The 57,671-nt window shown below is 66.6% G+C and carries 46 protein-coding genes (1 of these 46 running past the window's edge); 31 read left to right on the top strand and 15 right to left on the bottom strand.

Annotated elements, in window-relative coordinates; all coding sequences use genetic code 11:
• The 4 genes from AAGA11_06340 to AAGA11_06325 form a co-directional block, all read left to right on the top strand.
• Window positions 1-16: the final stretch of a TAXI family TRAP transporter solute-binding subunit gene (locus tag AAGA11_06340; protein ID MEM9602461.1), read on the top strand. 1,016 nt of this gene lie to the left of the window's left edge; the window shows 16 of its 1,032 coding nt (coding positions 1,017-1,032); its start codon lies beyond the left edge, outside the window; the stop codon is at window positions 14-16.
• Between the two features lie 19 nt (window positions 17-35).
• Window positions 36-2,129 carry a TRAP transporter fused permease subunit gene (locus AAGA11_06335; protein ID MEM9602460.1) on the top strand — a complete coding sequence of 698 codons (2,094 nt, stop codon included), beginning with the start codon at window positions 36-38 and terminating at the stop codon, window positions 2,127-2,129.
• A 14-nt stretch (window positions 2,130-2,143) separates the two neighbouring features.
• Window positions 2,144-3,715, top strand: coding sequence for a sulfatase-like hydrolase/transferase (locus tag AAGA11_06330; protein ID MEM9602459.1), 1,572 nt, complete (start codon window positions 2,144-2,146; stop codon window positions 3,713-3,715).
• 167 nt (window positions 3,716-3,882) lie between these two features.
• On the top strand, window positions 3,883-4,266 hold the full coding sequence (locus AAGA11_06325; GenBank protein MEM9602458.1) for a hypothetical protein: 384 nt from the start codon (window positions 3,883-3,885) through the stop codon (window positions 4,264-4,266).
• Window positions 4,267-4,326: 60 nt separating this feature from the next.
• On the opposite strand, the gene AAGA11_06320 is transcribed toward AAGA11_06325, so the two are convergent.
• The 4 genes from AAGA11_06320 to AAGA11_06305 all read right to left on the bottom strand — a co-directional run bounded on the left by AAGA11_06320 (window position 4,327) and on the right by AAGA11_06305 (window position 10,576).
• A complete protein-coding gene (locus tag AAGA11_06320) occupies window positions 4,327-5,481 on the bottom strand; it encodes an ABC transporter permease (GenBank protein MEM9602457.1) in 1,155 nt (384 codons plus the stop codon).
• Entirely contained in the window at window positions 5,481-6,488 is a 1,008-nt protein-coding gene (locus tag AAGA11_06315) for an ABC transporter permease (GenBank protein MEM9602456.1), read from the bottom strand. The genes AAGA11_06320 and AAGA11_06315 overlap by 1 nt, the downstream gene beginning before the upstream one ends.
• Window positions 6,489-6,725: 237 nt before the next feature.
• The gene (locus AAGA11_06310) at window positions 6,726-8,765 is read right to left on the bottom strand and encodes an ABC transporter substrate-binding protein (protein ID MEM9602455.1); all 2,040 of its coding nucleotides are present in this window, start codon (window positions 8,763-8,765) and stop codon (window positions 6,726-6,728) included.
• Window positions 8,766-9,022: 257 nt separating this feature from the next.
• Window positions 9,023-10,576 (bottom strand): sulfatase-like hydrolase/transferase, encoded by a 1,554-nt coding sequence (locus AAGA11_06305; GenBank protein ID MEM9602454.1) that lies wholly within the window; start codon window positions 10,574-10,576, stop codon window positions 9,023-9,025.
• 160 nt (window positions 10,577-10,736) lie between these two features.
• Here AAGA11_06305 and AAGA11_06300 point away from each other — a divergent pair, with 160 nt between their 5' ends.
• The 6 genes from AAGA11_06300 to AAGA11_06275 all read left to right on the top strand — a co-directional run bounded on the left by AAGA11_06300 (window position 10,737) and on the right by AAGA11_06275 (window position 19,302).
• The gene (locus tag AAGA11_06300) at window positions 10,737-11,915 is read left to right on the top strand and encodes a 2-aminoethylphosphonate--pyruvate transaminase (GenBank protein ID MEM9602453.1); all 1,179 of its coding nucleotides are present in this window, start codon (window positions 10,737-10,739) and stop codon (window positions 11,913-11,915) included.
• A gap of 22 nt (window positions 11,916-11,937) precedes the next feature.
• A complete protein-coding gene (phnA, locus tag AAGA11_06295; GenBank protein MEM9602452.1) occupies window positions 11,938-13,185 on the top strand; it encodes a phosphonoacetate hydrolase in 1,248 nt (415 codons plus the stop codon).
• Window positions 13,182-14,627 (top strand): phosphonoacetaldehyde dehydrogenase, encoded by a 1,446-nt coding sequence (phnY, locus tag AAGA11_06290; GenBank protein ID MEM9602451.1) that lies wholly within the window; start codon window positions 13,182-13,184, stop codon window positions 14,625-14,627. The genes phnA and phnY overlap by 4 nt, the downstream gene beginning before the upstream one ends.
• A 22-nt stretch (window positions 14,628-14,649) precedes the next feature.
• Window positions 14,650-15,990, top strand: a complete 1,341-nt coding sequence (locus AAGA11_06285; protein MEM9602450.1) for an aspartate aminotransferase family protein — start codon at window positions 14,650-14,652, stop codon at window positions 15,988-15,990.
• A gap of 665 nt (window positions 15,991-16,655) precedes the next feature.
• Window positions 16,656-17,654 carry a C-terminal binding protein gene (locus AAGA11_06280; protein MEM9602449.1) on the top strand — a complete coding sequence of 333 codons (999 nt, stop codon included), beginning with the start codon at window positions 16,656-16,658 and terminating at the stop codon, window positions 17,652-17,654.
• A 34-nt stretch (window positions 17,655-17,688) separates the two neighbouring features.
• Window positions 17,689-19,302 (top strand): GMC family oxidoreductase N-terminal domain-containing protein, encoded by a 1,614-nt coding sequence (locus tag AAGA11_06275; GenBank protein ID MEM9602448.1) that lies wholly within the window; start codon window positions 17,689-17,691, stop codon window positions 19,300-19,302.
• A gap of 43 nt (window positions 19,303-19,345) precedes the next feature.
• On the opposite strand, the gene AAGA11_06270 is transcribed toward AAGA11_06275, so the two are convergent.
• The 6 genes from AAGA11_06270 to AAGA11_06245 all read right to left on the bottom strand — a co-directional run bounded on the left by AAGA11_06270 (window position 19,346) and on the right by AAGA11_06245 (window position 24,430).
• On the bottom strand, window positions 19,346-20,335 hold the full coding sequence (locus tag AAGA11_06270) for a hypothetical protein (protein ID MEM9602447.1): 990 nt from the start codon (window positions 20,333-20,335) through the stop codon (window positions 19,346-19,348).
• The gene (locus AAGA11_06265; GenBank protein ID MEM9602446.1) at window positions 20,323-21,021 is read right to left on the bottom strand and encodes a DUF1007 family protein; all 699 of its coding nucleotides are present in this window, start codon (window positions 21,019-21,021) and stop codon (window positions 20,323-20,325) included. The genes AAGA11_06270 and AAGA11_06265 overlap by 13 nt, the downstream gene beginning before the upstream one ends.
• Before the next feature lie 104 nt (window positions 21,022-21,125).
• Window positions 21,126-22,178, bottom strand: coding sequence for a zinc ABC transporter substrate-binding protein (locus AAGA11_06260; protein ID MEM9602445.1), 1,053 nt, complete (start codon window positions 22,176-22,178; stop codon window positions 21,126-21,128).
• A gap of 104 nt (window positions 22,179-22,282) precedes the next feature.
• The gene (locus AAGA11_06255; protein ID MEM9602444.1) at window positions 22,283-23,149 is read right to left on the bottom strand and encodes a metal ABC transporter permease; all 867 of its coding nucleotides are present in this window, start codon (window positions 23,147-23,149) and stop codon (window positions 22,283-22,285) included.
• Window positions 23,149-23,892 (bottom strand): zinc ABC transporter ATP-binding protein AztA, encoded by a 744-nt coding sequence (aztA, locus tag AAGA11_06250; GenBank protein MEM9602443.1) that lies wholly within the window; start codon window positions 23,890-23,892, stop codon window positions 23,149-23,151. The genes AAGA11_06255 and aztA overlap by 1 nt, the downstream gene beginning before the upstream one ends.
• Before the next feature lie 127 nt (window positions 23,893-24,019).
• Window positions 24,020-24,430 carry a transcriptional repressor gene (locus AAGA11_06245; GenBank protein ID MEM9602442.1) on the bottom strand — a complete coding sequence of 137 codons (411 nt, stop codon included), beginning with the start codon at window positions 24,428-24,430 and terminating at the stop codon, window positions 24,020-24,022.
• A gap of 316 nt (window positions 24,431-24,746) precedes the next feature.
• Here AAGA11_06245 and folE2 point away from each other — a divergent pair, with 316 nt between their 5' ends.
• Window positions 24,747-25,673, top strand: a complete 927-nt coding sequence (gene folE2 / locus AAGA11_06240; GenBank protein ID MEM9602441.1) for a GTP cyclohydrolase FolE2 — start codon at window positions 24,747-24,749, stop codon at window positions 25,671-25,673.
• 92 nt (window positions 25,674-25,765) lie between these two features.
• The gene (locus AAGA11_06235) at window positions 25,766-26,884 is read left to right on the top strand and encodes a mandelate racemase/muconate lactonizing enzyme family protein (protein MEM9602440.1); all 1,119 of its coding nucleotides are present in this window, start codon (window positions 25,766-25,768) and stop codon (window positions 26,882-26,884) included.
• On the opposite strand, the gene AAGA11_06230 is transcribed toward AAGA11_06235, so the two are convergent.
• Window positions 26,863-27,801: a LysR family transcriptional regulator gene (locus tag AAGA11_06230; protein ID MEM9602439.1), complete on the bottom strand. Its 939-nt coding sequence runs from the start codon at window positions 27,799-27,801 to the stop codon at window positions 26,863-26,865. The genes AAGA11_06235 and AAGA11_06230 overlap by 22 nt on opposite strands.
• A gap of 93 nt (window positions 27,802-27,894) precedes the next feature.
• On the opposite strand from AAGA11_06230, the gene AAGA11_06225 reads away from it, so the two are divergent.
• The gene (locus AAGA11_06225; GenBank protein MEM9602438.1) at window positions 27,895-28,800 is read left to right on the top strand and encodes an MBL fold metallo-hydrolase; all 906 of its coding nucleotides are present in this window, start codon (window positions 27,895-27,897) and stop codon (window positions 28,798-28,800) included.
• A gap of 38 nt (window positions 28,801-28,838) precedes the next feature.
• Here AAGA11_06225 and AAGA11_06220 read toward each other — a convergent pair whose 3' ends face one another.
• Both AAGA11_06220 and AAGA11_06215 read right to left on the bottom strand, forming a co-directional pair.
• Window positions 28,839-30,005 (bottom strand): hypothetical protein, encoded by a 1,167-nt coding sequence (locus AAGA11_06220; GenBank protein MEM9602437.1) that lies wholly within the window; start codon window positions 30,003-30,005, stop codon window positions 28,839-28,841.
• A 2-nt stretch (window positions 30,006-30,007) separates the two neighbouring features.
• Window positions 30,008-30,931, bottom strand: a complete 924-nt coding sequence (locus tag AAGA11_06215) for a methyltransferase (GenBank protein MEM9602436.1) — start codon at window positions 30,929-30,931, stop codon at window positions 30,008-30,010.
• A 475-nt stretch (window positions 30,932-31,406) separates the two neighbouring features.
• On the opposite strand from AAGA11_06215, the gene AAGA11_06210 reads away from it, so the two are divergent.
• The 3 genes from AAGA11_06210 to AAGA11_06200 all read left to right on the top strand — a co-directional run bounded on the left by AAGA11_06210 (window position 31,407) and on the right by AAGA11_06200 (window position 37,248).
• Window positions 31,407-32,054, top strand: coding sequence for a glutathione S-transferase family protein (locus AAGA11_06210; GenBank protein MEM9602435.1), 648 nt, complete (start codon window positions 31,407-31,409; stop codon window positions 32,052-32,054).
• Between the two features lie 28 nt (window positions 32,055-32,082).
• The gene (locus AAGA11_06205) at window positions 32,083-34,119 is read left to right on the top strand and encodes an EAL domain-containing protein (GenBank protein MEM9602434.1); all 2,037 of its coding nucleotides are present in this window, start codon (window positions 32,083-32,085) and stop codon (window positions 34,117-34,119) included.
• Window positions 34,120-34,224: 105 nt separating this feature from the next.
• Window positions 34,225-37,248, top strand: a complete 3,024-nt coding sequence (locus tag AAGA11_06200; GenBank protein ID MEM9602433.1) for an aminotransferase class III-fold pyridoxal phosphate-dependent enzyme — start codon at window positions 34,225-34,227, stop codon at window positions 37,246-37,248.
• Here the strand turns inward: AAGA11_06200 and AAGA11_06195 are convergent.
• A complete protein-coding gene (locus AAGA11_06195) occupies window positions 37,239-38,336 on the bottom strand; it encodes a mandelate racemase/muconate lactonizing enzyme family protein (GenBank protein MEM9602432.1) in 1,098 nt (365 codons plus the stop codon). The two genes, AAGA11_06200 and AAGA11_06195, sit on opposite strands and share 10 nt — an antisense overlap.
• Window positions 38,337-38,634: 298 nt before the next feature.
• Between AAGA11_06195 and AAGA11_06190 the strand changes: the two genes are divergently transcribed.
• The 15 genes from AAGA11_06190 to AAGA11_06120 all read left to right on the top strand — a co-directional run bounded on the left by AAGA11_06190 (window position 38,635) and on the right by AAGA11_06120 (window position 56,465).
• Window positions 38,635-40,269 (top strand): GMC family oxidoreductase N-terminal domain-containing protein, encoded by a 1,635-nt coding sequence (locus tag AAGA11_06190; GenBank protein MEM9602431.1) that lies wholly within the window; start codon window positions 38,635-38,637, stop codon window positions 40,267-40,269.
• A gap of 24 nt (window positions 40,270-40,293) precedes the next feature.
• On the top strand, window positions 40,294-41,673 hold the full coding sequence (locus AAGA11_06185; GenBank protein MEM9602430.1) for an FAD-binding oxidoreductase: 1,380 nt from the start codon (window positions 40,294-40,296) through the stop codon (window positions 41,671-41,673).
• 268 nt (window positions 41,674-41,941) lie between these two features.
• Window positions 41,942-43,072 carry an ABC transporter substrate-binding protein gene (locus tag AAGA11_06180; protein MEM9602429.1) on the top strand — a complete coding sequence of 377 codons (1,131 nt, stop codon included), beginning with the start codon at window positions 41,942-41,944 and terminating at the stop codon, window positions 43,070-43,072.
• A gap of 54 nt (window positions 43,073-43,126) precedes the next feature.
• The gene (locus AAGA11_06175; GenBank protein ID MEM9602428.1) at window positions 43,127-44,047 is read left to right on the top strand and encodes a branched-chain amino acid ABC transporter permease; all 921 of its coding nucleotides are present in this window, start codon (window positions 43,127-43,129) and stop codon (window positions 44,045-44,047) included.
• Complete coding sequence (locus tag AAGA11_06170) at window positions 44,044-45,030, top strand: branched-chain amino acid ABC transporter permease (protein ID MEM9602427.1); 987 nt, start codon at window positions 44,044-44,046, stop codon at window positions 45,028-45,030. The genes AAGA11_06175 and AAGA11_06170 overlap by 4 nt, the downstream gene beginning before the upstream one ends.
• Window positions 45,023-45,772, top strand: coding sequence for an ABC transporter ATP-binding protein (locus AAGA11_06165; GenBank protein ID MEM9602426.1), 750 nt, complete (start codon window positions 45,023-45,025; stop codon window positions 45,770-45,772). Before AAGA11_06170 ends, AAGA11_06165 begins: the two co-directional genes overlap by 8 nt.
• Window positions 45,769-46,455: an ABC transporter ATP-binding protein gene (locus AAGA11_06160; protein ID MEM9602425.1), complete on the top strand. Its 687-nt coding sequence runs from the start codon at window positions 45,769-45,771 to the stop codon at window positions 46,453-46,455. Before AAGA11_06165 ends, AAGA11_06160 begins: the two co-directional genes overlap by 4 nt.
• A gap of 46 nt (window positions 46,456-46,501) precedes the next feature.
• The gene (locus AAGA11_06155) at window positions 46,502-46,903 is read left to right on the top strand and encodes a RidA family protein (GenBank protein MEM9602424.1); all 402 of its coding nucleotides are present in this window, start codon (window positions 46,502-46,504) and stop codon (window positions 46,901-46,903) included.
• A gap of 257 nt (window positions 46,904-47,160) precedes the next feature.
• The gene (locus AAGA11_06150; protein ID MEM9602423.1) at window positions 47,161-47,670 is read left to right on the top strand and encodes a VTT domain-containing protein; all 510 of its coding nucleotides are present in this window, start codon (window positions 47,161-47,163) and stop codon (window positions 47,668-47,670) included.
• Entirely contained in the window at window positions 47,667-49,370 is a 1,704-nt protein-coding gene (locus AAGA11_06145; protein MEM9602422.1) for an amidohydrolase, read from the top strand. The genes AAGA11_06150 and AAGA11_06145 overlap by 4 nt, the downstream gene beginning before the upstream one ends.
• Window positions 49,371-49,441: 71 nt before the next feature.
• The gene (locus tag AAGA11_06140) at window positions 49,442-50,242 is read left to right on the top strand and encodes an inositol monophosphatase (GenBank protein MEM9602421.1); all 801 of its coding nucleotides are present in this window, start codon (window positions 49,442-49,444) and stop codon (window positions 50,240-50,242) included.
• An 8-nt stretch (window positions 50,243-50,250) separates the two neighbouring features.
• On the top strand, window positions 50,251-51,015 hold the full coding sequence (locus tag AAGA11_06135; GenBank protein MEM9602420.1) for an HAD family hydrolase: 765 nt from the start codon (window positions 50,251-50,253) through the stop codon (window positions 51,013-51,015).
• 1,093 nt (window positions 51,016-52,108) lie between these two features.
• Window positions 52,109-53,140, top strand: coding sequence for an ABC transporter substrate-binding protein (locus AAGA11_06130; protein ID MEM9602419.1), 1,032 nt, complete (start codon window positions 52,109-52,111; stop codon window positions 53,138-53,140).
• Window positions 53,141-53,153: 13 nt separating this feature from the next.
• On the top strand, window positions 53,154-55,370 hold the full coding sequence (locus tag AAGA11_06125; GenBank protein ID MEM9602418.1) for an iron ABC transporter permease: 2,217 nt from the start codon (window positions 53,154-53,156) through the stop codon (window positions 55,368-55,370).
• Window positions 55,371-55,382: 12 nt separating this feature from the next.
• Window positions 55,383-56,465, top strand: coding sequence for an ABC transporter ATP-binding protein (locus tag AAGA11_06120; protein MEM9602417.1), 1,083 nt, complete (start codon window positions 55,383-55,385; stop codon window positions 56,463-56,465).
• A gap of 30 nt (window positions 56,466-56,495) precedes the next feature.
• Here AAGA11_06120 and AAGA11_06115 read toward each other — a convergent pair whose 3' ends face one another.
• A complete protein-coding gene (locus tag AAGA11_06115) occupies window positions 56,496-57,344 on the bottom strand; it encodes a TauD/TfdA family dioxygenase (protein MEM9602416.1) in 849 nt (282 codons plus the stop codon).
• Window positions 57,345-57,671 lie beyond the last annotated feature (327 nt).

Here is a 57,671-nt window from a genome sequence, read left to right as displayed (position 1 = left end):
CGACAGTGTGATGTGAGTCCGGTTTGAGCGCGGACGTGACACGCCCAACGGTGGGCGCCAGGCTGTCCAATGGCCTGGCGTCCGTCGTCATTCTGGTGGTCCTCGCCACCGCGGTGCCGGAGGGCGTCGGGGTTCCCACGCTGGACATCAGCGAGGAGTTTCTGAAAGCCGGTGCCTTTTTCCTGCTGATGAGCGCGCTGCTGTTGCGCGCTCCGTTTCAACAGTGGGTCTCGAGTGTCCGCGCACAACGCGCGCTCGAATGGGGGTGCTTTGCCGCCATCAGCCTGTTCACGTTCACCTACCTGCACGAGACGCTGATGGAGAAACCGGATCTCTTTCCGGTGTCCTGGCAAAGTTACGCCGACCCCATGTCGCGCTTGCTCGAAGGGGTACCCGACTGGGTCGCCTTTGCAGCCGTCAGTGCGGCTGTGGCCCTGCTCTGGATGAATTGGACCATCTGGGGCGCCGGCATCGCCGGCATTGCCATCGCCTGCGTGTGCTACGTCGTGATCGCCGCGATCGGCACCCACCTCGACTGGTTTTCCGGCAACAAATTCCTGTCCTACGTGCCCGCCGCAACCGACCCCAAGGGTGAACTGCACAAGTGGCTGATCGTCGGAGACGAACACTCCCTGCTCGGCCGCTTTCCGGGCATCCTGCTGAACATCGTCATTCCCTTTGTCGTGCTCGGCAGCCTGTTCTCGCAAACCGGCGGCGGTAAATCGCTGATCAAGCTCGCCTTCAACCTCAGCCGCAACTTGCGCGGCGGGCCCGGGCACGCGGCGATCATGTCATCGAGTATTTTCGGCACCATGTCGGGTGGCCCGGTGGTCAACGTGCTCGCGACCGGTACGCTGACCATCCCGATGATGCTCAAGCGCAAGTTCTCGCCGACCTTCGCCGGCGGCGTGGAATCCGCTGCGTCCTCGGGCGGGCAGATCGTGCCACCGGTGATGGGTGTGGCGGCGTTCTTTCTAGCCGATTTCACCGGCGTGCCCTACAGCAAAGTCGTGTTGGCCGCGCTGATTCCGGCGTGCCTCTACTACTTCACGCTGTTCATCTCGGTGTCGATCGAGGCGCGGAAAATGGACCTTCAGGCCATCGGGGACGACCTGCCTGCCGAATTTCAAATGCAGCGCCAGGACTACCTGAACCTGTGGATTGTCGGCATACCCATCGGCATCATCGTGGCAGTGCTCGCAAGCCAAGCCTTCTCCGTCACGGCGGCAGGACTCTTCGCGGTCACAGCGCTGGTGATCGTCTCGTTCATCGACCCCGATGTCCGTCAAAAGCCCCGGCTGCTGCTCGACGCGCTCGGCAACGCTGGCATCCAGGCGGCACGCATCATGTTGCTTTTCATGGCCGTCGCCATCGTCGCCGCGTCGCTCTCCGCGACGGGCTTTACCAATTCCTTTGGCACGCTGATCGCGCAGATTGTCGAGAACTCGCTGTCGTTCACCGTGTTTGGCGCCGAAGTGTTGCTGCCGGGTTACGTGTCTCAATTCCTGGTGTTGTTCGTCACCATGTTGCTCGCGCTGTTGCTCGGCATGGGTATGCCAACCCTGCCGGCCTACGTGAACGTCACCATCGTCATGGCCGCCGTGCTGGGCAACCTCGGGATCGGCTTGTTCACGGCCAACATGTTCGTCTTCTACTTTGCGGTGGCGTCGGCAATCACCCCGCCGGTGGCCATTGCGGCCTTTGCCGCCGCTTCCATCACGCGGGCGGACCCCTTGCAAACCGGTTTCAACTCGTTGCGGCTCGGTATCAGCATGTTTGTCATCCCGTTCGTCTTCGCCTTCTACCCCGAACTGCTGTTGATTGAGGAGGCGTTCGTTGCGGACACCACGTCGGGTCGGCTGCTGGCGTCACGGCCGGACGGCTTCGAAATAGGCCAGTTCATCAGCATCCTGCCGCGACTCTGCCTGTGCATCGTGCTGTTGGCGACCGCTTTCTCGCGCTTTGATGTACGCCGCGTGGGTGGCGCAGAATCTCTGCTGCGGATCGCGCTGGTCATACCGTGCCTGCTGCCGTCACCCACCGTATTCGTACCCGCCTGCGCTGTCGCCTTGCTGCTGTTGGTGCGAAACGCGTGGCGCGGACCCGCGAGCAATACCGCCCAAGCTTGACACGCTCGCCTCAGATGACCGACCGACCCAATTTCCTCTTCATCATCACGGACCAACAGCGCGCCGATTGGTTGGGGTGTGCCGGGCACCCGGTTTTGCGGACACCCCACATCGACTCGATCGCTGCGGAGGGTACGCGCTTCGAGAACTTTCACGCAGCCAGCCCCGTTTGTATGCCAAACCGTGCGAGTCTCATGACGGGCCGCTATCCGTCGGTACACGGCTTGCGTTACAACGGCTGCTGTTTGCCTGCCGGTTCCACGACCTTCGCCGATGTCCTCGCGCAGGCCGGATACCACACCGCCAGCATCGGCAAATCCCATCTGCAACCGTTTACCGGCATAGACGCAGAGCAACGCGTGGACCGCGACACGCTGGGCTTCTACCAAGAAGCGACCCTCACCGACCGCACGCCGTTTCTTGCAGAGGAATCCGCTCACCTGGCACGGGGCGTGACACAACCGGATTTTCCCGTGCCCTACTACGGCTTCAACCAGGTCGATCTGCTGACCGCGCACGGTTTCAAGTCCGGCGGCCACTACACGCAGTGGTTGCTCGCGCAGGACCCGAACGGACTGGCGCTGCTCGACCCCGCCAACCAATTGCGACACAACTACAGCTGCCCGCAGGCTGTCCGCCTGCCGATACCCGAGGGTTTGTACACAACGAGTTACGTGAAAGAGAGAGCGCTGGACTACCTCGACACGCGACGCGACACCGACCAACCGTTCTTTTCCTTCGTGTCTTTCAACGACCCTCACCACCCGTTCAACCCACCGGGGCACTACTGGGATCTCTACAACCCGGAAGATTTCACAGTCCCACCGGACTACGACGAGTTGCGCAATCCGATCCCGCCGTTGCAGCGGGTGCGCGCCCAGTACCTCGAAGGCGTGGCGCCCAAGACCATGGAAACGGTGTTCATGGCGCCGGCATCGGAAATCCAACAGGCGATGGCGTTGACGGCGGGGCTGATCAGCATGATCGACGACGCCGTCGGCGAGATCCTCGAACGCCTCAAGGCCAACGGCCTGTACGACAATACGGTCATCGTGTTCACCTCCGATCACGGCGATTTCCTCGGCGACTTCAGCATGCTGCTCAAGGGTGCGGTGCCCTATCGTGGGATCACGCGTGTGCCGTTCATCTGGTCAGATCCCGCAGACCGTGCTGCCAAGGTGTCCAATGCGTTGTGCTCGACCGTGGACATCGCCCCGACCCTGATCGAACGCGCCGGCCTCAAACCCTACTGGGGCATACAGGGTAAAGACATCACTGCCCTCGTCCACGAACCCACGGCATCCGTTCGAGACCGTCTGTTGGTGGAGTACGAGGACGGCATGGCTCGGTTCGGATTCGACACACCGGCACTGGTGCGGGCGCTGATCACGCCAGAGCACCGTCTGACCCTCTACAAGGAGCAGCCGTTCGGCGAGCTCTACGATCTTTCGAGCGATCCGATCGAACAGCACAACCGCTTTGATGATCCAAGCTGTGCAACACTGAGAGCCGAACTCATGCAGCAACTCGCCCTCGAGATGATGAACAACATGGAAACATCACCTCGGGCAACGCGGCGGGCCTGAACCGACATCACCGCCCGCTGCACGGTGATCCTGCTGCCCGCAGCAGCCGTCAACCCATCTCGGATGGAGAGTCGCCCGACGGCGGGGTCGGTGGCCTGATGGGCCGCGGGAACGCGCCTGTCCTCCGCAGGTCTGTGTCTGCATCTGCACACACCGAGCACCGACGCATGCGCGCCTCGTTCTGCCTTCTCGTGTGGGTCGCCAGCACCACCGCTGTGGTGGCCAACCCGGACCCGCACGCGCCCCTCTTCGGCACCTGGGGCACGGCCTCGCACTGCGCGCGGCTGCCAATCCAGCCCGGTGGTACCGTCCTCGCCGAGCCCTTCGAGGTCGGCCCGGACTGGTTGCGACACGGCACGCTCTGGTGCGCGCTGACCTGGGGCCCGGTGCAGCCGCGAGACAATGGCCTGTTCTCGGCCGCGCACGCGCGATGCGGCGAAGACGCGGTGCGCGCGTACTTCCTGCGCTTCAACCTCGAGGACGATGCCCTGACACTGCGCTGGGGGCCGTTCTTGTCAAACAGCGATCTGCTGCCCTGCGACTCGCGCTGACCACGGGGTTGCCCGGGCCACTACGGACGCCGCGCACCGGTGGAGATGTGATCGGATCGGTTACTTGTTGGCGTCCGCGTACGGGTCGGCCGCATCGCGCAGGCCATCGCCGACAAACACGAAAGCCATCACGAGCGCAATGAAGAAGAACACCGGAATGAAGTACCACTGGTAGTTCAGCATCACATCCGCGGACGTCGCCTTCTGCAGCATGACGCCGAGCGAGGAAACCGGGTCCTTGAGGCCGAGTCCGATGAACGAGAGTGCGGTCTCGCTCAGCACCATGTAGGGGAAAGAGATCACGAGGTCGACGATGATGTAGCTTGTGAACGACGGCAGCAGGTGCCGGCGAATGACGTGCGCGGACGACGCACCGGAAAGTTGTGCTGCCAGCACATACTCCTGGTTGCGCTCGGTCAGGAGGTGGGTGCGAATGCGCCGCGCGAGCGTCGGCCAACCGATGAACCCGAGGATCAGCGAGATGTAGAAGAACCGTGCCTCGGCCGAGGTCTCGGCCGGCAGGAACGCGGCGACCGCCATGAACAGCGGTATCGCAGGCACGGTACGCACCGCGTCGGTGACCATCTGGATCACGCTGTCGATCCAACCGCCGTAGTAGCCCGACACCCCGCCGATGATCAGCGCCAACACGAAGGCAATCAGCACACCGATGGTGCCAACCTGCAACGAGGTCCAGACCGCGCGCAGGGTGCGGCTGAAGATGTCCTGGCCGTCCTCGTCGGTGCCGAACAGGTGGATCTTGCCCGCCTCGACACCGAACAGGTGCCGGTCGCCCGGGATGAATCCCAAGAGCGTGTAGTCGTCGCCTTTGGGCAGGAAGGTCAGGTAGTTTCGCTCGTCCTCGTTGATCGTCGTAACCCAGCGGAAGTTGGTCGCAAGCGAGCGCTCGCGCTCCACCGCGTGGATGAAAGGCCGCAGCGAGCAGCCGTTTTTGTCGCAGAAGAGCGGCAGTTGCGGCGCGCCGTTGGTGTAGTCCTTGTCGCGGCCGGCCACGGTCGGGTCGTAGGGCGAGAGGAACGGCGCGAACACACCCGAGACCACGAGGATGATCAGCACCCAGGCCGCCACGAGCGCCGAGCGTTGTTTCTTGAAGCGCGCCCAGATCAACTGGCTCTGCGAGGCCGTGAAATAGGCCTCCTTGGCGCGTTGCGAAGCGGCGTCGTCGCCGAGCGGGGTCGTCTGCCGGGTGTCCATCAGTTCACGATGCTCTTGCGCACGCGCGGGTCGAGTGCGGCCAACAGCACGTCGGTGAGGAAATTCAACGCGACGATCGACGCAGTCAGCAGGAAGATGATGGCGCCGGCGAGCTGCTGGTCGTTCGAACGCGCGAGTGCCTCGATCAGCAAGGCGCCCGCGTCGGTCATGACGAGGATCAGCGCAACGATCGGCAGCTCGTTGAAGATGCGGTTGAGGTCGAAGCCGAGCGAGTTGATGATCGGCCCGAGCGCGTGGCGCGCCGGGTAGCCCCAGAGCAGCTTGCGCCCGTGCACCCCGCGCGCACTCGCGGCGGTCACGTAGAGCTTGCCGATTTCATCGGACATGAGCGCCCGCACGGTCTGCAGCGCAAAGGCCGTCGCCGACCAGCCGAGGATGAAGATCGGCAGCCAGGCGTGTTGGAGCAGGTCGACGAACTTGCCCCAGGACCACGGCGCGTCGCGGTATTCATCGCTGAAGAGGCCGGTCAGCGTCTCGCCGAACCAGACCGTCGCAAACAACATGATGACCAGCGCCAGCAGGAAGTTCGGCATCGCGAGGCCGAGGTAGCTGACGACGCGCAGCGAGTTGTTCAGAAAGGCGTTGTCGGAGGCGGCAGCGATGATACCGACCGGGATCGCAATCGCGTAGGCGAGCACCAGCGACGCAAGGCAGATGGCCAGCGAAAGCCAGAACTTGTCGCCGAGCAGGTTGGCGATGTTGACCCGCAGGATGCACGAGTCACCGAATTCGCCCTGGAAGGCACCGACGATCCAACCGGCCCAGCGCTCAAGGTAGGGGCGGTCCAGGCCAAGCCGTTGGCGTTCAGCCTCGAGCTCGTTGGCGATCTGGATCGAAGAGCCCTGGGTGTTCTTGAAGGCGAGGTAACGCTCGGCGCAGTCGCCCGGCACCAACTCCATCAAGGAGAACACCGCCAGCGACACCAGCACCAGGGTGATCAGCGCCATCACGGCACGGGTGCCGACGAAGCGCGCAAAATTCAGCATCGTTTTCCCCTGCCGCCGCGATCAGACCGTGCCATCACACGCCCTGCCCTGCCAGCGGGCTTCGAGAACCGCTCTGGAGTGTATGGGAGATGGGGACACGAACGAAAGTGGCGCCCGGCCAGGGGTGCCCGGCGAGGGGCAACCAACACGGGGCGCGCTGTTGCGCGCCCCGCGCACCGTCGCAGGTGCCCCGCGGGCGGATGTGCCCACGGGGACCCGTCGCTCAGACAACCCGGATTACTCGTCCAACCACCAACCGGTGGCGCGGTACGGGTAGGTCCGGTAGTACTCGTAGGAGTGGGTCTTGAAGTCCGCGAAGTTCTTCAGGTCGTTGTTGCGGTAGATCGGCGCCGGCGCGTTGACGGTGCCGATGAACATCAGGTTCTCCGCCATGGCCGTGGCCATCGCGGTCACGAGATCCTGGAATTCCTGGCTCGATTGATCCGCTGACTGCACCGCGTTGATGTTGTCGACCATGTCCTTGGCCCACTGCGGCGGCTCGACACCCGAGCTGCCCTTGGAGTCGATCCACTCGGCCCACAGCATCGCGTTGCGGTTGCCGAAGTAGTTCTCGTAGGGCGGCACCCAGAGCTCGTTGTTGCCGAGCACGATCGCGAGCGGCTGCGACTTCCGCCACATGGACACGTCGAGCTGGTTGGCCGACTGCGCCGAGCGGTACTCGTCCGGCGTCACTTCCTTGACCACCGACTGGATGCCGACATCGGCCCAGTTCTGCGCGACGAGCTCGACGGTCTGGCCGGCGATGCCCTGGGTGGAGAAGTTCAGGTTCAGCACCAGCTTGTCGCCGTTCGGCAACTCGCGGAAGCCGTCGCCGTCGGTGTCGGCCATGCCGAGCTCGTCGAGCAGTGCGTTCGCGCCCGCAGCGTCGAACTCGGTCTTGTGCGTGAGCAGCGCGGGGTCGACGAATTCCGGCAGCGGCGAGAAGCCGACGTACTGCTGCGGCGTGCCCTGGCCGAAGAAGGCCACGTCATTGAGCTCGTCGCGGTTGATCGCGATCGACATGGCCTCGCGGAACTTCAGGTTGCCGAAGACTTCACGCTTGGCCGGGTCCTCGTGCGTCACGTTGAAACCGAAGGCACCAATGGTGATCTCGGGCCGCAGGTAGATCGTGTAGTTCGATTTTTCCTGGTTCTCGAGCAACAGCGGCGCCGAGGCGAGCTGCAGCGACTGCGACTTGTAATCCACCTCGCCGTTCACGAGCTTGAGGATGCGCACTTCGTTGTCGTTGATGTAGACCTCGTCCTGGGTCGAGATGTAGGGCAGCTGCTGACCTGAGGTGTCGACCTGGAAGAAGTAGGGGTTGGCAACAAAGTAGCGGCCCTCGGTGGTGTCGCGGATCACGATGTGCGACTCGAGCGTCGGCAAGGTCGCTTTCGGCAAGCCATCGACGAGGTCCGGCTTGGCCAGCATCGGTGTCGGCGTATCGGTCCAGTCCGAGTTGCCCCAGTAGGCCTTGATCGCGTCGTAGCCGTTCTCGAAGCCGAGGCTCTGCGCGAAGCTGTCGGCGTCGGCGTTGATCGCGGGGTGGAACTGACCGAGGAAGTGCTTGGGCTGGAAGCCCTGACCAAAGTGCGTCGCGAAGTGCGCGAGCAGGCCCGGCTTTGGCGCCGGCAGGTTGAACACCACGGTGGTGTCGTCCGGCGTGTCAACCGACATGTGCTCACCGGCCACCGTCACGTAGTCCTTCGGCGACTCGAAGATGTTGGTGTCCATGTGCAGGTTGTCGTGCCAGAACTTGACGTCCGCACTGGTGAACGGCGTGCCGTCAGACCACTTGTGGCCCGCACGCAGCTTGAAGGTGAGCTGGGTGAAATCGGCGTTCCACTCCCAGGATTTGGCGACGTTCGGCACGATCGTCTGCAGGTCGTCGGAGTAGCGCACGAGGTTGACGTGACGCACCGAGAGGAAGTCGGAGGTGCCGGCTTCGGTGGCGTTAGAGAGCACGTCGAGCTCACCGCCGTACTGACCGATGCTGTCGTAGGGGACCATCACCAGCGGCTCAGACGGCAGGCGGTCGGCGAGCGACGGCAGTTCACCGTTGCCCTGGATGCGGCCGTTCAGCTCGGCGCTGGCGGGGTTGGCGGAGAATTCCATGGTGCAGCTCGCGGCGGCCTGGAATTCAGCGAGTTCGTACTGCTGCGGGTAGGCGCCTGCGGCAACGCCGCCCATGGCTTCGAGGGTGATCGGTGGGCAGTTCGCCATCGCTGCGCCTGGCAGCGCAACGGCGGCAACGCCGAGTACAAATTTGCGTTTCATCTCAACTCCTGTTGCGTTTGTTGTTCGCGCGGAAACCGTCGCGATGAAGCCGAGCGCGTCATTGACTGCACACGAACAGCTTCGTCGTGAACCTGGCCGTCACCGACCCGGCTCGGCGGCCTGTGCAGGCCGCGCCCACGGTTGATGTGTCTCCCTCCTCCACTCAGTCAACCCCTTGGGCGGTGCGTTGAAAACCTCCGTTTTGAATTTCCAATGTGACCTCAGCATGACAAGCAGTCAGCCCACTGCCAAGTTTTTTAGCCTCCGCCGGCGCGCTGAACACCCGCGTTGGTGACCAAGGTCGAGGCAAAGGTGCTCTCCGGGTGCGTCATGCCGTGACTGAGCAACTGCGACGTCAGGTCGAGTCGCAGCGCCGCGCTGTCGGGTCGCTGCGCGATGTCCCGACGCTCGCCGCCGTCGTTCATGTCGTACACGACTTGCGCTAACGGCCCGGCAAAATGCACCAGGCGATGCGTCGGGGTGCGCAACACCGCAAAGTTCGCCTGCTCGGCCGTGAGACCCAGCGCCTGCTGCACGCGCGACGGCGCAATCGGGTTGCCGAAGTCGTGCTCCGACACGGTCACCGCCCTGCCGCCCTCGCCACCTTCGAGCAAGGTGCTCAGGCTCTGGCCATTGAACGCATCGGGAGCGGCGCGGCCAACGAGGTCCAGCAGAGTCGGTGCAACGTCGATCGATTCGGTCATCGCCTCGACGCGGCGCGGTGACAACCACGGCACCCGCATCAGCAGGGGCACGTGAAACGCCGCGTCGTGGAAGCTGCCCTTGCCCCAGAGCCCGTGGTCGCCGAGCAATTCACCGTGGTCGGCGGTGACCACGAGCACCGTGTCATCCCAGTGGCCGCTCGACTTGAGCCAGTCGACAACGCGTCCGATGTGGTGGTCCACCTCGGCGGCGAGCCCGAGGTAGACCGCGCGCAAGGTGTTGATCTGCTCGGGTGTCGCGTCAAACGCACCGAAGCCCTCCACCGCTCGGTGTGCCGGGCTTGCTTCTCTCAAGGCGGCGACAAAGGGGTGGACGCGGTTGTCGTCCGACTGCTGTGTCGGCGGCACCGAGGCCGGATCCACCAGGCGGTTGTAGGGTGCAGGCGCCACCAGCGGCGGGTGCGGCCGGATGTAGGTCAGGGTTGCAAACCACGGCGCACGCGCCCCGTCCATGTACGCGAGAAAGCGGTCGGTGAGAAACGCGGTGTCGCTGTCCTCGGCGCAGTAGCGCGCCGGCGCGTTGAGCGCATCGCCGTCCGGCACATAGAGCGCCATGCCTTCGGGCACGGCGTAGCCCCGGGCGCGCAAGTGGTCCCGCCAGGCGGTGTCGTCCGACTCGAGTCGCTGGCGCACCACTTCGGTGAAACCCGGCAGCAACTCCTCGTAGCTCTGCAACCGCGGGTCGTCGGCGGGCAGCACGCGTGGGTCCTGGGCGACGTCGGTGTAGCCGAACAGCAGCGGGTCGTAGCCGGCCGCGCGCATCGCACGCGCGAGGTTCGGCGTGTCGTTGCGAAGCGGCGTGCCGTTGCGCACGGCCCGGTGGTTGCGCGCGTACTGGCTGGTGAACAACGACACCCGAGACGGGCCGCAGGGCGTGACCACGGTGTAGTGCTGCCGAAACTGACAACTGACCTCAGCAAGTGCCGCCAAGTGTTTGAGACCCGCGACCTTTGCCAGCGCACCGTCGAGGAGATCCGCACGGAATTGGTCAATGACGATCAGCAGCACATTGGGTCGGTAGGCCATGAGCTCAGCGCGGGTTTCAGCGTCGTTCGTCCCGATGGTGTTCGAATCGCGAGTGTGTTTCAAGGGACAGGGCTGCAGCTCACACCTGCGTGTTGCAACGCCAACGCACGCCGAGACGGCGCGTCATCACCCGGTCACAGCGGATCGGTTCACTGACGGGTTGCCCAGACACTACAATGCCGATGCACGCGGCCTCCCGGCCCGCCTAGCTGAGCACCCGTGTATGACCACGCCACTGCCAGACCCCGCCCGGGGCGAACCCTTCTTGCTCACCCCGGGCCCGCTGACCACAGCCGCCGAGGTCAAGGCCGCGATGTTGACCGACTGGGGCAGCTGGGACGACGATTTTCGCGCGATGACCCGCGCGATGCGCACCGCGCTGCTGGAGATCGCCGGCCACACGAACGGCGACTACGACTGCGTGCCGATTCAGGGCTCGGGTTCCTACTGCGTCGAGGCCATGCTCGGCAGCTTCGTGCCGCGCGACGGCAAGGTGCTGGTGCTCGCCAACGGTGCGTACGGGTTGCGCGCAGCACAGACGCTCGAAGTCCTCGGACGCGGCCTGCACCTGCTCGACAAGGGCGACTACCTGCCCCCGCGCGGCGATGAGGTGGCAGCGATCCTTGCGGCCGACCCGGCGATCACCCACGTGCTCGCGATCCACTGCGAGACATCCTCCGGCATCCTGAACCCGATCGAGGAGATCGCCGAGGCCACCCACGCGGCGGGCCGCGCGCTGCTGATCGACTCGATGTCGGCCTTTGGGGCCCTGCCACTCGACCCGGCCGCGCTCCACTGCACGGCCTTCACCTCCTCGGCCAACAAATGCATCGAGGGCGTGCCGGGCTTCGGCTTCGTTATCGCCCGCAGCGAGGCGATTACCGCCGCCAAGGGCAACAGCCACTCGCTGTCGCTCGACGTGCACGCCCAGTGGGCCATCATGGAGACGAGCGGCCAGTGGCGCTTCACCCCGCCGACGCACACGGTGGCGGCGTTCATGCAGGCCCTCGCGCTGCACCGGGCCGAGGGCGGTGCGCCCGCCCGGCTCGCGCGCTACACGCGCAACCGGGACACACTCGTCGCGGGCTTCCGCAGGCTCGGCTTCGAGACCCTGCTGTCCGAGCACTGGCTGTCGCCGATCATCGTCACCTTCTTCTGCCCGGGCGACCCGGCCTTCGACTTTCAGGCCTTCTACGCCGCAATGAAGGCGCGAGGCTTTATCATCTACCCGGGCAAGCTCACCGTGGTCGACAGTTTCCGCGTGGGGTGCATCGGACAGATGGACCACCACATCATGACGCGCGTGGTCACCGCCGCCGAAGACGCCCTCGCCGAGATGGGCGTTCGCTCTGCCGCACCGCCCGCCGACGCGCTCGAAGAGCGCAAGAAACTCGTCGCCTGAACCCGTTTTCTCTGGAACCGCCATGCAAGACGTCACCGCCAACGACCGCACCTACGCCGCGCCCACCACCTGCGCCGTGGCCATCTGCCTCGACGGCTGCGAACCCGCCTACCTCGAAGTTGCCATCGCCGAGGGGCTGATGCCGCACCTCGCGCGCATCCGCGCCGACGGCACCGACCGCCTGGCGCACTCGGTGATCCCCTCGTTCACCAACCCGAACAACCTCTCGATCGCGACTGGGCAGCCGCCCGCCGTACACGGCATCTGCGGCAATTTCCTGTTCGACCCGGACACCGGCGAAGAGGTGATGATGAACGACGTGCGCTTCCTGCGCGCACCGACGGTGTTCTCGAAGTTCTACGAGGCCGGTGCGCGCGTCGCGATGGTCACGGCCAAGGACAAGCTGCGTGCACTACTGGGTTCGGGCTTACGTTTCGACGAGGACCGCGCCATCGCCTTTTCCTCGGAGCGCTCGGGCAACACCACGGTCGCCGAGCACGGCATCGACAACGCCAGCGACTGGCTCGGCATGCCGGTGCCGGAGGTGTACTCCGCAGACCTCTCCGAGTTCGTGTTTGCCGCCGGCATGAAACTGCTGCGCGAGTGGTCACCCGACATCATGTACCTCTCGACCACCGACTACATCCAGCACAAGTTCGCCCCGGACGAGCAAGGCGCGAAAGACTTCTATGCGATGTTCGACCGCTACCTCGGTGAGCTCGACGCGCTCGGTGCGGCCATCGTCGTCACCGCCGACCACGGCATGAAACCCAAGCACGACGCCAACGGCGACCCGGCCGTGATCTACATCCAGGACCGGCTCGACGACTGGCTCGGCACCGCCGCCGCCCGCGTGATCCTGCCGATCACCGACCCTTACGTCGTGCACCACGGTGCCCTCGGTTCCTTCGCCACCGCCTACCTGCCGGACGGCGCGGACCGCGACGATGTCATGGCCAGGCTCAAGACCCTGCCCGAGCTGCTCGAGGTGACCACCCGCGAGGAGGCTGTCGCGCGCTACGACCTGCCGGCCGACCGCATCGGTGATGTGGTGATGATCTCCACCGAGAACATGACCATCGGCACCAGCGCAGACCGCCACGACCTCGCCGCACTGAAAGAGCCGCTGCGCAGCCACGGCGGCCTGACCGAACAGGAAGTGCCGTTCATCGTCAACCGTGTGATCGATGTGCCGGATGCACCGACGCTCCGCAACTTCGACGCCTTTTTCTACGCCTGTACCGCCGCCGCATTGGAGCCGACTGCATGACTACCCAGGACATTCGCGTTGAAGCCATGCGCATCGGTGGCGAGAAGGTCACCACCGACGCGGTTATCGAGGTCCGCTACCCCTACACCGACGAGGTGGTCGCGACCGTGCCCGCCGGCGACGCGAGCCACGCTGCGCGCGCCTTCGAGATCGCCAAGAACTACACGCCAACCCTGACCCGCTACGAGCGTCAGCAGATCCTGTTTCGCGCGGCGGAGCTGATTCGCGAGAAGCGCGAGGACATCGCCCACTGGCTCACCCTCGAGCTCGGCATCTGCAAGCAGCACGCGCTCTACGAAACCGGCCGGTCCTACGACGTCTTCACGTTGGCCGGGCAGCTCGCGATCCTCGACGACGGTCAGATCTTCTCCTGCGACCTGACCCCGCACGGCAAGGCGCGCAAGATCTACACGATGCGCGAGCCGGTCGGCGCAATCAGCGCGATCACGCCGTTCAACCACCCGCTGAATATGGTCGCGCACAAGATCGCCCCGGCCATCGCCACCAACAACTGCGTGGTCTGCAAACCAACCGAACTCACGCCGCTCACCGCCATCACGCTGGCCGACATCCTCTACGAGGCCGGCCTGCCGCCCGAGATGTTCCAGATCGTCACCGGGTGGCCGAAGGACATCGGTGACGCGATGGTCACCGACCCGAACATCGACATCATCACCTTCACCGGCGGCGTGCCGGTCGGCAAGATGATCGCCGACAAAGCCGGCTACAAGCGCAGCGCGCTCGAACTCGGCGGCAACGACCCGCTGATCATCCTCAACGACCTCGACGACGCCGACCTGGAGAAGGCCGCGACCATCGCGGTTGCAGGCGCGACCGGCAACTCGGGCCAACGCTGCACCGCGGTCAAGCGCATCCTGGTGCAGGAGAGCGTCGCCGACCGCATCGTGCCGATGATCCTCGAAAAGGCTAAGGCGATCCGCTTCGGCGACCCGATGGACCCCGACACCCAACTCGGCTGCGTGATCCACGCCCAGGCCGCCGAAACCTTCGAGCGCCGCGTCTACGACGCCGAGAAGCGCGGCGCCAAGGTGCTCTACGACCCGGGCCGCCAGGGCGCGCTGCTGCCGCCGATCGTGGTCGATCACGTGCCACACGATTCGGAGCTCGTGATGGAGGAGACCTTCGGCCCGATCGTGCCGATCGTGCGTGTGCCGGACGACGACGCGGCGGTCATGGCGATCTCGAACGGCACCGCCTTCGGGCTCTCGTCCGGCGTGTGCACCAACTCGTTGCCGCGCGCCCAGGCCTTCATCACCGGCCTCAACGTCGGCACGGTGAACATCTGGGAGCAGCCGGGCTACCGCATCGAGATGTCGCCTTTCGGTGGCATCAAGGACAGCGGCAACGGCGTGAAGGAGGGCGTGCTCGAGGCGATGAAGTTCTTCACCAACGTCAAGACTTACACCCTGCCCTGGCCTTGAGGCAACACACACTGATCGGCTGATGAAGCACACCGAGGGCGAGAGCAACACCAGCGCCGCCCGGGCCGACTGGCTCGCCGGCAGCAACGATGACGCAACCGACGCATTGCTCGCACGCGATGCGGACGCCTTCGTGCACCAGTCGCTGTCGTCCCCGTGCGCGTCGACGATCCGGCACGCCGAAGGGATCTGGATCGAGGACACCGCGGGCCGCCGGTTCATGGACTTTCACGGCAACTCGGTGCACCACATCGGCTACGGTCACCCGCGGCTGATCGCGGCAATCAAGGACCAACTCGACAGCTTGCCGTTCTCGCCCAGACGCTTTACCAACGCCGTCTCGGTCGAGCTGGCCGAGCGGCTGTGCGCCTTGGCGCCCTGGCCCGCCAAGGTGCTGTTTACCACCGGCGGCTCGGACGCCGTCGAAGTGGCGATGAAGATCGCGCGCGCGGCGACCGGGCGGTTCAAGACGCTGTCGTTCTGGGACGCCTTCCACGGCGCGGGCTTCGGCGCGTCCTCGGTTGGCGGCGAAGCGACCTTCCGCAGTCACATCGCCGGGCCGCTCCTGCCCGGCTCCGAACACGTTGCCCCATTCAACTGCTACCGCTGCGCCTACGGGCACAGCGCTTCAACGGGCTGCAACCTCAGTTGCGCGCACATGGTCGACTACGTCCTGAAGTGCGAGGGCGACATGTCGGCCGTGATCGGTGAACCGATGCGCGCCGTGCCGGTGGTGCCGCCGCCCGGCTTCTGGCAGGCCGTCGAAGCCAGTGCCAAGGCAACCGGCGCGCTCCTGATCCTCGATGAGATCCCAACCGGGCTTGGCAAAACCGGGCGCTTCTTCGCGCACGCCCACGACGGCGTGACACCGGACATCATCGTGCTCGGCAAGGCTCTGGGCGGCGGCACACTGCCAATCGCTGCCGTGCTCGTGCGTGCCGAACTCGACGTGGTTGGTGACTTTGCCATCGGCCACTACACCCACGAAAAGAACCCGGTCACGGCACGCGCTGCCCTGACCACGCTCGACATCATCGAAGACGAGGGCCTGACCGAGCGCGCCGCCGAGCTCGGCGAGGGTGCGATCGCGCGATTGGACAGCACACTGGGCCAGAACCCCATTGTCGGCGACATCCGCGGGCGCGGCTGCCTGTTCGGGGTCGAGATTGTCTCTGACCGAGACGCGCGCACGCCGGACCCCGAGCGGGCCGAACGCATCCTCTACGCCTGTCTCGAAGCCGGCCTCTCCTTCAAACTGAGCGCCGGCAACGTCCTGACCCTGTCACCACCAATGACCATTCCCCAGGCCGACCTCGACCGCGCCCTCACCATCGTCGAAACAGCCGTCAAAGACGCCGTGTAGCGCCGTTCGTCCGCGAGCAGGCCCCATTCGCCGCGTCTCGCCCAGCCTGCGCGGCTCGGCGAGGACGCAGCTCCCACAAAACCATCCAGCGTCACCGCACCCCTGTGGGAGCGTCTGCCTTGCGAAGCAAGCAGGCGCGAATGGTGTGTGCCGTTGATAACCAAATCTGCGCCTGTCCATTCGCTGCGTCTCGTTACACGAGGACGCAGCTCCCACAAGACCGTGGCCCATTCCCAACCAGCGTCACCACCCCCCCGTGGGAGCGTCTGCCTTGCAAAGCAAGCAGGCGCGAATGGTAGGTACCGTGAAGACCAACTCCGTGCTCGCCCTGTTCGCCGCGTCTCGTTACACGAGGACGCAGCTCCCACAAGACCGTGCCCATTCCCAACCAGCGTCACCGCACCCCGTGGGAGCGTCTGCCTTGCGAAGCAAGCAGGCGCGAATGCTGTGTGCCGTTGAAGACTAACTCCGTGCCTGTCCATTCGCTGCGTCTCGTTACACGAGGACGCAGCTCCCACAAGACCGTGGCCATTCCCAACCAGCGTCACCGCCCCCTGTGGGAGCGTCTGCCTTGCGAAGCAAGCAGGCGCGAATGCGGCGGCTCAGCTGTGATGCCACACCGCCTGTGCGACGATGCACGTTCGCCGCACCGTGACGCTCGCCCGATGAAAATTGTCCGCACCGACGCCGAGTTGGCGCTGCCCACGCTCGACGCCCGGCTGACCGACGCCGGTCACGAGATCGTGCTGCTGCCCGACGGCGTCAGCGAGGACACCCTGATCGCGGCCTTGGCCGATGCAGACATCCTGATGATGTGTTACACGCCAATCACCCGCCGCGTGATCAACGCCGCACCGCAGTTGCGCGGCATCCTGAAGTACGGCGTCGGCATCGACGCAATCGACATCCCGGCGGCCAAGGCGCACGGCATCCCGGTCGTGAACATCCCGACCTACGGCGAGCGCACCGTGGCCGAAGGCGCTTTCCTGTTGCTGCTCGCCCTGCTGCGCAAACTGCCAGCGCTGCACGAGACGGTGCAGCGCACCGGCTGGTCCTGGCCAGAGCCGCGCTGGCTCGGCCGCGACATGTCAGGCCTGACCCTCGGTATTGTCGGCTTCGGCCGCATCGGCCAGGCGCTCGCGCACATGGCGCGCGCGGGTTTCGGCACCCGCGTGTTGGCCTACGACCCGCACCAGCCCGACCGCATCTTCACCGACGCAACGGTCGAGCGCACCAACTCACTCGACACACTGTTGGCCACCGCCGACGCCGTCTCACTGCACGCAGTGCTGCAGCCCGAGACCCGCCACCTGATCGGCGCCGCCGAGTTCGCCCGGATGCCACCCGACGCGCTCCTGATCAACGTCTCGCGCGGCGAGCTCGTCGACGAGGCAGCCCTAATCGACGCCCTCGACAGCGGCCGACTCGGCGGCGCGGGGCTCGACGTCTACGCCACCGAACCCCTGAACGCGAACCACCCCTTGCTCGGCCGCCCGAACGTGATCGCCCTGCCCCACCTGACCTTCTGGACTGCAGACGCGATGCGCCGACTCGAAGACGACGCCCACGCCCGCTTGCAGGAGATGATCACGGGTGCCCCGGTGCGCGTACACTCCCGGGACCCGCGCCTGCAGGGGCAGGCCAACGCCGTCTACCCCGCCTGACCCGCGCACTGAAACACCCACGCGAGCTGTGACTGTGACGGACTACGACTACATCATCGCCGGCGCCGGCTCGGCCGGCTGCGTGCTGGCCGACCGCCTGAGTGCCTCGGGTCGCCACCGCGTGCTGCTGCTCGAGGCCGGTGGCCGCGGCCGCTCGCCGTGGATTGCGCTGCCAGTCGGCTACGGCAAGACTTACTACGACCCCAAGGTCAATTGGCAGTACCGCGCCGAGCCTGACCCCGGCCTCGGTGACCGCCGCATGTACTGGCCGCGCGGCAAGTGCGTGGGCGGCTCCGGTGCGATCAACGCCATGGTCTACGCGCGCGGCCTGCCGAACGACTACGCCGACTGGGTCACGGCCGGCGCCGCCGGCTGGGACTGGGCGACCGTCGCAGCCACCTTCGACGCCCTCGAAACCCGCGTCGACGCCGACGGCACGCGGCACGGCTCGGGCCCCATCCACGTGCAGGATGTCTCCAACCGCATCCACCCGGCCAACCGCCACTATTTCGCCGCCGCGCGCGAACTCGGGCTGCCAACCACCGACGACCTCAACGGCGAGAACAACGAGGGCGCCACCGCCTACCGGATCAACACCGCAGACGGACGCCGCATGCACTCCGCCCGGGCGCACCTCGCACCCGCGCTGACGCGACCGAACCTCACACTGATGACCGGCGTGACAGTCGACCGGGTGCACATCGAAGACGAACGGGCCACCGCACTGACAGCCCGCATGGGCGGCCAGGAGCGCAGCTTCCACGCGCGCCGCGAGATCATCCTCGCAACCGGGTCGGTCACGTCACCGCGCATCCTGCAACGCTCCGGGCTCGGGCCGCGGGACCTGCTGCACGCGCATGGCATCACACCGGTGCTCGACAATCCGCACGTCGGCGGTCACCTGCAGGATCACATCGGCATCGACTATTTCTTCCGCGCCACCGAGCCCACCTTAAACAACGTGTTGAGGCCGCTGACCGGCAAGCTGCGCGCGGGCCTCGAGTACGCGTTGACGCGCCGCGGGCCATTGTCGCTGTCGGTCAACCAGTGCGGTGGCTACTTCCGCTCCTCACCCAAGCTGCTAGTGCCGGACCTGCAGTTGTATTTCAACCCGGTCACCTACACCACCACACCCAAGGGCACGCGCACGGTGATCGAGCCCGACCCCTTCCCGGGCTTCATCATCGGCTTCAACCCGTCGCGTCCGACCAGCCGCGGGCGCATCGACATCAGCGCCGCCGACCCGGACGCCCCACCCCACATCAGCCCGAACTCGCTCGACACCAACGCCGACCTCGAGACCGTGGTCGCCGGCGGCCGGCTGTGTCAGCAGTTGATGTCGACAGCCGCGCTGTCGCAGCTCATCGAGCAGCCGCTCGGCGTGGACCTACGCGCGATGGACGACGCCGCCATCCTCGACGACTTCCGCGCCCGCGCAACCACGGTGTTTCACCCCGTCGGCACCTGTCGCATGGGCGCGAGTGCAGCTACCTCGGTGGTCAGCCCACAGCTGGCAGTGCACGGTGTCAGCGGATTGCGGGTAGTCGACGCCTCGGTGTTCCCAAACATCACGTCGGCCAACACCAACGCCCCGACGATGATGCTTGCGCACCGGGGCGCGGACCTGATTCTGGAAGATGCGGGCTAAGGCGCGCGCGGGAGCGTGCCGCAATGGGGCAGCCGCCGGGGTGTCAAGCGCGAACGGCCGCACCGAACAGCAGAAAGCTGATCCACATGATCATCACACCGGACACCGCTTGTAACGCAGAAACTGCCGTTACCACCGCACCGAGACCGTTTGCCGAGGCCACAGCGAGGCCCCGCGCTGCGACGCTGGACACGGCCACCATCGTAGTCAGCCCAGCAGTACCGAGGCCCATGACAATGGCCGCCACGACGCCTGCGAATTTGATGTCCATCTGCCAGGTGATGATCAACAGGAAAATGGCCCCGGTGCAAGGCCGAATGGCAACGCTGCCGACGAGCATGAGCGTATCCCGCCAGGAGGTGAGCTGCGCAACCTCGTCCGGTGTGGGGGCATGTTTGTGGCCGCAACCACACGACTGATCCGACGGGTGTACGTGATCCGAGTGGTGTGCGTGATCCGAATGATGTGCGTGATCTGAGTGATGAGCGTGATCCGAGTGGTGCGAGTGGCTGGAAGCGCACCCACCGGCCGCCGGCTTTGGCTTCAACGCCGGCCACACCTTGCGCACACCGCGCCAGGCCAACAGCAACCCCACCAGGCCCACGGCCAGGTAACTCACCGGCGCGAGGATGTCTTCAGCGAATGCGGTCAGCTGGTGTGCCGAGAAGGTCAGCACGGAAAAGCTGCCGTAGACGATAATGATGGCCCAGATCGATTGGCCGAGGCTCGACGCGAGCGCAATGCCGGCGAGCCGCGACGCCGACACCGACGAGCCGAGCCCGACGCCACCGATCACGTACTTGCCGTGGCCAGGTCCCACCGCGTGCACGAAGCCGTAGGCCCCCGCGGCTGACAGCAAGGCAAACCACGCACCGGGCTGCCCGGTGCGCAAGCCACGCACCCCAGCGGCCATGGCGTTCTGGAACGTGCGCTGCTGCTCCGCAGCCCAGACCGCGAAGGCGTTCATGTCGAGCGCCCAGAAAAACGCAATTGCCGCGACGACAATCAATCCAACGGAGATCAGACCGCGCATTGCAGCACGATCCTGTCGGCAAACAAGGCACCCACGTTGGTGTTCTCGGGCTCTTCTTCACGCGCGAGACGCTGCAACCGGGCCTGGATGGCCGAGGCATGGGCGTCGGGGTTGAAGGGAATCATCCGCGTTGAGCACGGCGTCGACTCGCCGCGCACCACGGAGGGTTGGGTCACCGAATGGGCGTAGAAATACGAGGCCTCGTAGAACGCCACATCGATCCGTTGGCCATCCACGGCAACCGGCTCGACGAGGGGGCGGTCAAAGGTGATTTTCAACCGGCCTTCGACAATCGCGACGTCGACTGCGGTCGGTGCCTCAAGGGCCAGTTTCCGGCCCCCGGTGGTCGCGTGTGCCGAACCGGCAAAGTTGCCGAGCCACGTGCGCATCTGCGCTTCGAAGGTCGCGTTGTCTTCAGGGTCGAGGGTGCCCTGGTTGTTCAAGCCCACTTTCGCGGCTGACAACATGTACAGCGTTTCGAACTCGTCGAGCAACCACGTCACATGCAAGGCGTCGAGTGTGGCGCGGTCACCGTTGGAGCCGATCACGAAGTCGACCCCACCGTCGACGAAGGCGTGCGGGTGCGCGTGCGCGGTGGAGGCACCGAAACCCAGTGCCAGGACCGCGAACACCGCAGCCCGCACGGCCCGTCGGGGGCCGCGGCATCGCTCAAATACGGCTGTCATCGAACTCACAGAAGTCCACCAGTCATGTCATACCCGCAGTAGCGGCACGCTGTGTTTATAGTTGACGACAGACCGTATGTGCACGTGCTATGCCAGGCTTCCCGTCATTTCAACGCGGATGCCACCGTGGCCGCGTTGTGCCGCAGCAGCTCGAGGTACGTCGCCGCCGGACCGCCCTCCTCGGACAGCGCACCCGGGTACAAGGTACCACCAATGGTCGCGCCGGTTTCGTTGGCTATTTGCTCGAGCAAACGGCTGTCGGTGATGTTCTCCATGAACACCGCTTTGACGCCGTCTTCACGCATGTGTTCAATGAGCTCGGCCACGTCTTTCGCCGACGCTTCGCTCTCCGTGCTATACCCCTGCGGCGCAAGGAAGTTCAAGTCGAAATCCCGACCGAAGTAACCAAACGCGTCGTGTGAGGTAACGACAGTGCGTCGGTCTTCAGGCAGATCGGCCAACAGCGCCGTCATCTCTGCCTTGACCGCGTCGAGCTCGGCCACGTAGTTCGCGCGGTTCTGGTAGAAGTCGCCGGCGTGCTCCGGTGCCGCCTTGGCCAGTGCCGCGGTGATGTTGTCGACGTACGTGACCGCGAGCGTCGGGCTCAACCAGGCGTGCGGGTCGAATTCGCCGTGGTCATGCCCGTGGTGGTCGTCGTGCCCATCATGGTGTTCATCGTGTTCGTCGTGGTGCTTGTCCTCGCCGTGATGCTCATCGTGCTCGTCGTGGTGCTTGTCCTCGTCGTGATGCTCATCGTGCTCGTCGTGGTGCTTGTCCTCGCCGTGATGCTCATCGTGCTCGTCGTGGTGCTTGTCCTCGCCGTGATGCTCATCGTGCTCGTCGTGATGCTCATCCTCGCCGTGATGATCATCATGGTGATCACCGTGCGCGTCTTCGAAGCCGATCGGTTCGATGCCGTCGGTCGCGACCACGAGCGTGCCTTCAAACCCCGCCGCTTCGGAGAGACGATCCAACCAGCCCTCGAAGGCCAGGCCGTTGACCACCATGACCTCGGCTTCCTTGACCGCACGTGCCGCGGCCGGTGTCGGCTGGTACACGTGCGCATCGCCGTTGCGACCGACGAGCGTGGTCACATCAACGTGCTCGCCACCGATGTTGGCCACCATGTCTTCGAGGATCGTGAACGACGTCACCACGGGGATCTTGTCTTGGGCGACGGCAGCGAGCGGCAATGCGGCTGCCAGCGTAGCGACGGCCAGCGCGCTGGCTGTTTTGCGAAAAGTCTACATCTCAATTCTCTTCAATTTTCGGCAAGGTGGGAGACACGGGCACGCGGGACCAATCCGCCCACGGACCCAAAAATCAGGGACACCACATACGCGCCGCCCGCCACGAGGATGATCGCGGGCCCGGACGGCAGGCTGTAGTGGAAGGACAGCAACAAGCCGGCGGCACTCGACACCGCGGCAGTCGAAACCGCCACGGCAATCAAACTGCCGATGTTGGCAACCCAGAGGCTGGCCGCGGCCGCCGGCAGGATCATGATGCCAACGGCCATCAAGGTGCCGAGCGCATGGAAGCCCGACACCAGATTCATCACGACAAGCATGAGGAAGCCGATGTGCGTGAGCGCACTCAGCCCGCTCACGGAGCGCAGAAACTGGGGGTCGGCACATTCGAGCACCAGTACGCGATAGAGCACAGCCAAGACAAGCAACGACAAGCTGGTGATGGTGCAGAGCAAGGTCAGCGCCGCATCGTCGAGCGCGAGCACCGTGCCGAACAGCACGTGCATCAGGTCGACGTTGCTGCCTTGGGTTGACACGATCAACACGCCGAGCGCGAGCGAAATCAGATAGAAGGCCGCGAGGCTCGCGTCCTCACGCAGGATGGTCAGCCGAGAGACCACGCCCGACAACAGCGCGACGGTCAACCCCGCAATCAATCCGCCGACGGTCATCGCACCCAACGACAAACCCGACACCAGGTAGCCCAGCGCGGCACCCGGCAAGATCGCGTGCGCCATGGCATCGCCTGTGAGGCTCATGCGACGCAACAGCAGGAACACACCGACGGGCGTCGCCCCGAGTGAAATCGCAAGGCAGCCGAACAGCGCCCGGCGCATGAACCCGAAATCGACAAACGGCGCGATCAGCAGCTCCCACATCAGCTGAGCTCCCGTCCGCAGGTGTGTGGCGGCCCTTCACAGGCCTCGCACATCTGCCGCGCCTTGAACAGGTTGCCGGCGTTGAGCACCTGTGCGGTCGGCCCGTGGGCAACCAGTTCACGCGCGAGCATGAAGGTGTCGGGAAAGTGGTCACGCACCGTGGTGTCATCGTGCAGCACCGCGAGCACGGTGCGCCCCTCGCCGTGCCAGGTGCGCACCACGTCGATCAGGTCGGCGGCGGTGCGCGAGTCCACCGCTGTAAACGGTTCGTCGAGCAACACCAGCCGCGCGTCCTGCAAGAGCAACCGGGCAAACAGGGCACGCTGAAGCTGCCCACCGGACAGCGACCCGATCGCGCGGCTTTCCAGCCCCGTCAGGCCAACTGTCGCGATCGCTTCGTCAACCCGCGCGCGGTGGGCCCGCCGCAGGCCGCCGAAAGCACCGATGTCGTGCCACAGTCCCATGGCGACCAGGTCAACCACCGACATCGGAAAGCTGCGATCGAGCTCGGACTGTTGCGGCAGGTAGGCCACCTCCTGGCGCGCCACCGACGGGAGCCGCACCTTGCCTGTCAACGGCGCCAGCGCGCCGATAATGCCTTTGAGAAGTGTGGATTTGCCGGCGCCGTTGGGGCCGACCACGGCGGTCAGGCTGCCCTCGGCGATGCGCGCGTCGAGGTTCATCACGGCGGGCTGCTGGCCGTAGCCCAGCGTCAGGTTGTCGAAGGCGATAGCGTGGCTCACAGTCCCCCCGGAGCGGACGTCGCCCAGAAAAAACCGGCCCAGAGCAGTGCAATCACGCAACCCGCTGCCAACAGGCGCGGCACTGCGCCCAGGGTGATGAGTTTCACATCAGTGTGCCAGGAGGGTGTCACGGGGCGTCGTTCGCCTCGCTGCAGGAACCGCACAAGCCTTCGATCTCGATCACGGTTCGGCTCGGCTCGAACCCGGACTGCTCTGAAAGCGTACTCAAGGTATCCATCAGCTCCGGGGCCACACGTTCCTCCACAACACCGCAGTCGTTGCAAATGGCCATGATTGCGGGCTGGTCGTGCGCATCACAGCGGCAGGCGATGTAGGCCTTCTTGGATTCCACCTTGTGCGCCTGGCCGCCCTCGATCAACGCTTTGAGTGCCCGGTACACGGTCGGCGGCGCAACCTTGGGGTTGTCGATTTGCAGCTTCGCCAGGATGTCGTACGCCGACATCGGAACGCGACTCCGACGCAGTAACGTCAGCACGCGCAGGTGCATTTTGTTTTTCAGGGTCGAGGGGGTGCTCATGACACTCTCGCGCCGCCATCAAGTGTTATAGTATAACACCCCGTGGCGCCTGCCTTGGTACCGGTTTTTGCGTGCACCCCGCCAGGAGCCGGCGGGCCGACACGTACGTTGCATCCGGTGGTGTGCTGGCGGACAGCTCCACGACACACCCGTGTCGCGATGCTGGTACACCTGCTGACACTTCGGCGCACAGGTGACGCACGCGGCACAGTGTGCTGTGCCCCCTTGACCACCCTTGACGCGCACGAGCCGGCGCGATAACACGCACCCCCGCGACACCGCACATGCGCCAGATTCACCTGTTTGGAGACGTCTGATGGTTTCACCCACGCTTCCCGACGTGGTTGCTGACACCGACGCCGAAACGCCACTGGCCCTGCAGTGGGTCGGCATGGAGGGCATTGCGGTGCCGTTGCACTTGCCATCGAGCGCGGATGCCGCCAGCGCGGACGCCGCCACCCCCGCGAAAGCCGACGTGTACGTCGGTTTGGACGACCCGAACGCCAAAGGCATTCACATGTCCCGGCTGTACCGACTGGTCACGGGCCTGGCCGACACAGCGTGTACAAAAACGACCCTGGACGGCCTGTTGGATGCGGCCATCACCTCGCAAAGCGGCAGTGGCCACACCGCCAAACTCAGCTTGTCTTTCGAACTGTGCCTGCGAAAGCCGGCCCTGTTGAGCGACGAGCACGGCTTTCAAGCCTACCCCGTCGTGATCCGCGCAGAAAAAAACCCCGAGCACACGCGCTACACCTTCGAGCTCACCGTGCCCTACTCGAGCACCTGCCCGTGCTCCGCCGCCCTGACCCGGCAACTCTACGCCACCGCGATCGACGAGCGGTTCCCAGGCGACTCGGTCGACAAGGCCGACCTGCTGGCCTGGGCGCAGTCGGCCGCCGGGTCGGTCGCGACACCGCACAGCCAGCGTTCCTACGCCTACCTCCGACTCGCGTTCACCGATTCACATTGGCCCGACCTCAGCGCTTTGGTGAGGCACGTCGAGCAGACGCTCGTCACCGCGGTGCAAACCGCAGTGAAGCGCCAGGACGAGCAGGAATTTGCCCGGCTGAACGGCGAAAACCTGATGTTCTGTGAAGACGCGGCACGGCGACTGAAAGCGCGCTTCGAACGGATGCCGGAGTTGATCGACTACGCGTTCAAGGTGGAGCACCAGGAGAGCCTGCACGCCCACAACGCCGTGGTCATCGACCGCAAGGCCGGCGGCACAGCCTTGCTGTGATCCTGAAAACGCAACCGCGTCACTGTGAGACACAACACGGTACCGGACGAATTCGGCGATAATCCCGCCACGCTCCAACACGTGCCTGCAACGTGGCCATCACCGAGATCCGCGTCTACACCGCCGAGCTGCCCGCCAAGCGGCTGTACACGATGTCGAGTTCGGCTGTCACCGTGCCGCAGTCGACGGTTGTCGAGCTGATCGATTCGAGCGGCCACCACGGCCACGGCGAGGTGTGCCTCGCGAGCCCCCACTACCAACCGGCACACAGCGCCGGTGTGCTCGCCTCGCTCGAACTGCTCGCACCCGCCGTGCTCGGCCTCGACCCGGTGCAACACACCCGCGTCAACGCCGCCCTCAACGCCGCGCTGGACGGCCACACCGAGGGCAAGGCCGCGATCGACATCGCCTGCTGGGACCTCGCCGGCAAGCTGTTCGACCGCCACGTGATCGACCTGCTCGGCGGCGCGCTCAGCGACCGGGTCAGCACCTACCACGTGGTGGCCATCGCCGACGCCGACGTGGCCGCAGCCGAGGCGGCCGCCTTGCAGGACGCCGGGCTGCGGCGCCTGCAGCTCAAGGCCGGCGGGCGGTCGATCGACCAGGACATCGCCTCGATTCGCGCGGTCGCGGCGACGCTTCGGCCCGACACCGACCTCGCCGTCGACACCAACCGCGGCTGGAGCACCGGGGAAGCCCTGCAAGTGTCACAGGCCTGCGCCGACCTCCGACTCGCGTTCGAGCAGCCCTGCGCGACCGAGGCCGAGCTGCGTCATATCAAAACACAGCTCCGGCACCCGCTGATCGTCGACGAGAACGCAACCGACCTCGCGACCATCGCCCGGCTGATCGCCAGCGGCACGGCCGACGGGTTCGGCCTGAAACTCTCGCGGCTCGGCGGTCTCACGCCGATGCTCGCCGTGCGCGACCTCTGCCGCGCCGCGCGCGTGCCGATGAGTTCGGACGACGCCTGGGGCGGCGACATCATCGCGGCCGCAGGCGTTGCGCTCGGTGCCACGCTCACGCCGCAATTCAGCCGCGGGGCCTGGCTTGCATATCCCTACCACCAGACCCACTACGACCCCGAGCACGGACCACGACTCGACGGTGGCTGCGTCACGGTCCCGCGTGGCGGACCGGGACTCGGCCTCCGGCTCGAGTCCGGTTGCTTCGGCGATCCGGTCGCCATTTACACCGATTCAGCCGTCTGAATCGGCACCCCTGCACTCTCACACAGGCTGGTGTGCACGATGTCGCGCAGCCACTTGTTGAGCGGGTCCTTGTCGAAGCGTTCCGACCAGAACAGGTGCACGCTGAACGGCGGTGCGTCGAGCGGCAACGGCACCGCACAGAGCGCATCACCGAAGGGCTTGAAGGCTGCCTGGCGACTCGGCAGCGTCGCCACCAGGCCGGTGTCGCGCACCAGCGTGTGCGCCGCGCCGAAACTGTGGCTGACCAGCCGGATCGTGCGCACGAGGCCCTGCTTGCCCAACCAGGTGTCGAGGTAGCCAACGGGCGCGCCACCGAGCGGCGCGATCAACAGGTGTTCGGCCGCGAGGTAGGCCTCGAAATCCATTGACGCCGCTGCGGGGTGGTCCGCCCTGAGCAGGCAGACCAGGTGTTCATCGTAGGCCTTGCGTTGCTTCAGGCCGTCTGGCGCATACAACATCGTGCTCAAGGTCAGCGACAAGCGGTTACGCCAGAGCACGTCAGCGCGGTAGCCGGTGTTCAACGGCAGAAACTGCACCGGGGCCCGGCATCCGGCGCGATCGAGTGCGCGCAGGATCGGCCCACCGTGAAGCTGGATCTCCGCATCTGAACAGGAGAGGGTGATTGGCTCGGTGACGCGCGCCGGGTCGACGTCCGGGCCTCCGGCGAGCGCGGCGTCGAGCCGCTCAAGCACGTCGGCGACCGAGCCCGCCAAGGCGTCCCCGCGCGGCGTCGGCACCATGCCGCCCTGCCCGCGCACGAAAAGCTCGTCGCCAAGCTCGCGTCGCAACCGCTTGAGCGCGTTGCTGACAGCAGGCTGGCTGAGGTCCAGCCGCGCCGCTGTGCGGGTCACGCTGCGCTCCTGCGCGAGGGTGTGGAAGACGCGCAAGAGGTTCAGGTCGATGCTGTTGATATTCATGGCGTGAATATTACCCATTCGAGTAAGCCGGTTAAACCCGCGCAAACCCTCGTGTAGCGTGGGTTGACCTCCCACACTCCTGAGGACCGCCGCATGGCACACCCGACACTCAACCGCCGCGAGCTGATCAAACTGGCCGCCGGCGCCGGCGTGATCAGCGCCACGTTCGCCACCACCGGTCACGTCGCGCGCGCCGCAAGCCACGCGACAACACCGATGCAGGGCATGCTTACGATCCACAAGCTCGGCCCGGTGACGCTGCACAGCTACACTGCCCCGGCCGCTTCGGCTCACGTCAATACCCACATCGTCGAGACCGACAGCGCGTTGCACCTGGTTGACGCCCAGTTCATGCCGGCCTTTGCCGCCGAAGCACGTGCCTACGCCGACAGCCTCGGCAAGCCGATCGCGGGCGTCTATCTGTCGCACGCCCACCCGGACCACGTGCTCGGCGCCTCGCAGTTCGCCGACGTGCCCTTCCTGACCTCGGACAACGTCCGCGCCGACGTCGAGGAAAGCACGGGCATGTACGCGGGCCGCAAGGAGCAGATGGGTGACACCACCGAGCTCGTGCTGCCCGACGGCGGCCTTGCACTGGGCGACACCGACTGGGACGGTGTCGCGGTGACGATCAACGAGATCGCAGACGCCGAGGCCGCGCACACGTTGACCTTCCATGTGCCGGAAGCCGGCCTCGTGATCGCACAGGACCTCCTCTACGCCAACGTGCACGCCTTCCCGCTGCCGGCCAACGCCGACAACTGGGTGGCGGCCTTGCGCGAGCTCGGTGGCACCGAGGGCCTGAAGGTGATCGGCGCCGGCCACGGCCTGCCCGCGGCACCGGGCGTGGTCGACGACGCCATCGCCTACCTCACGCTGCAGCAGCAGACCATCGCCGACAGCGCCGACGCAGCGACCGCGATTGCCGCGATGACCGAGGCTTACCCGAGCTACGGTGGCACGGGTCTCTTGAACTTCATCAACTACCGCTTCCAGTAGCGGACACGGGTGCAGCGCCGGGGGCATTGCCCCGGCGTTTATGCCATGCCCGGCACACCGGCCTGGCGTTGCGTCAGCCAGATATCCGCGACCACCGCCTCGAGTGCATCCGGCAAGGGGTACACACCAGGTGGCGGGCGTGTGTCGAGCAGCTCGGGCACCAACATGATCAGCTCGGCAAACAGGAACTCGACAATCTCGTCCGGCACACTGCTGCCGGTGAAGTTCACCGGGAAGCCGCCGTTGACGAGGTAGAGCGTGCGCCCGTCGTGCAAGGTGTGCGCGACCACGTGCGGGTGGATGGATGCGGTGTCACCGGTGGCGTCGGCGAGGGCCGCGAGGTCGATCTCGTGGTCCTTCGACGCCCCGCTGACGAGAAAGCAGCCGTCTGGCAGCGTCGCGAGCACGGCCCGGTCGATCGAGCACTGGCCGCTCGTGCCAAGCGCGATCGCGGGCGCGCCGAGCGACGTCGCCACCCTCGCTTCGGCGTAACGCACCTGGAAGCCGTCGACTGCGGCGTTGACGGCCTTGACCGGGTCGGTGTCGTGCACCGTGACCGCCACACCACGCACCCTGAGCGCCTCGGCCGCGCCTTTGCCCACCCAGCCGTAGCCCGAGAGCCGGGCCTGGCGACCGGTGAGCGCGAGTCCGAGGTCGCGTGCGATGACGTCGAAGGCCGCCACCACTGCCTCGCCCACGAGCTTGCCTTCCACCTGTTTCAGCCGCGTCTGGGCGCAGTTGAGCTGCGGGATGCGGAGCCTGGGCAAGGCCTCTGCCACCCAGACACCCTGCTTGGTCACCTCGATCGCGCCGACCACCCGGTCGAGGTGTTCGGTTGCGTGCGTGTGCAAGGCCTGGATGCTGTAACCCCCGACTTCGTGCAGCATCAACTCGTGCCCGGCTGCACGACACCGTGCGAGTGAGGCAACCAGCTCCGTCTGCACGGTGTGTTCGAGTTCGTCGTAGCGCGGTGTCAGCACGCGGATGCCGGCGTGCCGCAGTGCGTCCACCACGCCCGCGTTGCCGGAATAGCCGATGCCGATCACGCAGTCGATCGGCACGTGCGCATGCAACAGCAACAACAGCCGCAGGGTGTCGGGATACAAGTGCTGCACCACGAACTGCCGCACGCCGGGGTAGTGCCCGAGGCCGATGCGCCGCGCGGTGGCGCCGAGTGTGTCGGGCAGCAGAGGTCGCGGGCTCACGGTCAACGCAGCCCGGCCAGCCTGGCCACACCGGTGCGCTTGCGCGCCACGAACAGCACGTCGTTCGAGCAGGTCTGCAACGCACGCACCGCCCCAAGGGTGTTCGACAGGAAGAGGTCCGCAGGCTTCAGCGGTCCCCATTCGAACACGGTGCCCCGCAGGTAGTGGAACAGCCGACCGAGCCGGTTGTCGGGGGTGTAGTGCCGGCTCGCCATCGGCAGGTAGGGGAGCACGGACAGGTAGCCCAGACCTTGCGTGTGCTCGATCGCGAGGCTGTGCGAGAGGATCTCACGCCACTCGCGCTGCTCGAAGCGCACCTTGTGCTCGGGGTAGTCGAGGTGACTCAGCTTGAAGCGGTCCAGCCGGTACATCTGCGGCAAGGTGAACACGAAGGTGCAGTGATCCGGCACCGTCTCCGCCACCCGGCGCACCACATCCAACAGCACGTCCTTGTCGGCGTGGATGTGCTCGAGCACGTCCAGCATCAGCACCACGTTCGGCTCCCACGGCAGGGACGGCGTGATGGTCTCCGGTTGCAGCAGGTCCACGACCGCGTCCGGCCGGAATCGCGTCTCGTAGTCGACGCCGTGGTAGTCGAACCGCAACCCGAGCTTGGTCAGGTACATCTGCGCCACCTTCAACCCGCAACCGATGTCGAGCACGCGCGGCCGTGCCAGGCCGAGGGCCGCGATGCGCTGCTTCACGAGGTGAAACTTCACGTGGTTGAAGAGGTTTTCGTCGGTGCCGTGCAAGAGGCGGTCGACAAGGTAGGGGGAGCGATCACCCTGTGGGGTCGCGTGTGCACCGGCAGAGGGGGGCACCTCGGCAAGGGTGGGTGTGGCGATCGGGTTGCCGGGAGTGGTTCTTCCGTGCGCGCGCAGCCCACGGGCCCGTGGCCGGGTGTCGTCATCCGTTACGTCGCTCATGATCTCATCCTTGATAGAGCTGTTGTGCGCGAAGGACAGCGCCTCTGTCGGTGTGCTTCCCGACGACGCCCAGTCCGTGGTGCGTTGTCGGTGAACCGAACGCCTGCCCGCGCGGCAGAGTGGGTCAGGGTGTGAGGGGGTTGGTGCCTCCTGTTGATCTGTTGATTGCGGGCAGCCTGTGCCCTGCGGGTGTGGCCGGGCAATCGTCCGGTAGCCTAGCCAACCAACACTTTCGTGACAACCGCCGGCCTCCGCACGATTGCACAGAAAAACCGGACGCTCGCACGGCGTTTAGCCAGGGCTGTATTACGTGCCGATGACTGAGAGGCCGTGTTCATCCACAGTCGTCTGTGCGTGCGTGCCGCGTTCATCTGCCTGATTTGATTAGTGTTCGAACGGCACAGAAAGTGTACGTCAGAACGGTGGGGCACGGAGCGCCCCACACGCCACCGTCCAGGGAAGGAGGACACCGCGCATGACATCTGCACCACGCTTGTATTTGACTCAGGGCTCGGGCAACAGCATCAAACCCATGTTGGTCGCGAGTCAGCTCGGGATCGACTGCCACATCGAGTACCTCGACGTGCTCGCAGGCGAGACCCAGCAACCCGCCTTTCTCGCAATCAACCCGCTCGGCGCGGTGCCGTTCATGGTGTTGCCTGACGGCACCGGCCTCGGCGAGTCCAACGCCATCGCCTGGTATCTCGCCGAAGGCACCACGCTCATGCCGGACACCGCACTCACCCGCGCGCAAGCGGTGCGCTGGATGAACTTCGAGCAGACCGCGCTCGAAGCGAACATCTCGCCGCGGCGCTTCTTCACCGCAATAGCACCTGAGCTCGGCAAGGACCAAAAGCACATGCTGCCGGTGTGGCAAGAACGCGGCGACGCCGCCCTCACGGTGCTCGACCACTACCTCAACGGCCGCGACTTCGTCACCGACTACGGCTACAGCGTTGCCGACATCGCCGTGTTTGGCTACACCCACCTCGCTGACGAGGGCGGGTTCAGGCTCGCGGACTACCCGCACGTGAGTGCGTGGATCGAGCGCGTCACGGTGCAGCCGGGCTACCTCGACATCGGCGTGCTGCTGAACGGCAACGACATCGACCTCGCAGCCTGACGGCCACCGCCACACGACGCACCCGGCCATGCCCACGCGCACCGAGCCCGAGATGACCGACCCCTACCCCACGCTGGCCAAGCGCCTCAAGGACATGGAGCGCTTGCGCCGGCCGGTCTGGGTGTTCGACATCGACCGGGCGCACGTCTGCTGGGGCAACACGAGCTGCCTGCCGCTCTGGCAGGCCGATTCGCTCAGCGAGCTGATGTCGCGCGACATGGGCGTGGACATGACCGAGACCGTGGCCACGCGCCTGCGCCAGTACCAGGCGGATTTCGAGGCCGACACCACCAGCCAGTTTCAGGAGGTGTGGACGCTCTACCCCGGCGGCGAACCGCGCACGGTCGATGTGGTGTTCAGCGGCATCGAGCTGGACGACGGGCGCATGGCAATGTTTTGCGAGGTCGACATGCGTGAAGCGCTCGACGCCGAAGCCTTGCGCAGCGCCGAGGCGCTGTTGCACACCTCGGTGATGATCACCCTGTTCTCGGCCCAGGGACTGCCGCTCTACCGCAACCCCGCCGCACGCAGCAAAGTCAGCCACGCGAACGAGACGCTTGGCGAGCACTTCGCCGATCGATCGACCTTGCAGTTATTGACTCAGGCGCACGAAGACGAGATCACCACCGTTGCGCCGGTCCACACCAATGAAGGTCAAAGCTGGCACGACATCAACGCACGGCGCTGCCTCGACGCGGTATCCGGCGAACGCGCCTGGTTGATCAGCGAAGTCGACGTCTCGCGCCTCAAGGCCACCGAAGAGCGGGCGCAGTTCCTCGCCGAGCACGACACGCTGACCAAACTGCCCAACCGCAACCACGTCTCGGTCGCCTTCCAGAACCGCATCGATCAGCTGCTCGCGACCGGTCAGGAAGGCGCGATCATCTTCATCGATCTGGACCACTTCAAGGACATCAACGATTCACTCGGCCACAACGCCGGCGACGAGTTGCTGGTTGTCGTGGCGAAGCGCCTGCAAGCGACCGTCCGCAAGTCGGACGCCGTTGCACGGCTCGGCGGCGACGAGTTTCTGCTGCTGCTCGGCCCGATCGAGAGCGCCGGCGCGGTGCTCGAGATCATCGAGCGTGTTCGCGCCATCACCGCGCAACCGATCGCGCTACACCAGCGCAAGGTCAGCGTCACACCGTCTATCGGCGTCAGCCTCTTTCCGCAGCACGGCCGCAACATCAACGCGCTGCTTCGCCACGCCGACCTCGCGATGTACCACGCGAAGGAAAACGGCCGAAACGACTACTCCTTTTTCACCCAGGAACTGAGCGTCGCGATCGAATCGCGCCTGACGCTCGAGAGCGAACTCAAGACCGCGCTCGCCGACGACCAGCTCGTCACGCACTTCCAACCGCGTGTGAATGTGCAGAGCAACACGATAAGCGGCGCCGAAGCCCTGGTGCGCTGGCAACATCCGGCCCGTGGGCTGGTGCCCCCGGACGTGTTCATTCCGGTCTGCGAAGCCTCGGGGCTGATCGGCCAACTGGGCAAGGTCGTGTTCCGGCATTCCGTGCGCGCCCAACGTGCGTGGGCCGCGCAGGGCCACGACCTGCGCGTGTCGGTCAACCTCTCACCGTTGCAGTTCGGCGAGGACACGTTGGTCGCCGACCTGCTCGCGATCGTCGCGGCCGAGGGCGGTGACATCGACCGCATCGAACTCGAGATCACCGAGTCGGTGCTGCTCGGCCACGACACGGACACCATCGCCAAGCTGAACGCGCTGGTCGACCACGGCTTTCGCATCGCCATCGACGATTTCGGCACCGGCTACTCCAACCTCGCCTACCTCCACCGCTACCCGCTGCGCTGTCTGAAGATCGACCGCTCGTTCATCCAGTCACTCGAGACCGCGCAACCGATCATCGAGCTGATCGTCTCGATGGCGACGCTCTTCAAGCTCGACGTCGTCGCCGAGGGCGTGGAGACCGAAGAGCAACTCGCCGCACTGCGCGGCTACGCCTGCCACGAGTACCAGGGTTTTCTTTTCTCGAAGCCTGTGCCCTTCGAGAGCTTCTGCGCCCTGCTGAGTCGCCTGCCGAGCCAGCGCTGCGCCTGAGCTGCTGCCTGCACGGCACACCCACGCGAAGCGGGCATACACCTTGTGCCGCGCGCCCGTGTGCCCGACCATAGTCTTCTGCCACCGCTCACCCACTGCCTGCCCATGCCTTCGACCGCCCTTGACGCCCACTGGCGCAACGCGCTCCAGACCCACTGGGGCCTCGACGCCACGCTGACCCCACTCGACGGCGAGTACGACCTGAACCTGCTCGCGGAGACTGCTGACGGCTCGGGCTACGTGATGAAGGTGATGCGCGCCGGCTGCGACGCGACGCTGGTTGATATGCAAGTGCGGGCGCTCACCCACATCGCCGAGCGGGCGCCGACCGTGCCCTGCCCCCGGGTCATCCCGTCGCGGGTAGGCGAGACGCTGGAAACGGTGCCGGACGCGGACGGCACTGACCGGCTGGTGTGGCTATTGAGTCGTCTGCCCGGCCACGTCTACGCCGACGCAGCCCCGAAAACCCCGGCCGTGATCGACGCGGTTGGCGAGGTGCTCGGTGGCGCGGCGCGCGCACTCGCGGGCTTCGAGCACGCCGGCCTCGACCGCGTGTTCAAATGGGACCTGGTGCAGGGCCGTTGGATCGAGGCCGAGCTCGCTTGCATCACCGACCCCGCGCGGCGCACGCTGATCGACGGCGTCTGCGCCGCGTTCGCCGCCGTGCAGCCCGCGCTGGCCGCGCTGCCGAGGCAAGCGGCGCACAACGACGCCAACGACCACAACCTGCTGGTCGACGGCGGCCTGAACACGCCGCTCACCGTCTCGGGCCTGATCGACCTCGGCGACCTCTGCCGCACGCCCCGCATCTGCGACCTCGCGATCGCTGCGGCCTACACCGTGCTCGACCACCCGGCGCCCGAGCGGGCCCTCGAAGCGCTGGTCGCGGGCTACCACCGCGCCTACCCGCTGCACGCCGCCGAGCTCGACCTGCTCTGGCCGCTGCTGCGCATGCGGCTCGCGGTCAGTGTGGTCAACTCCACGCTGATGGCCGCGGCCGACCCCGACGACCCGTACATCACGGTGTCGCAGGCGCCGGCCTGGCGTTTCCTCGAAGGCCCCCGGGTGCACGCCGGCCTGCTCGCGGCCCGCCTGCGCGCCGCGTGTGGCCTGCCCGTGGTCGACGGCGCCGACCGCGTGTGCGCGTGGCTAGACAGCCGGCGCGGGCAGTTCGCGCCGCTGATGGGCGAAGACCTCTCGAATGCACCGCTCGGCCCGCTCTCGGTCGAAGACGCTACCTGCCCACAGAACCCGTTTGACCTGCCGATCGCCGAAGCCGCCCGCATCGGCGCCGAGTTCGACAACGCCGGTCGCACCTGGCTCGGCTACTACCACGAGCCGCGCCTGATCTACACCGACACCGCGTTCCGGAACGGCCCCTGGAAGGCGAGCAACCGCCGCACTGTGCACCTCGCGGTGGACGCTTTCGCCCCGGCAGGCCGGCCATTGCACGCCCCGCTCGCCGGCACGGTGTTCGTCGCCGAGTACCGCGGCGGCCACCTCGACTACGGTGGCACGATCATCCTCGCGCACCGCACGCCGGGCGGCGACCCCTTCTACACGCTCTACGGCCACCTCGACCCCGAATTTCTCGAGCGAATCACGCCAGGTGACACGGTTGCAGAAGGCGAGGCCTTCTGCCGCCTCGGCGGCCCGAGCCAGAACGGCGGCTGGGCGCCACACGTGCACTTCCAACTCGCGATGACCACCGAGGGCATCGAGGCCGACTGGCCCGGTGTCGGCGACCCGGACGACATGGCCTTCTGGCGCGCCGTCTGCCCGAACCCGGCGGCGCTGCTGAACCTGCCGGACGACCGTGTCCGTTTCCAACCGACCGACACCGCAGACGTGCTGGCCACACGCCGGGCCCACTATGCCGGCAACCTGCGCCTGAGCTACCGCGACCCGCTCATGCTGGTGCGCGGCTGGCGCCACCACCTCTTCGACGCGTGGGGCCGCCCGTACCTCGACGCCTACAACAACGTGCCGCACGTCGGCCACGCACACCCCCGCCTGCAGGCGATCGCCGCCGACCAGCTGAAGCGCGTCAACACCAACACGCGCTATCTGCACCCGGCGCAAAACGCCTTTGCCGACACGCTGCTCGCCAAACTGCCGGAGCGCTTCGAGGTCTGCTTCTTCGTCAACTCGGGGAGCGAGGCCAACGAACTCGCGCTGCGCCTCGCGCGTGCCGCGACCGGCGCCCGCGGCATGGTCACACCCGATCACGGCTACCACGGCAACACCACCGGCGCGATCGACATCTCCGCCTACAAGTTCAACAAGCCGAACGGCGTCGGCCAGGCCGACTGGGTCGAGCTGGTTGACGTTGCCGACGACCACCGCGGCCGCTTCACGCGCGACGACCCCAACCGGGCGCAGCGCTTCGCCGAGCTCGTCGACCCCGCCATCGCGCGGCTGCGCGACAGCGCGCACGGCCTGGCGGGTTTCATCGCCGAGACCTTCCCTTCGGTCGGTGGCCAGATCATCCCGCCGCCGGGTTACCTCGCAGCGGTGTACGAAAGGGTCCGTGCGGCGGGCGGGGTGTGCATCGCCGACGAAGTGCAGACCGGGCTCGGCCGGCTCGGCGCGGACTACTTCGGGTTCGAGCAGCAGGGCGCCACCCCCGACATCGTGGTGCTCGGCAAACCGCTCGGCAACGGCCACCCGATCGGTGCGGTCGTGACCACCCGCGCCATCGCCGAGGCCTTCGACAACGGCATCGAATTCTTCTCGACCTTCGGCGGCTCGACGCTGTCCTGCCGCCTCGGCAAAGCCGTGCTCGACATCGTCGACGAGGAAGGCCTGCAGGCCAACGCCGAGCGGGTGGGGGCGCACCTGCTGGCAGGCCTTGAGGAACTGCAAGGGCAACACGTCGCCATCAGCGATGTGCGGGGCCTCGGCCTCTTCATCGGCGTCGACCTCGCCAACGCCGACGGCAGCGAAGCCACCGCGCTCTGCACCTACGTGAAGAACCGCCTGCGCGACCACCGCATCCTGATCGGCAGCGAGGGGCCGCACGGCAACATCCTGAAGATCCGCCCGCCGCTCACCTTCGAGGCCGACGACGCCGACATGCTGCTGACGGTGCTGGACAGCGTGCTGGGTGAGGCGGCGCGCTACGCGTAAACCGCAAGCGGTTCGAGAACGTCTTCGAGCACGTGCAAGCCGAGCCCCGGCCCACGTGGCGCGGCAAGGTGGCCGTCGTGCGCCGGCGGCATGCCGGTCGCGTTCGACACCGTCACCCAGTTCATGAAGTCCACCGTGTGGAAGCGGTTGGCCCCCGGCGTCGAGAGCATCAGGTGGGCAGTCGCGGCGGTGTCAACGTCGCTGCCACCGGTGTCCTCGATGCACACCCGCAGCCCGAGGCGCACCGCGACGTCGCGGATGAGCCGCGCCGCCGACAGCCCGCCGACACGCGCCAGTTTCAGCGTGATGCCGTTCGGCACGCCGAGCTGGTGGGCTGCGAGCAGGTCGTCGAGCGACGTGATCGACTCGTCGAGGATCATCGGCTGGCGTGTGTGCCGGCGCACCGCGGCGTTGTCGGCCAGGCTGCGGCAAGGCTGTTCGAGGTAGTAGTCGAGGCCGCCGAGCTTCTGCACGAAGCGCAGCGCATCGTCGGCCGTCCAGGCGGCGTTGGCGTCGGCGAGCAGCAACACGTCGGCGCCGACGGCGGCGCGCACCGCGTGTACCCGCTCCGCGTCATCGAGCGGGTCGTCGCCCACCTTCACCTGGATGCGCCGGTACCCGGCCTGCACAAAGGCCCGCGCCTGCGCGGCCATGGCGTCGGGCTCGGCCTGCGAGACCGAGCGGTAGAGCGGCACCGTGTCGCCAAAGCGCCCGCCGGTGAGCTCTGCGACCGGCAGCCCGCTGACCTTGCCGAGGAGGTCCCAGCAGGCCATGTCGACCGGCGTCTTGACGTAGGGGTGGCCGGCCAGCAGGTCGTCCATACGCGCGTTGAGCCGGGCGAGCTGGCGCGGGTCCTCGCCGATCAACCGCGGCAACAGTTCGGCGAGCCCGGACCGCGCCCCGCCGGCGAACGCGTCCGAATAGAACAGCCCAAGCGGCGCCACTTCGCCCCAGCCGACCAAACCAGTGTCGGTCTCGATTTTGACAAGCGTGGAATCAAAGCCGTCCTCGGTGTGGCCGCGGCACACGTAGGGCCCGGCAGCGAAGGGCTGGAACTGCCTGAACACACTGGCCTGCGTGATGCGCATGGCGGGCAACCCGGTTGAGCAAGGAACCATCCAAGAATAGCCCCGCGCACACCGGGCCACCACGCACCCGGTGCTATCAGCCCGTTTAAAATCGTAACGAGGGAGTCAAGTACAAGGCGCGAGCAGCCGGTCCGGCGCCCCGGCAGAGGCCGAGACATATCAATGGTACGGCATACCGGCAGATAGGCTCGGTCCGAGCAGCCGGTGCGCCGGAGCGACAGCAACGCAGTAATTGACACCCGCAGTAGATTTTAAACGGGCTGCTATAGTCGCGCGAGGCCAGCACCCGTCCACACCGATGCCCCCGGAAAGCACGTTCGACTACCTCGTGATCGGCAGCGGCGCCGCCGGCTCGGTGGTGGCCGCGCGGCTTGCGGACGCCAACGTCGGCAGCGTCTGCGTGATCGAGGCGGGCGGCGACAACGACCGCCTGATGGTCAACGTGCCGGCGGGTTTCGTCCACAACCTCAAGAAGCCCGAACTGATGTGGCAGTTCGGCTCGGAGCCCGGGCCGAACACCGCCGGCCGCAGCGTCTACATCCCACAGGGCAAACTGCTCGGCGGTTCGACCTCGATCAACGGCCTGATTTACAACCGCGGTCAGGCGGCGGATTTCGACCACTGGGCGTCGCTCGGCAACCCGGGCTGGTCCTATCAGGATGTCTTGCCCTATTTCCGGAAGTCCGAGACCTTCGACGGCCCGGCCTCGCAGTACCGCGGCGCGAGCGGCCCGCTGCGCACCGGCGGGCCCGAGCAGAGCCACCCGCTTTGCGACACCTTCATCGACGCGGTCGCCGCGCTCGCCAACGCGCCCGCGCACACCGACTACAACGGCGCGGTGCAGTGCAGCACCGGCTACTACCAGCGCTACATCCACCGCGGCCGGCGCGAGAACGTCGCGGCGCGTTTTCTGAAGCCCGCGCTCGCGACAGACCGGGTGCAGATCGAACGCGAGACGCTGGCCGAGCGCCTGCTGTTCGACGGCAAGCGCGCCACCGGGGTTCAGGTGAGCCAAGGCGGCGAGCGCCGCCAGTTGCACGCGCGGCAGGCCGTGCTGGTGTGCGCCGGCACGGTCAACAGCGCCGCGCTGCTGCAGCGCTCCGGGGTGGGCGACGGCGCCCACCTGCAGAGAATCGGCATCGACGTGGTGCACCACCTGCCGGGCGTCGGCGAGAACTTCTCAGACCACTACTTCCTGCGCGCCGCGATTCGCCTCAAGGCCCACCACGTGACGCTCAACCAGCAGAGCACCGGCTGGCGGCTTGGCGCGGAGATCCTGAAATGGCTCGCCGGCCGGCCCAGCATTCTGGCCTGGAGCCCGTCGATCGCCTACGCCTTTCTGAACGCGCAGGCCGTGCTCTCGGGCCAGGGCAGCGCCACCGACCAGCCGGACCTGCAATTCGTGTTCAGCCACGGCAGTTACCGCCCGGGGCGCGTCTACGAGCTCGACACGGTCCCCGCCGTGACCTGCGGCTTCACCCAGCAACGGCCGCACAGCCGCGGCCACGTGCGCATCCGGTCGGCCGACCCGCACGACACCCCGACGGTGCAACCGAACTACCTCGTCGACGAGCGCGACCAACAGGCGGCGGTGGACGGCATGCAGATCGTGCGGCGCATCATCGCCTCACCCGGTTTTGCCCCGCTCGTCGAGCAGGAGGACGTCCCGGGTGCCGACGTGCAGTCGCGCGAGGCCCTGCTGCAGTTCGCGCGCGAGACCGGCAACACCGGCTACCACCTGGTCGGCACCTGCAAGCTCGGCCCGGCCAGCGACCCGCTCGCCGTGGTCGACACCGACCTCCGCGTGCACGGACTCGACGGCCTGCGGGTGATCGACGCCTCGGTGATGCCGACCGTGACTTCCTCCAACACCTGCGCCGCCACCACCATGATCGGCGAGAAGGGCGCGGACAGTCTGATCAACCCGCACTGAGCAGCTCACCACAAGGACGACCCGATGGCCGACGGCCAAACCCCCGTTGACGCCGCGCTGGACGCGCTGGCACAAGACCTCCACCCCAACCAGATCGCGCTGCCCGGCTCGGCCGACTACGCCGAGACGGTCGCGATCGACAACGGCCGCATCGCCTACCACCCGGCCGCGGTGATCTACCCCGAAACGGCGGCGGACGTGCAGCGGGTGCTGGCTGTGTGCCGGCAGTACGGCGTACATTTCACCTTGCGAAACGGCGGCCACAACGCGGTGGGGTGGTGCCTGAACGACGGCGGTATCGTGGTGCACTTGAAACGCCTCCGCCAGTTGGCGCTCGACGCCGAGGCCCGCACGCTGATGGTCGGGAGCGGGCTGCTCTGGGGCGACGTGTACGGCGCCCTGCGCGACTCGGGGCTGGTGCCGATCGGCGGCGGATCGACCGCAGTCGGCGTGTCCGGCTTCACGCTGGGCGGCGGCTTCTCCTTCCTCTCGCGCAGCCACGGCCTCGCCGTCGACAACCTGCTCGCCGTCGAGTTCGTGACCGCCGACGGCGAGCTGCTGACCCTCGGCCCGGACGAGACCGACCCGGACCGCGCCGCGCTTTTCTGGGCGCTGCGTGGTGGCGGCGGTGGCAACCTCGGCGTCGCCACCGCCTTCACGTCAAACGTCTTTCCCGCGGTGCCCGACGCGCTGGGCGGCGTGCTCGTCTGGGACATCGCCGACGCAGCGCGCGTGCTGCACGCCTACCGTAGCTGGGTGCTCGACATGCCTGACACGCTCGACGCCGCGATCGTGTTGTCGCCGACCCAGCTGATCCTGCTCGCCTACTGCCACAGCCCGCACACCGAAGGCCTCGCCGTGATGCAGCCCATGATCGCGCTCGCACCCAAGATCAACCGTCTGGCGCCGACGGGCTTCTACGACTTCATCGACACCTACGGGTCGTCCACCACCAGCGCCGGCAAATCGACCTACATCGCCTTCGGCAACGTGGCCGAACCGCCGGACGACGCCTTTTTCGACACCCTGGTAGAGCACATCGCCACCGCCCCCAGCACTGCCACGCAAATCGCGCTCGAGTACGCGGGCGGTGCCATCGCCCGCGTGCCACCCACCGCCACCGCCTTCCCCTGGCGACACGTCTGCGCGCGCTGTGAAATCAAGGCGACCTGGGACAGTCAAAAAGACGACGCGACGAACATCGCCTGGGCCGAGCGGCTCAAGGCCGCGCTCGGCGACGCGCTCTCCGGCGGCGACGTCAACCAGCAGGACCCGCTGCTCACCGACTGGCCCGCCGCCTACTACGGCGACAACTACCCGCGCCTGCAGCGCGTCAAGGCCCGCTGGGACCCGGACAACGTGTTCCGTTTTCCACAGAGCATCCGCCTGCCTGACGCCGACTGACGCCAGCCGCTCGCCCGGCGACGCGCCCCGTGACCCTGTCGCGGCGCCGGATGATTCACTTCAGACACACCTGGCCTCGGCGACCGCACCGCACGCGTGTCTGCGGTGCGCCGAGTTCGGCGCCGGTCGGACCAAGACAACCACAGGCAAAGTCCAGCGGTTTAAACTGAAGGCCCAACGGGCGGCCGAGCGGGCCGCCGACGCCACGGCGGTCTGACCGGGCCTCGGCCATCGGCAACGCTTTTCGAAAACCAAAAAGGAGATACCCATGAAAAAACAACTTCTCACCGCCGCGGCGGCGGCCCTCATCGCGACCGGCGCGGTGGCGCAGGTCAAGGTGGGTATGATCACCACGCTCTCGGGCGGCGGCGCCGGCCTTGGCATCGACGTGCGCGACGGCTTCATGCTCGCGATCGCGCAATCCGGCCGTGACGACGTCGAGGTCGTCATCGAGGACGATCAACGCAAGCCCGACATCGCCGTCCAGCTCTCCGACAAGATGATCCAGTCCGAGCGTGTCGACGTGATGACTGGCATCATCTGGTCAAACCTCGCGATGGCTGTGGTGCCTTCGGCGGTGCGCCAGGGCGTGTTCTACCTCTCACCGAACGCCGGCCCGTCGGCACTCGCCGGCAAGGGATGCCACGCCAACTACTTCAACGTCGCCTGGCAGAACGACAACCTGCACGAAGCGGCCGGCGCCTACGCCAACACCGCAGGTTACAAAAACAGCTTCATCATGGCGCCGAACTACCCGGCGGGCGCAGACGCGCTGACCGGCTACAAGCGCTTCTTCGAGGGTGATCTCGCCGGCGAAGTGTTCACCAAGCTCGGCCAGACCGACTACGCGGCCGAGATCGCGCAGATCCGTGCAAGCGGCGCCGACAGCGTGTTCTTCTTCCTGCCGGGCGGCATGGGCATCTCCTTCCTCAAGCAGTACGCCGACAGCGGCATCGAGATCCCGGTGGTCGGCCCCGCGTTCAGCTTCGACCAGGGCATTTTGCAAGCCGTAGGCGATGCGGCCATGGGCGTGGTGAACACCTCGCAGTGGAACAAGGACATCGACAACCCGACCAACGCAGCCTTCGTCGAGACCTTCCAGGCCGAGTACGGCCGCCTGCCGTCGCTCTACGCGAGCCAGGGTTTCGACACCGCCAACCTGCTGCTCTCGGCACTCGACGCGGCGGCACCGGGCGACAGCGACGCGTTCCGTGAGGCGCTGCGTGCTGCCAACTTCGAGAGCACCCGCGGCGACTTCGCCTTCGGCCCGAACCACCACCCGGTGCAGTCGATCTACGCGCGCGAAGTGATCAAGGAAGGCGACGTCTTCACCAACAAGATCATCAGCACCGCCCTCGAGAACCACTCCGACGCCTACGCCGCCGACTGCGCGATGTAAGGCCCCACGCACACCCGGGCAGCCGCCCGGGTGTGCTCTGTCCCGCCGGTATCCATGTCCACCATCCTCGTCATCGAGCAGATCCTGAACGGCCTGCAGTTCGGCATCATGTTGTTTCTGATGGCCGCCGGGCTCACGCTGATCTTCGGCGTGATGGGCCTGATCAACCTCGCGCACGGCTCGCTCTACATGGTCGGCGCCTTTGCCGCCGCCGCGGTCGCGGGCGCGACGGGTTCCTTCGGGCTCGGCCTGGTCGCGGCATTGGCGGCTGCGGCCTGCGCGGGGGCACTCATTGAAGTGGTGGTGATCCGCCGGCTCTACCGCGCCGCCCACCTCGACCAGGTGCTCGCGACCTTTGCGCTGATCCTGATCTTCTCCGAGGGCACGCGCTGGGTGTTCGGCTCCTTTCCGCTCTTTCTCGACATCCCTGACGCCCTGACCGGCCCGATCACGCTGCCGGGCGGCATCGAGTACTCGCGCTACCGCCTGTCGCTGATCGCGATCGGCCTCGCGGTCGGGGCGGGCTTGTGGTTTCTGATCGAGCGCACGCGGCTCGGCATCCAGATCCGCGCCGGGCAGAACGACCGCGAGATGATCGCGGCACTCGGCGTCGACATCTCGAAACTCTACACCCTCGTCTTCGCGCTCGGCGCCGCGCTCGCCGGGCTCGCCGGTGCACTGGTCGGGGCCATCCAATCGGTGCAGGTCGGCATGGGCGAGCCGGTGCTGATCCTCGCCTTCGTCGTCATCGTCATCGGCGGCATCGGTTCGATTCGCGGCGCGCTGGTCGGCGCGCTGCTGGTCGGCCTCACCGACACGCTGGGCGGCGTCTTTCTGCCGGAACTCCTCAAGTGGTTCATGGAACCCGGCGCTGCGCAGAGGACCGGCTCGGCGCTCGCGTCGATGGGCATCTACGTGCTGATGGGCGCGGTGCTGGTGTGGCGGCCGTCCGGCCTCTTCGGGGCGCGCGCGTGAGACTCGACGAGCGCCTCGTCAACGCCGTGGTGCTGCTTGGCATCCTGGCGCTGCCGCTTTGGGCGCTGTTCGCGGACGAGCCCTTCACCATCACCCTCGTGACCCGCGCGGTGATCCTCGCGCTCGCCGCCGTCGGGCTCAACATCCTGCTCGGCATCGGCGGGCTCGTGAGCTTCGGCCACGCGGTTTTCTTCGGCCTCGGCGGCTACGCCATGGGCATCCTCGCCTACCACGCGCAGAACTACACGCCGCTGAGCCTCGGCGTCTTCGAAACCGACGGCACCCAACTGATGCCGGTGATCTGGCTGGTTGCGGTGGTGGTCTCGGGCGTCGCGGCGTGTCTGATCGGGCTGTTGTCGCTTCGTACCAGCGGCGTGTACTTCATCATGATCACGCTCGCCTTCGGCCAGATGTTCTTCTATTTCGCGATTTCCTGGGCCGAGTACGGCGGCGAGGACGGCCTCTCGATCTACGTGCGCAACAGCTTCCCCGGCATCAACACGCTGGTGCCGATCGAGTTCTTCGGCTTGTGCTTCGCGCTGCTCTGCGTGGTGTTGCTGTTCACCGCCAAACTGCAAGCCTCGCCCTTTGGCCTCGCGCTGAACGCGACCCGCCAATCGCAGGCGCGCGCCGAGGCGGTCGGGCTCAATCCGATGCGCCTGCGCCTCGCGGCCTTCGTCATTTCGGGCTGCGTGACCGGCCTCGCCGGTGCGCTGTTCGCCGACCTCAACCGCTTCGTCTCACCGTCGATGTTCAGCTGGCAGCTCTCGGGCGAGCTGATTGTGCTGATCATCATCGGCGGCGTCGGCCGGCTCATGGGCCCGGTGATCGGTGCGTGCGTGTTCGTCACGCTCGAGCACGTGCTCGGCGGGCTGACCGAGTTCTGGCACATCTACCTCGGCATCGTGCTGCTGGTGATCGTGGTGTTCGGCCGCGGCGGCGTCATGGGCCTGCTGACCGGGCGGGAGGGCGCGCATGTCTGACCCCCGGCTCGAAACCCGCGGCCTGTCGAAACGCTTCGGCGCGCTGGTCGCGACCGACGACGTCTCGATCACCCTGCACCCCGGCGAGATCCACGCGGTGATCGGCCCGAACGGCGCGGGCAAGTCGACCCTGATCAAGCAGATCTGCGGCGAACTCACACCGGACAGCGGCGAGGTGTGGCTGAACGGCGCCGACCTCTCGCCGCTTGGCACCGCCGCCCGTGCGCGCGCCGGCCTCGGCCGCACCTTTCAGGTGTCCGCGCTCGCGATGGAGGACACCGTGCTCGAGAACGCCGTGCTCGGTGCCATCGGCGCGGCGCGCCAAGCGAGCCGCTTCTGGCGCGGTGCGCTCAACCGCCGCGACCTCGTCGACCGCGCCCGCCACGCGCTCGCGCGCGTCGACCTCGACGCCCACCGCGACACCCCGTGCGCCAACCTCAGCCACGGCCAACGACGCCAGCTCGAAGTGGCCGTGGCGCTGACCCTCGACCCGAGTGTGTTCATCATGGACGAGCCGATGGCCGGCCTCGGCGCCGAGGGTTCCAAGACCATGACCGCCTTCCTCGACGGGCTGCGCCAGGAGGCGCCGATCCTGTTGGTGGAGCACGATATGGACGCGGTCTTCGCGCTCGCCGACCGCATCTCGGTGCTGGTCTACGGCAGCGTGATCGCCACCGGCAGCAGCGACGCCATCCGCAGCCACCCGGCCGTGCGCGAAGCCTACCTCGGGGACGACGCATGAGCCTGCTCGAAGTCGATCAGCTCAGCGCGCACTACGGCAGCAGCCAGGCGCTCTTCGGCGTTGACTTCGCGCTGGATGAAGGCGAGGTCATCGCATTGATGGGCCGGAACGGCATGGGCAAGTCGACGACGGTCAAGGCCATCTGCCGGATGATTGGCTCCGCCGGCGGCCTGCGTTTTCGTGGCACCGACCTGCACAGCCTGCCGAGCCACGCCGCCGCTCGCCTCGGCATTGGTCTTGTGCCCGAGGGCCGCCGCTGTTTCGCCGACCTGACCGTGCACGAAAACCTGATTGCCGCGGCACGGCCGGGCGAGTGGGACGTCACCAAGGTCGCCACCCTCTTCCCGCGCCTCGGCGAACGCACCGGGCAACGCGCGGCGTCGCTCTCCGGCGGCGAGCAGCAGATGCTCGCCATCGGCCGTGCGCTGATGACCAACCCGCGCCTGCTGATCCTCGACGAAGCCACCGAGGGCCTCGCGCCGATCATCCGCCAGGAAATCTGGGCCGCCATGCTGACACTCAAGGCCGAGACCGGCGTGGCGCTGCTCCTGATCGACAAGTCGCTCAAAGAACTGACCCGCGTCGCCGACCGCGCCGTGATCCTCGAGCGCGGCCGCACCGTCTGGACCGGCGCCACCGACGCGCTGACCGCCGACATCACCGAACGCTACGTGGGGGTATGAGCACCGCCATGACCCACCCCACACCGCCGCCACCGAGGAGCCCCGCATGAGGCACGAGACCGTCCACCCCGAAGGCTGGCTGCCGGCCAAGGGCTACGCGAACGGCATGCTGACGCGCGACGGCACGCTCCACATCGGCGGGCAGATTGGCTGGGACGCCAACAAGCGCTTCGTCGACGGCGGCTTTGTCGAGCAGATGCAACAAGCCCTGCAGAACATCGCCGACATCGTCACCACCGCCGGCGGCGAAGTCCGCGACATCACCCGCCTGACCTGGTTCGTTACCGACAAGGCCGAGTACCTCGCCCGCCAGGCCGAAGTCGGCGCCGCTTACCGCACCGTCTTCGGCAAGCACTACCCCGCCATGTCGATGGTCGTCGTCGCCGGCCTCATCGAAGACGCCGCCCTGGTCGAGATCGAGGCGACAGCGCACATCGGAACAGACTGACACGCACTGACCACACCGTGGTTTCCCGTCTGGCCAGTCGGGTGAACAATGCGGCACGCTAGCGCTCCAAACCTTCTCCACACCGGCCGCCCGTCATCGCCCAGCGCACCGCCCTCATCCTGATCATCCTCGTCTCGAGCGTCGCGCTCGGCGGGCTGATCCTGTGGTTCTCGCCGCTGAACGGGATCGACAGCAACCGGCTTGCCGACGACCTCGGCAACCGCCTGGCGGCGTTCGGGCCCGCAGGCGTGGGGCTGATGCTGCTCGGCGGCACGCTCGCGACCGCCGTCGGTGTGCCGCGGCAGTTGATTGCACTGATCTCGGGTTTCGGATTCGGGCTGGCGGTGGGCCTGCCGCTCGCCATCGCCGCGTGCAGCCTCGGCGCGATCACGACCTTCCTCGTGTCGCGCCACCTCGCACGTGCCTGGGTGCAACGGCGCTTCCCGAAGATCGCCGACGCACTCACGCGCTTTGCCGCCGAGGACACGTTCCTCAAGATCCTGATCATCCGCTTCCTGCCGGTCGGCACGAACATGCTGACCAACCTCGCGGCCGGCACCACGCACATCCGCGCGCGCACGTTTTTTCTCGCGTCCCTGCTCGGCTTTCTGCCGCAGACCAGCATCTTCGTGCTGATCGGCAACGGCCTCAAGGTGCGCTCGACCGACCAGCTGATCCTGGCTGGCGTGCTCACCGTGATCGCGCTGATCCTGAGCGCCTGGCTCTACCGAAAACACCGCGCCAGCCTGACGCCCGACGCGACATGAATGCGCGCCGATGGGGCCTGCTGGCGCTGGCGGCGATCGCGGTTGCGGCCTACCTCCTTCTCGCACCGGCGACGCACCCACACCGCATCTACCACAACGGCACCGTGCTGACGCTGGACGCGGACAACACCGTGGCCGAAGCGATCGCCATCCGCGACGGCCGCGTCGAAGCCGTCGGCAAAAACGCCGATGTCACCCGCTGGCGCTCGCCCGACACCGAGCTCGTCGACCTCGGTGGCAAGACGCTGATGCCGGGCTTCATCGACGCCCACAGCCACTTCCCGGTGAGCGGACTCTTTGCCGTCACCGCCGACCTTCGCCCACCGCCGATCGGTAACGTCGACAGCATCCCGAAACTGCTCGACGCAATTCAGCGCTACGACACCGCGAGTGACCGCGACTGGGTGATCGGCTTCGGCTACGACGATTCCTTCCTCGCCGAGCAACGCCACCCCACCCGCGCCGAACTCGACGCGGCGGTGCCGGACAAGCCCGTCTACCTCTGGCACAGCTCGGGGCACATGGGCGTGGCCAACTCGACAGCGCTGGCGGAACTTGGCATCGACGACAGGACGCCGAACCCGCTCGGTGGCATCATCGCGCGCGACCCGGCAACCGGCCGGCCCAATGGCCTGCTGCTCGAAGCCGCGGCGCCGCCGATGAGCCGTCTGCTCGGCACGTTCAGCGGGTGGGATGTGTACGCAATGCTGCAACGCGCTGTGGACGACTACCGCGCCGCCGGCATCACCACCGCGCAGAACGGCGGCGCCAACACCCGGCTGATGCAAGCCCTGTACTGGGGGCAGCGGCTGGGGCTGATCCCGTTTCGGCTGAACATCTGGGCCAAGGAGAAAACCCTCGGCCGCGCCATCCTCGACGGCCGCATCAACCCGGCCGACTACCGCAGCGACCGCTTCCGCATCTCGGCCATCAAACTCTTCGCCGACGGCAGCCCGCAAGGCCACACCGCCTGGCTGACCCAGCCCTACCATCGCCAACGCAACGGCCGACCCACGACCTACCGCGGCTTTGCGCTGCTGACCCAGGAACAGCTCTACCGCATCGGCTTGCCCTACCACAAGGCGGGCTGGCAGCTCGCCATCCACGGCAACGGCGACGCCGCCATCGACGACATCATTGCCGCCTGCAAACGCCTGCAAGCCACCGACCCGCGAGAAGACCACCGCATGATCCTCGTGCACGCGCAGCTGGCGCGCAGCGACCAGCTCCCGGCGATGCGCAACTGCGGCATCACACCGAGTTTCTTCTCAAACCACGTCTACTACTGGGGTGACGTGCACAGTCAGCTGCACCTCGGGCCGGTGCGCGCCGAGACTATCAGCCCGGCCGCGAGCGCTGCGAAAGCCGGCTTGCCGTTCACCCTGCACACCGACACGCCGGTCACGCCGATCGATCAGCTGCGGCTTATCGCAAGTGCGGTCACCCGCACCACCTTGAGCGGCCAGACGCTGGGCGACCACGAACGCATCAACGCGGCCGACGCGCTCGCCGCGGTCACACGCGACGCCGCGTGGCAAACGTTCCAGTCCGGCACCGTGGGCCAGATCGCTGTGGGTCAGCTCGCAGACCTGGTGGTGCTCTCCGGCAACCCACTCGACAACCCGAGCGACCTGCACGCGCTGCAGGTGGAACAGACCATCGTGGGCGGCGCGGTGGTGTACACACGCGCCGACGAGTGAGGGCGGGACCGCACCGCCACCGCACAAACCCACTATAGTGGCGGCATTCAACGTAACCTCGAGACGGCACCATGGACGCAGACCGGCACACCCGCCTCGTGGCCGCCAAGTCGATCAGCCAGGACGCGGGCGTCGAGGCACTCGCCTACTTTCGCCGCCTCGACAGTCTGACGGTGGAGCAGAAGGGCCACCAGGACCTCGTGTCCGAGGCCGACAAGAACGTCGAGCTGCTGATCCGCCAGCGGCTGCGCGAGGCGTTTCCGGACGACGGCATTGTCGGCGAAGAGCACGCGCCGGTGGCCGGCACGTCCGGCTACACCTGGGTGATCGACCCGATCGACGGCACCGCCAACTTCCTCGCCGGCATCCCGACCTGGGTTGTGGTGCTCGCCTGCGTGCACGGCGGCCAAACGCAGATCGGCGTCATCTGCGACCCGGTACACGACGAACTCTATTCGGCTGTCGCCAACGAGGGCGCGTACCGCAACGGCCAGCCGATGGCGGTCTCGAGTGCACCGGGCCTCGGCCACGGCTCGGTGGGCGTCGGGTATTCCGGGCGGGTGCGCGAGCTCAACATCTGCGGCACCATCACCGGTCTGATTGAACAGGGCAGTGTGTTCTACCGAAACGCATCCGGCGCGCTTTCGCTCGCGTACGTCGCGGACGGGCGCTTGCTCGGCTACGTCGAGGAACACATGAACGCGTGGGACTACCTCGCCGGCCAATTGCTGGTGAAGGAAGCCGGCGGCCTGATCGAAATGCAGGACGCCGACACCGTGATCGCCGAGGGTGGCCGCGTGGTGGTCGGGACGCCAGCGGTGTTCGACACACTGGTCACGCTCTGCAACCAGACTTTCGGCCAGTCGGATTGAGCGCGCCTGTGAACGCCCTGATTTTCTGCGACATCGACGGCTGCCTCAGCGACGGCAAGAACCGCGCGTTCGACCTGCCACGCCTGCTCGAGGCGCGCGCGGTCATCGCGCGACTTGCCAAGCACGGCATCGGTTTCACGCTGTGCACGGGCCGCCCGCAGCCCTTTGCCGAAGCCGTGGCACAAACGCTCGATTCGGTGCTGCCGCTGGTCTGTGAAGGCGGCGCGCTGGTCTATGCCCCAGCCACCGACACCTACCTGCCGGTAGCCGACTCTGAGAGTCTGCGCGCCATCGCCGAGGTCGAACGCGCCATCCGTGCGGGTGACATCCTCACCGAGGACCTCTACTTCGAAGTCGGCAACGCCTACAGCCTGTGCCTGACCGGCCCGGCCATCAGCGATCAGAGCCAGCGCGCCATCCACGCGCGAATGGATGACCTCAAAGCCCGTTTCGGCGCGCACCCCGTCGCCTGGTCGCACTCGACCACCTCGGTCGACATCACGCCGCAGGGCATCAGCAAGGGCAGCGGGGTCGAGGCCGTGTGCGCCCGCCTCGGTGTCCCGCTCGACAACACCGCGGGCATCGGCGACAGCAACGGCGACCTCGGATTGTTCGCCGCAGCAGCGCATGGGTACTGCCCGTCAAACGCCAGCCCGGAACTGCAAGCGCAAGCCGTCTACGTCTCGCCCGACCCCGTCCTCGCCGGCACCCTCGACATCCTCAACCGCATTGCGGACAACCCCAGCGTGCTGCTCGGCAACGCGCCGAACTGAGCGCACCACGGCAACACAAAGCCCACCAACGAACCCTGTGGGAGCGTGGGCTCGCCAACGGCGATCCGCGCGAATGCAATCTCACCGTCACCGCTGCGGCCGAATTCCACACCACACCACTTCGCGCCGTCTCATCCGGCCTACGCGGCCGGACGAGGACGATGCTCCCACAGCGGAGCTGACCACGCCCATTGGAACCAGAGCACGAACGGCCCGAACGACGGCGTATAGAGTCAACCCGCTACCACTGACACTCGCGCCATCACCAGTATCAAGCCAGCCACCGCACCCCCGTGGGAGCGTGGGCTCGCCGAAGGCGACCCGCGCGAATGCGATCTCACCGTCACCGCTGCGGCCAACTTCAACACCACACCACTTCGCGCCGTCTCATCCGGCCCGCACGGCCGGACGAGGACGACGCTCCCACGGCAGAGCTGATCACAACCATCGGAACCCAAACACGTGCGGCCCTAACGACGACGCACCAAACCCATTCATTACCACTGGCACTCACGCCACCAACAGCGTCAAGCGAGACACCGCACCCTGTGGGAGCACGGGCTCGCCGAAGGCGACCCGCGCGAATGCAATCTCACCGTCACCGCTGCAGCCGAATCCTCTACCTCAGCACTTCGCCCCGTCTCACCCGGCCTAACCGGCCGGATGAGGACGGCGCTCCCACGGCAGTTTTGAACCCGCCGCAACACCTGGTGGGAGCACGGGCTCGCCAACGGCGACCCGCGCGAATGCGATCTCGCCGTCACCGCTGCAGCCTAATCCTCCACCGCAGCACTTCGCGCCGTCTCATCCGGCCCGCACGGCCGGACGAGGACGACGCTCCCAAGGTCATCAGTCCTGTTCGAGCCCGCGACCGCCCTCCACCACCCCCAAGCAAAAACTTGCCGGATACTGCATTCCTGTGCATGCTGCCGTGTGAGGACAGACAACACGTGGGCACACTGCCCACTCGGGTGTGACATCGCCCGGCACGCGCCGTTGCCCCACCCGAACACCGGGCGTCACCGCAACAACGACGGCCACGTCACACCCGGCAACCCACGTCGAAAGACGCGCATTCAGGGAGACTCGCACAATGACGAAACGCACACTCTTGGCATCCAGCATCCTGGCTGTCATGGTCACCGGCACTGCACCGGTCGCCGTGGCCAAGGACAAGATGACGCTCTACTGCAGCGCGCAGGAAGACTGGTGCCAGCTGATGGTCAACAGCTTCGAAGATGCCACCGGCATCGACGTGTCGATGACCCGCAAGAGCTCCGGCGAGACCTTCGCCCAGATCAAGGCCGAGGCCACCAACCCCAAGGGCGACGTCTGGTGGGGCGGCACCGGTGACCCGCACCTGCAGGCCGCCGAAGAGGGTCTGACCGCAGCCTACGTGAGCGACATGCGCTCCGAGCTGAACGACTGGTCGATCTCACAGGCGACCTCCGCTGGCGACAAGACCATCGGCATCTACTCCGGCGCGCTCGGCTACGGCTACAACACCGAGCTCCTGGCCGCCAACGGCCTGCCCGAGCCCGGCTGCTGGAAGGACCTCCTGAAGCCCGAGTACAAGGGCCACGTGCAGATGGCCAACCCGAACTCCTCCGGCACCGCCTACACCACGCTCGCGACCATCGTGCAGCTCTTTGGCGAGGACGAGGGCTTCGAGTTCATGAAGGGCCTGCACGCCAACATCAACCAGTACACCAAGTCCGGCTCGGCGCCAATCAAGGCGGCGGCACGCGGCGAGACCACCATCGGCATCGTCTTCATGCACGACGCGGTCAAGCAGGCGGTCGCGGGCTTCCCGATCACCGTGGTGGCCCCGTGCGAAGGCACCGGCTACGAGATCGGCTCCATGTCGATCATCAAGGACGGCCGCAACCCCGAGAGCGCGCAAGCGTTCTACGACTGGGCACTGACCGCCGAGGCGCAGACGCTCGCGTTGCAGGTGAATGCGTTCCAGGTGCCCTCCAACATGGGCGCTGAAACCTCCCCGAGTGCACCGGACCTCGCGTCGATCACCCTGATCGACTACGACTTTGCCAAGTACGGCTCCAGTGCCGAGCGCAAACGCCTGCTGAAGAAGTGGGACGACGAGGTCTCTGTCCTGCCGCAGTAAGCCACTCACCGCCGTGCGCACTGCGAACGCGAGGGACCCGGCCCAACCGGTACTGATCTTCTGGATCGTCATCGGTTGGGTCGGTTTCTTCGTGCTGCCGTGGTACGCGATCGAAGACGGCTTCTTCACCTTCGAGTGGCTGTTCGACGGCTACCCGTTCGACACCGACTACGCCCCGGCGGCCTTCCTGATCGCCCAGGGCGAAAAACTCTGGCTGGCGCCGCTGGCACTGCCGCTCTTCGCGGTGCTGGCCGCGCTCGGCCGCCCCAAATCCGACCCGCGCTACGCCACCGTGCTGATCGCCGCGAGCGCCTTCGGCTGCACCTGGCTGCTGTTCCAGGGCTTCGGCATCGGCCTGCGCGGCTGGCAGTTCGGCGTGTTCGAATCGCTGTTCGGGCCGCTCGGCGACCGCCAGTTCGGCATGGGCTACGGTGCACTCTTCCTCGCCACTGCGCTGCTCTTCCTCTTTACCCAGGGCATCGCGGCGCGCGGCGCGATCAACGGCGACGTGTTCGTCGTCAGCGCGATCGGCGGCGTCATCGCCGTGATTGCGATCTTCGTCTTCTTCCCGATCGCGAAAATGCTGACCGCCGCCTTCATCACCGAGGAAAGCACCTACTCGGTCAGCGTGTTCGCGGCGAAGTTCTTCGACGACCGTCTCTGGGGGCTCGGCTGCGTGACCGGCGGCAACCGCTGCGGCGTCGCCTGGAACTCCCTCTTCCTCGCGGTTGCCGTGGGCGTGATCACGACACTTCTCGGCCTCGTGTTCGCGCTGGTGGTGACGCGGTCGGGCTTCAAATACAAGCGTGCAATGCGCGCGCTGACCGTGTTGCCGATCATCACACCGCCGTTTGTGATTGGGCTTGCGATCATCCTGCTGTTCGGCCTCTCGGGCACCGTGACCACTTTCGTCGCCGACCTGCTCGGCGTGCAGCCCACGCGCTGGGTCTACGGCCTGCCCGGCATCCTGATTGCGCAGGTGCTCGCCTTCACCCCGATCGCCTTTCTGGTGCTGATCGGCGTGGTCGAGGGCGTGAGCCCGTCAATGGAGGAAGCCGCCCAGACCTTGCGCGCGAGCAAGTGGCAGGTGTTTCGGACGGTGTCCTTCCCGCTGATGCGCCCCGGCCTTGCCAACGCCTTCCTGCTGGGCTTCATCGAGAGCATGGCGGACTTCGGCAACCCGCTCGTGCTCGGCGGCAACTACGACGTGCTCGCCACCGAGATCTTCTTCGCCATCGTCGGCGCGCAATACGACCAGGGCCAGGCCGCCGTGCTCGCCATCGTGCTGCTGGCCTTCACGCTCGGCGCGTTCTACGCGCAGCGCTTCTGGCTCGGCAAGAAGTCCTACACCACCGTCTCGGGCAAGGGCGACGCGGGCGTGCACCCGACCATGCCGAAGGCCCTGTCGCTGCCCGTGATCGTCATCGCCGTGGTCTGGGCGAGCTTCACCGCGATCATCTACGGCATGATTGTCGTTGGCAGCTTTGTCGAGCTGTGGGGCGTCAACAACTCGCTGACCTTCAAGCACTACGTCACGGCCTTCTCGGTGGCGCTCGACGACAACGGCGTGCGCTGGACCGGCGCGGCCTGGAACAGCTTCTGGACCACCATCCAGATCGCCGCGATCGCCGCGCCACTGACCGCAGCGCTCGGCCTGCTGACCGCCTACCTCCTGACGCGCCAGACCTTCACCGGCAAGTCGAGCTTCGAGTTTGGCACCATGTTGAGCTTTGCCATCCCCGGCACCGTGATCGGCGTGAGCTACATCCTCGCGTTCAACGTGCCGCCGCTCGAACTGACCGGCACGGGTGTCATCCTCGTGATCAGCTTCATCTTCCGCAACATGTCCGTTGGCGTGCGCGCGGGGATTGCCTCGATGTCGCAGCTCGACAAGAGCCTTGACGAGAGCTCGCTGACGCTCGGCGCCAACAGCTGGCACACCTTCAGACGGATCATCCTGCCGCTGCTCAAGCCCGCCATCCTCGCGGCGCTGGTGTACAGCTTTGTCACCGCGATGACCGCGGTCTCGGCTGTGATCTTCCTCGTCAGCGCCGAGTACGACATGGCCACCGCGTACATCATCGGCCGGGTGGAGAACAACGACTACGGGCTCGCGATCGCCTACTCGACCACACTGATCGTCGTCATGCTGGCGGTCGTCGGCGCGATGCAACTGGCCGTCGGCCGCACCGCGATCGGCCGGCGCCAGGCCGCCGGTCACGGACACTAGGACGCATTCACCATGGCAGACACGATCAACAGCAAAGCCGCCTCGGTTCGCTTCGAGCAGGTGTCCAAGCGCTACGGCACCGACGTGCTGGCCGTGGACAACATCTCGCTGACCATCGAGCCGAGCACGCTCGTGACCCTGCTCGGGCCCTCGGGCTGCGGCAAGACAACGACGCTGCGCATGATCGCCGGGCTCGAAATCGCGACCGCAGGCCGCATCCTGATCGGCGACACCGACGTCACCACCCTGCCCGCCACCGACCGCGACGTGTCGATGGTGTTTCAGAGCTACGCGCTCTTCCCGCACATGAGCGTGATGGAGAACGTCTCCTACGGGCTGAACTACAGCGGCTACAACAAGGTCGAGACGCGCGAACGCGCGATGGCCGGGCTCGAGCTCGTCGGCCTCGGCGCCTTCGAGAAGCGTCTGCCGAGCGAACTGTCAGGCGGCCAGCAACAACGTGTGGCAGTCGCCCGTGCGCTGGTGCTCGAGCCGCAGGTGCTGCTGTTCGACGAGCCGCTCTCCAACCTCGATGCCAAGCTGCGCCGGCAGGTGCGCGAAGACATCCGTGACATCCAGCAGAACCTCGGCCTCACCGTCGTCTACGTGACGCACGACCAGGAAGAGGCTCTGGCCGTGTCCGACCGCATCATCGTCATGCGCAACGCCGCCATCGCCCAAGAGGGCACACCGCGCGAGCTGTTCGAAGCGCCGGCCGACGCCTTCGTCGCCGACTTCATCGGCGAAGCCAACCTCATCCCTTGCGAGATCGACACCGTCGACGGCGACACTGCGCACATCCGCATCGGCGACCACAGCCACCGCCTGCCCGCCCGCGGCCTCGGCCCCGGGCCAGCCACGGTCGCGGTGCGGCCGGAACGCGTGCAACTTGTGGAAGCGAGCACGCCGGACCTGGTCAGCGCCCGCATCGCCAAGGCCACCTACGTCGGCAGCCACATGGAGTACACCGTCGACACGCCCGTCGGCACCCTCTTCGCCACCTCGCCCGACGTCGATCAGCCTTTTACTGTGGGCCAGGACCTCGCACTGAGCTTTGCCGGCTCCGGCCCGGTGTTGTTGCCGAGCCAGCCATGAAGCCAGAGCCGCGGCACGAACCGCGGCCGTCTACCGCGGCCGGTCGCCCTTGATGGTCACCCGGCGGCCCTTGCGCTCCTCGGGCCAGTAGTCCCAGATCGCACGGTGCATACAGCAGCGGTTATCCCAGAAGGCCATGTCGTGCAGACTCCAGCGGAAGCGGATCTGGTGGTTGATGTGTTCGCAGTGGGTGAATAGCATCTCCAGCACCGCATCGCTCTCGGCCGCCGAAAGCTCGTTCAACCGTGTGGTGAAGGTGCGGTTGACAAAGAGCGCCTTGCGCCCGGTGTCCGGGTGGGTGCGCACCACCGGGTGGACCGCCGTGGGGCAGTCGATCTCGGCGTCACTCTGGCCCCGGTCCGAATAACGCCCCTTGTAGATGTGCTCGGACGCGTGCGTGGCAGTCAGGCCATCGACGAGCGTCCTCAGCGGTGCTGACAGCGCGTCGTAGGCCGAGTACATGTTGCTGAACAGGGTGTCACCACCGCAGGGGGGCAGGATGTGCAATTGCAACATGGTGCCAAGCGGCGGCTCTTCATCGCAGGACACGTCCGAGTGCCAGAATTCCCCGTTGGCGATCTTCGAATCCTTGGTCGCGTGAATCTCGAAAATCTCGGGGTAGCCGTCCATGGTGGGCGCCGCCGGGTGCGCATGCAGCTCGCCGAAGCGTTTGCCGAAGGCAATGTGCTGCTCGGGCGGGATTTCAACCTGGTCCTTGAACAGCAGCACCTGGTAGTCGAGGAACGCCTGCCGGATGTCAGCGAACTGCGCGTCCGTGATCGGCTGGCTCAGATCCACGCCGCGGATCTCCGCGCCGAGGTTGGGCGCGAACGGCGTCGCGGTGATGTGCTCATAGTGGTGTTGCGTTAGGGCAACCAAGGCGGCGTCCTCCAGGAGTGGTTGTTGCGCCAGACCCGGCCATGCCGGTCAGACGGCAGTCTCCGCCCGCGCTGACCCGCACGGGCGCATTGGGGCGGTTTGCGCGCCCTGCGATCGGGCCTGACGCAGCACGCAGCGCGTCGTTCGCAGACGGACGCATCACACTCACCGCTCGACCGCCACGGCACACCGCCGAGCGACGCGCCAGCTCGCCCGGTGCACGGCGTGCAACAAGGCATCGTGACCGCTGCGGGGGATCGAACAGATCGGCCTGAGCGCGGGCGCCGGATCCGGTCGCGGTGACCGCGGCAGGGTCTGCGACACCAG

Source organism: Pseudomonadota bacterium, assembly GCA_039196715.1.
GTDB lineage: Bacteria > Pseudomonadota > Gammaproteobacteria > CALCKW01 > CALCKW01 > CALCKW01.
Note: the sequence above shows the minus strand (reverse complement) of the source record. Positions and strands in the feature narration are given on the sequence as shown.

What these genes read in the sequence shown, in the direction of transcription:
- AAGA11_06330 (MEM9602459.1), top strand. Translation starts at nt 2,144, where the DNA reads ATGACCGACCGACCCAATTTCCTCTTCATCATCACGGACCAACAGCGC.
- AAGA11_06325 (MEM9602458.1), top strand. Translation starts at nt 3,883, where the DNA reads ATGCGCGCCTCGTTCTGCCTTCTCGTGTGGGTCGCCAGCACCACCGCT.
- AAGA11_06320 (MEM9602457.1), bottom strand. Translation starts at nt 5,481, where the DNA reads ATGGACACCCGGCAGACGACCCCGCTCGGCGACGACGCCGCTTCGCAA.
- AAGA11_06315 (MEM9602456.1), bottom strand. Translation starts at nt 6,488, where the DNA reads ATGCTGAATTTTGCGCGCTTCGTCGGCACCCGTGCCGTGATGGCGCTG.
- AAGA11_06310 (MEM9602455.1), bottom strand. Translation starts at nt 8,765, where the DNA reads ATGAAACGCAAATTTGTACTCGGCGTTGCCGCCGTTGCGCTGCCAGGC.
- AAGA11_06300 (MEM9602453.1), top strand. Translation starts at nt 10,737, where the DNA reads ATGACCACGCCACTGCCAGACCCCGCCCGGGGCGAACCCTTCTTGCTC.
- phnA (MEM9602452.1), top strand. Translation starts at nt 11,938, where the DNA reads ATGCAAGACGTCACCGCCAACGACCGCACCTACGCCGCGCCCACCACC.
- phnY (MEM9602451.1), top strand. Translation starts at nt 13,182, where the DNA reads ATGACTACCCAGGACATTCGCGTTGAAGCCATGCGCATCGGTGGCGAG.
- AAGA11_06285 (MEM9602450.1), top strand. Translation starts at nt 14,650, where the DNA reads ATGAAGCACACCGAGGGCGAGAGCAACACCAGCGCCGCCCGGGCCGAC.
- AAGA11_06280 (MEM9602449.1), top strand. Translation starts at nt 16,656, where the DNA reads ATGAAAATTGTCCGCACCGACGCCGAGTTGGCGCTGCCCACGCTCGAC.
- AAGA11_06270 (MEM9602447.1), bottom strand. Translation starts at nt 20,335, where the DNA reads ATGCGCGGTCTGATCTCCGTTGGATTGATTGTCGTCGCGGCAATTGCG.
- AAGA11_06265 (MEM9602446.1), bottom strand. Translation starts at nt 21,021, where the DNA reads ATGACAGCCGTATTTGAGCGATGCCGCGGCCCCCGACGGGCCGTGCGG.
- AAGA11_06255 (MEM9602444.1), bottom strand. Translation starts at nt 23,149, where the DNA reads ATGTGGGAGCTGCTGATCGCGCCGTTTGTCGATTTCGGGTTCATGCGC.
- AAGA11_06245 (MEM9602442.1), bottom strand. Translation starts at nt 24,430, where the DNA reads ATGAGCACCCCCTCGACCCTGAAAAACAAAATGCACCTGCGCGTGCTG.
- folE2 (MEM9602441.1), top strand. Translation starts at nt 24,747, where the DNA reads ATGGTTTCACCCACGCTTCCCGACGTGGTTGCTGACACCGACGCCGAA.
- AAGA11_06230 (MEM9602439.1), bottom strand. Translation starts at nt 27,801, where the DNA reads ATGAATATCAACAGCATCGACCTGAACCTCTTGCGCGTCTTCCACACC.
- AAGA11_06225 (MEM9602438.1), top strand. Translation starts at nt 27,895, where the DNA reads ATGGCACACCCGACACTCAACCGCCGCGAGCTGATCAAACTGGCCGCC.
- AAGA11_06215 (MEM9602436.1), bottom strand. Translation starts at nt 30,931, where the DNA reads ATGAGCGACGTAACGGATGACGACACCCGGCCACGGGCCCGTGGGCTG.
- AAGA11_06210 (MEM9602435.1), top strand. Translation starts at nt 31,407, where the DNA reads ATGACATCTGCACCACGCTTGTATTTGACTCAGGGCTCGGGCAACAGC.
- AAGA11_06205 (MEM9602434.1), top strand. Translation starts at nt 32,083, where the DNA reads ATGCCCACGCGCACCGAGCCCGAGATGACCGACCCCTACCCCACGCTG.
- AAGA11_06200 (MEM9602433.1), top strand. Translation starts at nt 34,225, where the DNA reads ATGCCTTCGACCGCCCTTGACGCCCACTGGCGCAACGCGCTCCAGACC.
- AAGA11_06195 (MEM9602432.1), bottom strand. Translation starts at nt 38,336, where the DNA reads ATGCGCATCACGCAGGCCAGTGTGTTCAGGCAGTTCCAGCCCTTCGCT.
- AAGA11_06190 (MEM9602431.1), top strand. Translation starts at nt 38,635, where the DNA reads ATGCCCCCGGAAAGCACGTTCGACTACCTCGTGATCGGCAGCGGCGCC.
- AAGA11_06185 (MEM9602430.1), top strand. Translation starts at nt 40,294, where the DNA reads ATGGCCGACGGCCAAACCCCCGTTGACGCCGCGCTGGACGCGCTGGCA.
- AAGA11_06180 (MEM9602429.1), top strand. Translation starts at nt 41,942, where the DNA reads ATGAAAAAACAACTTCTCACCGCCGCGGCGGCGGCCCTCATCGCGACC.
- AAGA11_06175 (MEM9602428.1), top strand. Translation starts at nt 43,127, where the DNA reads ATGTCCACCATCCTCGTCATCGAGCAGATCCTGAACGGCCTGCAGTTC.
- AAGA11_06165 (MEM9602426.1), top strand. Translation starts at nt 45,023, where the DNA reads ATGTCTGACCCCCGGCTCGAAACCCGCGGCCTGTCGAAACGCTTCGGC.
- AAGA11_06160 (MEM9602425.1), top strand. Translation starts at nt 45,769, where the DNA reads ATGAGCCTGCTCGAAGTCGATCAGCTCAGCGCGCACTACGGCAGCAGC.
- AAGA11_06155 (MEM9602424.1), top strand. Translation starts at nt 46,502, where the DNA reads ATGAGGCACGAGACCGTCCACCCCGAAGGCTGGCTGCCGGCCAAGGGC.
- AAGA11_06150 (MEM9602423.1), top strand. Translation starts at nt 47,161, where the DNA reads ATGCTGCTCGGCGGCACGCTCGCGACCGCCGTCGGTGTGCCGCGGCAG.
- AAGA11_06145 (MEM9602422.1), top strand. Translation starts at nt 47,667, where the DNA reads ATGAATGCGCGCCGATGGGGCCTGCTGGCGCTGGCGGCGATCGCGGTT.
- AAGA11_06140 (MEM9602421.1), top strand. Translation starts at nt 49,442, where the DNA reads ATGGACGCAGACCGGCACACCCGCCTCGTGGCCGCCAAGTCGATCAGC.
- AAGA11_06130 (MEM9602419.1), top strand. Translation starts at nt 52,109, where the DNA reads ATGACGAAACGCACACTCTTGGCATCCAGCATCCTGGCTGTCATGGTC.
- AAGA11_06120 (MEM9602417.1), top strand. Translation starts at nt 55,383, where the DNA reads ATGGCAGACACGATCAACAGCAAAGCCGCCTCGGTTCGCTTCGAGCAG.